Below are 49,052 nucleotides of genomic sequence, written 5' to 3'. Positions count from 1 at the left end.
GCACCGCTGCCGCCGCGGGTGGCCGGCGGCGGTGGGGGCGAGGGCGCGCGGGCAGGGGGCGCGGCACCGGGCCGGGCGGACGCGGTGGCGGGCGCGCTTGCCCGCTGCGGGGCGGTGCGGGTGGGGGCGCGCGGAGCGCCCGTTCCGGTCGAAGGACTGTCCAGCTCGAACAGGCCCTCCAGCGCATTGAAGACTTCGCTGCACTGGCCGCAGCGCACCCAGCCGCCAGAGACCTTGAGCTGGTCGTTGACGACACGGAAGACCGTGTCACAGGACGGGCAGCGGGTGACGAGGCTCATGCGCCGGATGATGCCATGGGGGTGTGTCGCCCCGTTGGCGGGGAGCGTGGGCGGGGGCGTAGGGGGCCGGGCGGCCGCTTGGCGGTCGCCCGCTGGGGTGATGGCTCAGGCGGCGGCCCGCTGGGCACCCATCAGGATCCAGCCTTCCTGTCGGTCCAGCACTTCCAGCGCAAGCCAGGGGGCGTAGGCTTCCTTGAGCTCGTCGGCCTGCCGCTCCAAGATGCCGGCCAGCACCAAGTGGGCGCCTGGGGCCAGGTGCCCGCACAGCAGCGGGGCCAGCAGCTTGAGCGGTGTGGCCAGGATGTTGGCCAGCACCAGGGGGTAGCTGCCTTGCGCCAGGTCGGGCAGGCCGGTGCGGACCGTGACCCCGTTGGCCCGGGCGTTGGCGTCGGTGGCGGTCACGGCCGCGGGGTCGATGTCCACCGCGTCGATGTCACGTGCGCCATGCAGCGCCGCGCCGATGGCCAGGATGCCGGAGCCGCAGCCGTAGTCGAGCACCCGGTCCCACCGCTGTGCATGCGCCGGGGCCTGGTGGGCGATCCAGCGCAGGCACATGCGGGTGGTCGGGTGGGTGCCGGTGCCAAAGGCCAGGCCCGGGTCCAGGCGCATGACGTGGGTGGCGTCGGCGGGCACCTCATGCCAGCTGGGCACGATCCAGAAGGTGGGCGTGACATCGACCGGGTTGAACTGGGACTGGGTCAGCCGGACCCAGTCCTGTTCGTCCACCACCTGCAGGGCGTGGGCGGCCAGGCCTTCGGTCCAGTCCTGGGCCAGCAGCAGGGTGAGGGCCGTTTCGGCGGCCTGCTCCTCGTCGAAGAGGGCCTTCAACCGCGAGCGCTCCCAGCCCGGACGGGGCGCAGGCATGCCCGGTTCGCCAAAGATCGGCTGTTCCTCGTCGGTATCGGCGTCGGCGTCTTCCACCGACACCGACAGGGCGCCGAGTTCGTCCATGAGGGCGTCGGAGACCGACTCCACCAGGTCCTGTGGTGCGGTGAGCACCAGTTCATGCATGGCCACGGAGGGGTCCTTCGCTCAACGGCGGCGGTGCTGCGCCAGCCAGCCTTCCAGGTAATGGATGCTGGTGCCGCCCTGCATGAAGCCGGCGTCGATCATCAGGTCGCGGTGCAGCGGGATGTTGGTGCTGATGCCTTCCACCACCATCTCGGCCAGGGCCGTGCGCATGCGCGCCAGGGCCTGCTCGCGGGTGTCGCCGTGCACGATGAGCTTGCCGATCATCGAGTCGTAGTTGGGCGGCACGAAGTAGTTGGTATAGGCGTGCGAGTCCACGCGCACCCCCGGGCCCCCGGCGGGATGCCACATGGTGATGCGGCCCGGTGAAGGCAGGAAGTTGTACGGGTCCTCGGCGTTGATGCGGCACTCGATGGCGTGGCCGCGCACCCCGATGTCCTTCTGCGTGAAGCTGAGCTTCTCGCCGGCGGCCACGCGGATCTGCGTCTGCACGATGTCGATGCCGGTCACCAGTTCGGTCACCGGATGCTCCACCTGCACGCGGGTGTTCATCTCGATGAAGTAGAACTCGCCATCCTCGAACAAGAACTCGAAGGTGCCCGCGCCGCGGTAGCCGATCTTCTTGCAGGCCTCAGCGCAGCGCTGGCCGATCTTCTCGATCACCTTGCGCGGGATGCCGGGGGCCGGCGCTTCCTCGATCACCTTCTGGTGGCGGCGTTGCATGGAGCAGTCGCGCTCGCCCAGCCACACGGCATGGCCGTGCTGGTCGGCCATCACCTGGATTTCCACATGGCGCGGGTTCTCGAGGAACTTCTCCATGTAGACCTCGGGGTTGCCGAAGGCCGCGCCCGCTTCCGCCTTGGTGGTCTGCACCGCGTTGATCAGCGCCGCCTCGGTATGCACCACACGCATGCCGCGGCCGCCGCCGCCGCCGGCGGCCTTGATGATCACCGGGTAGCCGACCTGGCGGGCGATCTTGACGATCTCCTTGGGGTCGTCGGGCAGTGCGCCCTCGGAGCCGGGCACGCAAGGCACGCCGGAGGCGATCATGGCCTGCTTGGCCGAGACCTTGTCGCCCATCAGGCGGATGGACTCGGGGGTCGGGCCGATGAAGGCGAAGCCGCTCTTTTCCACACGCTCGGCAAAGTCGGCGTTCTCACTCAGGAAGCCGTAGCCGGGGTGGATGGCCTCGGCATCGGTCACCTCGGCGGTGGCGATGATGGCCGGCATGGACAGGTAGCTCTGGGCCGAAGGGGCCGGGCCGATGCACACCGCCTCGTCCGCCAGCTTGACGTACTTGGCGTCGCGGTCGGCCTCGGAGTAGACGACCACCGCCTTGATGCCCATCTCCTTGCAGGCGCGCTGGATGCGCAGCGCGATCTCGCCGCGGTTGGCGATCAGGATCTTCTTGAACATGGGTGGCGCGGGCCTTACTCGATGATGAACAGCGGCTGACCGTATTCCACGGGCTGGCCGTTGGTGACCATCACCTTGGTCACCGTGCCGGCCACGTCGGCTTCGATCTCGTTCATGATCTTCATGGCCTCGATGATGCACAGTGCCTGGCCTTCCTTGACCTGGCTGCCCACCTCCACCAGCGGCTTGGCGCCGGGCGTGGAGGCGGCGTAGAAGGTGCCGACCATCGGGGACTTGACCACATGGCCGGTCTCCACTACGGCGGCGGCCGGCGCTGCCGCCACCGGGGCCGGTCCAGCGGCCAGCGCCACGGGGGCCGGGGCCGGTGCGGCCATCAGGGTGGGCGCCACCTGGGCCACCACGCCACCAGACTTGACGATGCGCACCTTGCCTTCGTTCTCGGTGATTTCCAGCTCGGCGATGTTCGACTCGGAGACCAGGTCGATCAGGGTCTTCAGCTTGCGCAGGTCCATGGAAGGGGTACTCCTGTGGTGTGGTGGACGGTGCTGCCGGGCAGCCCGTTCCGGGTCTTCAAGGGGCGGCGGCCCACCGTGCGGCCGGCGATGCTGCCAAGCCGGGCGGCCACCGTCGTGGTATCGTCCGCGCCCGCACCTGGGGTGCCAAGGGCGCCGGGTCCCACGATCAGAGGGGCGAACTTTACGCCATTGAGCGCGATTTCAGGTCAACGCCGGTCAAATTAATTCAACTTCCGGCAGTTGACAGCGCCTAGGCGGGCTGGCAGGGCGGCGCGACCATCGGCCGTCAGCCTTCGCGCCAGCGGCCCAGCAGGGCCTCGTCCAGCTCGCCGAGCTTGCGTTGGCGCACGTGGCCCCGGGCATCCAGCAGCAGGGTGTAGGGCAGGGCGCCGGCCGGATTGCCCAGCTCGCGCAGCCAGCCCATCTGGTCCAGCCCCAGCATCCCGACCGGAAAGCCCACCGGCGTGCGCGCCAGGAAGGCCTGCACCGCCTCGGGCTTGTCCAGCGCCAGGCCCAGCACTTCCCAGCCCGCCGCGCGGTGGGCCTGTGCGAAACGGTCCAGCAGTGGCATTTCCCGCACGCAAGGCGCGCACCAGGCGGCCCAGAAGTTGACCACCAGGGGGCGACCGCGCAGTGGCGCCAGCGACAGCGGGCGGCCCTGCGGGTCGGTGAGCGGCAGTTGCCACAGCCGGGCCTGCGGGTCGTCCTGTGGCGTGGGGGAGGGCGACGGGCCGAGCAGGCGCCAGGTGACGCCACCCAGCACGGCGGCGCCGACACCGGCGCCCAACCACACTCTACGTTCAGGGCTCATGGGATCTCCTCGACGGGACGGCGTGTGGGCGGTGGGCGGGGCGGCTCCGGCTCAGCGGGCGTTGTCCTCGGCCTGGAGCAGCTGGCGCAGGGCCTCGGCAGGGCCGCGCCAGCTGCGGCCACGGGCATCGGGCTGCAGGGCGCCGCGCAGGGCATCGAAGTCGTGCACGCTGCAGTGCAGTGTGACCCACTCACCCAGGGCGCGGCTGCGCACCGACACGCTCAGCACCAGATGCTCGGCGTCCTCCCCCTGGCTGTCGAAGTCCAGATGTTCGTCGATGAAGAAGATCTCCACCGCCTTGGGGTCGTCGGCGTAGAGGTCCAGCAGGATGTTGGACTGCGCCGTGGCCGTGCCGCGCCAGACCGCACCACCCAGGTGGGGGCGGAAGGGGGCCAGCCGCTCCATCCAGGCCAGAGCCAGCTCGCGCAGGGCGCGCAGCTCCCCGGGCTGGGTGTCGGCATGGAAGATCGCCAGGTGTTCCCGCACCGCGTCCTCCAGCTGCTCATCGCTGGGGGCGGGCACGTCACGGCCCAGGCGCAACCCCAGCTGGGCGGCGGCCTTGCGGCGGGCGCTGGCCCAGTCCTGGGCGTCGTCCACGATGAGGCGCGCGGCCACCGCGGCCAGTTCCTGTTGCAGGTCGTCGTCTTGCATGGCGTCGGGGCGCTCAGGGCAGGTCGGCGCCAGCCATGCGGGCGAGCACGCTGGCGGTGCGGCCGCTCACATAAGCGGAGCCGGGGTTTTTCTCGAAGCGTTTGGGTGCCGGCAGCATCACCGCCAGACGCGCGCTTTGGGCCGGGCTGAGTTGGCTGGCACCCTGGCGGAAATAGTGCCGCGCCGCCGCCTCGGCACCAAACACGCCCTCGCCCAGCTCCACATGGTTGAGGTAGAGCGTCAGGATGCGGCGCTTGTCCAGCAGCCCCTCCAGCAGGTAGGTCAGCACCAGCTCCTGGCCCTTGCGCAGCGGCGTCCTCTCGCCGGAGAGGAACAGGTTCTTGGCCAGCTGTTGGCTGATGGTGGAGCCGCCGACGACCTTGGGCACCCGCTGGCGTGCAGGGTCCAGGGCCTTGCCGGCGCGTGCCGCACGCTCTTCGGCCAGTTGGTTCGCTTTCTCGGCCCGGGCTTCGGCGCGGCGGTTGCGGTCCCAGGCGCTGCGGATGGCGTCCCACTCCACGCCGCCGTGCTGGGCGAAATTGGCGTCTTCGCTGGCGATCACGGCTTGGCGCAGGCTACGCGGCAGCTGGGTTTCCGGCACCCACTGCTGTTTCCAGGGGCGTTGGCCGCCCAGCTGTCCCTGGCGCAGCAGGCGCCAGGCCTCGCTGCGCTCAAATGCGGTGGACTGGGGGTCGACCGCGGCCATCAGGGCGATGCGGGCGACGAAGAACAGCTGCAGGGCCAGGACGCAGACCAGCAGCAGCCCCCCCAGGTCCAGCAGCTGCTGGCGCAGGCGCCCAGCGGAGGCGGTGGCGGCCATCGGGTGCGTCCTCGCCTGTGCTCAGGCCGTGTGGTCCACCTGCTGGCGCAAGCGTGCCAGCACCGGTCCGGTCTGTGGACGCACGCCGCGCCACAAGGCGAAGGATTCGGCCGCCTGCTCCACCAGCATGCCCAGGCCGTCGCGCCCCTGAGCCCCCCGGGCGGTAGCCCAGGCCAGGAACGGGGCGGCGGCGGGCCCGTACATCATGTCGACCGCCAGGCTGCCCGGGCGCAGCACCCGGGCATCCACGGGCGCGCCCTGACCGCTCAGGCTGGTGGCGGTGCCGTTGATGACCACGTCAAAGCCTTCGCCGGCCTGTGCCAGGGGGCGTGCCTGCAGCTGCACGCCGTGGTCGTGCGCCAGGTCGGCGTGGCTGGCCACCAGGCGCTCGGCCTTGTCCAGGGTGCGATTGACCAGCACCAGCTCGGCGGGGGCGGCCTCCAGCAGCGGGCCCAGCACGCCGGCGGCGGCGCCGCCGGCGCCGATCAGCAGCACGCGCAGGCCCTGCAGCAGGCGGCCGGCGTTGACCTCGATGTCCCGGCGCAGGCCCGCGCCGTCGGTGTTGTCAGCCAGCCAGCCCTCGGCGTCAAAGCGCAGGGTGTTGGCGGCACCGGCCCGGCCAGCCCGCGGTGTGCGCCGCGTAGCCAAGTGGAAGGCCTCGAACTTGAACGGCACGGTCACGTTGCAGCCCCGGCCGCCCTGGGCGGCAAAGTCCTGCACCGTGGCGACGAAGCCGTCCAGCGGGGCGAGCAGGCGGCCGTAGGTCAGCGACTGGCCGCTGGCCGCGGCGAAGGCGGCATGGATGTCCGGTGATCGGCTGTGGGCCACAGGATGGCCCACCACCGCATAGCGGTCGGGCGAGACGGTGTCGGGAGCGGCGGGCAGTGCGGTGCCGGGAGAGGACGTCATGGGGCGGCGTTGACGGACAGGGTGGTTTCCAGCGCCTCAAGGCGGGTGAAACGGAACCGGGAGGTGATCAGGATCTCATCGGCCTGTCGCCGCATGTCGGCGGAGAAGGCCCCAAAGGGGGCGGCCGCCCGCAGGATGGCCACGGCGCGCCGATCCAGCTCGCGAGACTTGGAGCGTTGCACGACCTCGGCCGTGACCACCTGGCCACGGGCGTCCACGACGAAGTTGACCATCAGCTCGCCGTAGAGCTTTTGGCCCTTGTGGGTGGGGAAGTCCTGGGTGCCGCGTTCCTCGACCTTGCGGCGCAAGGCGTCGTAGTACTGGGCGTAGGCCACTTCCTGGGTGGCCGGGTGCACATGCTTGCGGCGGGGGCGGGCGTTCTCTTCCTGGATGCGCTTTTCGATCTCGGCGATCTGGCGCTCCATCTGGCGGCGCTTCTGCTCTTGGCGGGCGCGCTCGGGCGAGTCCTTGGCCAGCGTGGGGTCGGGCGGTGGCAGCAGGGACAGCGCACGCTTGGCGGCCACCAGCAGCTGGCGCTGCTCGTCCTGCATTTGCTCGATGCTGCGGTAGGCGTCGTCCAGGCCGTCCCCTGCCAGGCTCATGGCTGAAGGCGGCAGCGGCGAGGTGGCCCGGCCCAAGTCGGCATCGCCACCGCCTTCCAGGCTGGCCTGGGCCAGGGCCTGGGCCTTGAGCGGCTTTTGCGCGGAGCGCGCATTGACCAGGATCACCTCCAGCGGCGAGTCCTCGAAGACGCGGCTGAAGCGCTCGGGGTCCACGAAGCGGATGCTCAGCAGCACCGCATGGGCGGCCAGCGACAGGGCCACCGCCCAGGTCATCAGGGTGGGACGCCAGGGGGAGGTCGGGACACGCATGGCGGTCGGCAGTGCAGGCGGTGGAGGGCGGGACTCAGGCCGGCAGGGTTCAGGCCGGTGCGACGGCGGCGTTGTCGCCGCCGTCGTTGAGGTCGATGGCCAGGGTCAGTCCGCTGGTGGGCGGGCTGTCCTCGTCCTCTTCCTCGGTGCCGGCTGCAGGCGGGGTGTCGTCCAGGCGGGTGGCCAGGCTGGCATGCAGCTCCAGGGTCAGCAGGTCAATGCCGGTGATGCGCACCCGCACCCGGGTGTGGCGGTCCAGGGCTTCGCAGCCCAGGGCGCGGAACACCAACGGCAGGGTCTCGGCGCGCACCAGGCCTTCCTTCATGACGGCCGCGTCCAGTTCGGTCAGGCCTTGCTGCTCGATCCAGCGCAGGGTCCAGTACCGCTCCACCGCCGACTGGAAGCCGTTGTAGGCCGAGTAGGCGCCATCGAAGGACGAGATGATGGAGAACAGCGTTGCGTCCTTGGGCTTGAAGGGCGCGGCCAGCGCGGCCATGCGGCCATTGCGGGCGCAGGCGATGATCTGCCACTGGTTGACCAGGTCGGTGTAGCGGCGCAGCGGTGAGGTGGCCCAGGTGTACTGGGCCACGCCCATGCCGGCGTGCGGCGCGGGCTTGGTGCCCATGCGCACCTTCACGCCCGGGGCCAGGCTGGCCTGGCTGCGGTAGATGCCCGGCACGCCCAGCTCGGCCAGCCAGCCGCCCCAGGTGCTGTTGGCCAGGATCATGGCCTCGGAGACGATCAGGTCCAGGGGGGCACCACGGCGGCGCTCGGTGATGATCACCGTCTCGCCGCCCTCGGGCTCGCGGTCGTTGCCGGTGCTGCCGTCGGCGCGCTGCAGGCGGAAGTTGTAGTCGGGCCGGTTGAAGGTTTCCGGCTTGCCGCGCACCACTTCGCGGGCGGCCTTGAGGTGCCGGGCCAGGCGGAAGCAGAAGGCCAGCTCGGCGGCGAAGGGGTATCCGGCCACGGCTTCGCCGGTCAGGCTGGCCTCGGTGACGTCGGCGTCCAGCTGGTCGTGGCGCAGGTTGGCGGCGATGGGCACGCGCTCTAGGCGCGTCTCGGTCTTCTGCACCGCCAGCGTGGCCTCGTCCAGGGTCACGTACAGGCTGACGGCCGGGCAGTCACGGCCCTCGTCCAGCGTGTAGCGCTGCACCACCTCGTCGGGCAGCATGGTGATCTTCCAGCCCGGCATGTAGACGGTGGACAGGCGCTCGCGCGCCACCTTGTCCACCGGGCTGTCGGGCGTGACGGCCAGGCCCGGGGCGGCGATGTGGATGCCGAAGACGATCTGCCCGCTGCCCAGGCCGGTGACGGACAGGGCATCGTCGATCTCGGTGGTCAGCGAGTCGTCGATCGAGAAGGCCTGCACCGGGGCCAGCGGCAGCTCGTCGGTGATGTCCGGGGCCGCCAGCGCGGGGAAGCCCGTGCCCTTGGGGAAGGTCTCGAACAGGAAACGCCGCCAGTGGAACTGGTAGGGGCTGGTGATGGCGCCGGCGTCCTTGAGCAGATCCAGCGGGGCGCGCTGGCTGCGCTTGGCCGCCTCGACCACGGCCTTGTACTCGCTGGCGTTCTTGTCGGGCTTGAACAGGATCTTGTAGAGCTGGCTGCGCACCGCGTCCGGGCATTGACCGGCCACCAGCTCGGCCGTCCAGGCCTCGATCTGCGCCGCCTGCTGCTTCTTGCGCTCGATGCCCGCCAGGGCAGCCTTGACCACGTCCTCGGGCTGCTTCTTGAACAGGCCCTTGCCGGCGCGTCGGAAGTAATGCGGGGCCTCGTACAGGCGCAGCAGCGCGGCGGCCTGCTGCTCCACCGAGGCGGAGGCGTCGAAGTAGTCGCGGGCAAAGTCGGCGAAGGCGAACTCGCCCTCGGGCGCGAACTCCCAGGCCAGGTCCAGGTCGATCTCGGCCGCGCCCGCCTGGGCGGCGGCCAGCAGCTCGGCTGGCTGCGGCTTGGCAAAGCGCAGCAGCACGTTGGCGGCCTTGACCTTCACGCGTTTGCCCGACTCCAGCTCGATCTGCATCGAGCTGTCAGCTTCGGACATCACACGGCCAGCGAGAAATTTGCCGGCCTCATCAAACAGGGCGTAGTTCACGCGGCGGATTGTCTCAGACCGTGCCGGCCCCGGGCTGCAGGCCGCGCCGTGCGGGCGGCGGGTCGGGCTCAGCGAAAACGCAGGGTCAGGGCACGCACCTTGACCCAGGGAGCCCATTCGATGGGGTCCAGCACCAGCGTGCTGCCGTACACCAGCTCCAGCTGCTGTCCCTTGAGTGCTGTGATCGGCCGGTCGGGCCCGGGCTCGCCCTGCTCCGGCACGGCGGTGACATGCGCCACCTCGCGGATGTATTCGGTGCCGCGCTGGGCGTGAAAGTCCCGCCGCACGCTGGGATCGGCCTGCAGCACCACGTGGCCGCCGACAGCCTGGTCGCGCGAGGTGCCGCCTACCGGCGTGTCGTGCAGAAGCAGAGCGCCGGCGTTGGGTTGATCCACCTCGGTCAGCGCGCCGCTGCGTGAGGGGATCAGGGCCCCGTTGCCGCGGTGGTTGCGCCGGGCTGCCTGGGCAAAGCTCGGCGACAGCGAGGCCGTCAGCGTCACCCCCCGCGGGTGGGTCCCCGGCATGACGAAGATCAACCGGAATGGCGCCGGCCTTAGGGTGAGCACCCCCCCGTCCTGCACGGGCTGGCGCCGACCGTCCTGCTCGACGATGAGTCGGATGTCGTGTTCTGGGCGGGCGGCGGCGGCCGACATCATCAGCCCTTCAATCCAGCTTTGCAGATCAGGATGATCGCGGCTGGCCAGCCAGGGGTTGCCCCGGCCCAGGGCGCCCCGCGCTGGGTCTTGGATGCTGCGGTCCTCCCAGGGCAGCACACTCGCCCCTTCGGCGACCAGCCACTGGGCGGCCGCGCGCTGGCCGGTCTCCAGGGCCATCTCCAGGGGAGTGGCACTCACGCCCGGCACGCCATCGGGATGGGCCCCCGCCCGACGCAGTCGGCGCGCCGTGCCCATGTCGCCCTTGAGCACGGCGTCGCCCAACGCCGTGGTGCTGGCGAAGCGGTAGGTGGTGTCCACGGCATCGGGGCGGGCGCCGGCCTGCAGCAGCCGCTCCAGCCATGTTGCACGGGTGGCGGCATCCTCCTTGAGGCCCAGCAGGTGCAAGGGGCACCCCAGCTGGCCGCAGAGGTTGGGGTCAGCACCGCGGTCCAGCAGGGCCTGCAGCCGGTCGAGGTCGGTGGAGAGCAGGGCCCAGGTCAGCGGCGTCAGGCCACTGCCCAGGCGCACGTTCGGCGAGAGGTGTGGCGGCACCGCCTTGATGGCCTGGGCCGTGGTGGCGTCCAGGTAGGCCACGCGCGCGGCATGATCCGGATCCGCCCGCAAGGCGGCCGGGCCGTCCAGCAGGCCCTGACCCACCCAGGCGGCAGCCTGGCGCATGAAGGCCTGCCGGTCGGCGGGCCGCTCCAGCGGCCCCCGGGCCACCAGCTCGAGGATGGCCCATTCCGGTTCGCCCTCGACCCCCTTGAGCGCCAGCACCGGGCTGCGCTCACCTGGGCGGGTGAGGTTGCCCAGGGCAGTGCGCAGCGCCAGCGGCACATCGGCCTGGCTGGAGGCATGCCGTTGGGGGGCCAGGTGGTGGGTGCCGGTGCCCCAGCGTTCGAGGCGGCCCCGCCGGGCCTGGTCCTCGGTGGCGAAGTACGCGACCCGCCAGTCCGTGGACGGGGTACCCGCGGCGGTGTGGCGCCAAGCGTTGTAGACCGCTTCCCAATCCTCCTGCGGCCACTCCGGCACGGCATCTACCGCCAGGTTGCGCTGGCGGGCGGTGTCGCAGGCATGCAGCAGGTCGGCCTCGGCCCGGCTGCCGTGGGCCGGCCGGCGCCAGGGCAGGTCGGGGTCCAGCAGGCGCGACAGGCTGCTGCCCTGCGGCCCGGCTGCGGGCAGTTCCGCCCGCAGCCCCTGGTCGCAACGGGCCGCCACCCAGCGGGGGGCACCGATGCCGTCGCGCAGCTGGTAGGCCAGTCGCGAGGACTGCACCTGCAGGCTGGCGCGGTTGACCTCGATGCGCAGCAGTGGACTCTGGTGCACCCACTGCCATTGGGCGGTCGGGGTAGCGTCAGCTTGAAGCGTCTCGGGCAGCCGCAGCTGGGCGCCGGCCAGGCCGGTCCAGCAGGCGGCCGCCAGGGCAGCGACCTGCCGCCGGCGACCCGGCAGCGTCGTTGCGGGCAGGCGCTTCATACCGTGAGTCCGCCCGAGACCTCGAGCACGGCACCGTTCACATAGCTCGCTTCGTCGCTCGCCAGGAAGGCGTAGACGTTGGCGATCTCCTCGGGCTGGCCCAGCCGCTTGAGCGGCACCTCCGCGCGCAGGGCGTCCAGCACCTTGTCGGGCACCGTGGCGATGATCGGCGTCTCAATGAAACCAGGCGCCACGGCGTTGACCCGCACCCCCTTGGGGCCCAGCTCGCGGCTCCAGGTCTTGGTGAAGCCGATGACGCCGAACTTGGCCGCCGCGTAGTTGGTCTGGCCGAAATTGCCGTACACCCCGACCACGCTGGAGGCGTTGAGGATCACACCGGCGCCCTGGGCCACCATGGTGTCGGCCACGGCCTGGGCGCAGTGGAAGACGGCGCGCAGGTTCACGTCGATCACGGCGTCGAACTGTTCCTCGGTCATCTTCTGCAGGCGGGCGTCGCGGGTGATGCCGGCGTTGTTGACCAGCACGTCGATGCGGCCAAAGCGCGCCTTGACGGCCGCCACCATGGCGTCCACGGCGGCCCGGTCGGTCACGCTCAGGGCAAAGCCCTCGGCGGTGGCGCCGGCGTCGCGGCAGGCGGCCACGGCGGCGTCCACGCCCTCGGGCTTGAGGTCGATGACGATGACGATGGCGCCTTCGCGGGCGAATTTCAGTGCGGTGGCCAACCCGATGCCCTGGGCGGCTCCGGTGATCAGGCTGACCTTGTCCTTCAGGCGCATGGCGTGGATCCTTGTGGCGTGGGGGATGTGGGCTGCAGGTGCAGGAAATGGGTGATGAAGTCCCAGTGCGGGTCGAGGTCGCTCAGTGCATGGTCGCCGCCCTGGACGACGCGCAGCTGACTGCGCGCATGCCAGGCCGCCATTTCCTGCCAGTCCAGCACCTCGTCGCCCGTGGCCACCACGGCCGCGTAGCGTTCGGGCCGGCTCAGCGAGGCGGGCGCCATGTCGCGCAGCTCGTCGATGAAGGCCTCCCGGAAGAAAAAGGTGTCTTGCGGGTCATGCCAGCTGGTCTGCTGGCCGATGTGGCGCGCCAGGTCCCGCGCCGGATCCACGGCCGGGTTGATGACCAGGGCGGGCCAGCCGGTGGCCTCGGCCACCACGCTGGCATAGAAGCCCCCGAGCGAGCTCCCCATGACCACGCTGCTGGCCGCCGGCCAGCCGGCGGTGCCCTGGCGCACCAGGGCCATGGCCTCGGCGGGGGAGGGGGGCAGCTGCGGGCACCAGAACACCAGGTCCGGCCGGTGGCACTGCACCCAGTCGGCCATGCGTCGGGCCTTGAAGGACTGCGGCGAGGAGCGGAAACCGTGCAGGTAAAGCAGATGGGTGGTGAGGGGGCGGGGGTTCTGGGACATCACCGCGACAGTGTAGGAGGAGGCCACCGACGACCCTGGCCCGGCGGACCGCAGGGAGGCCGGAGCGTCCCCGATACCCGGTGGCGGCTCTTCAACGACACTTGGGTGTCTCCCGATCGGCCGCGGAACGTCCCACGAGGGCGGGCCGCTTTCCTGTCCTGAACCGGCGTCCTTGCAGACGCTCTTCGTCGCATGTCTTCGCATCTCTCCACGGGCTGGCGCGCCCTTCTCGGGGTCTCCCTGCTCGGCCTGCCCGCCGTGCCGCCGCTGGCGGCCACCGCCCCCTTGTCGGCAATCGCGGCCGAAGCGGCCGCCGCGCCCAAGCCCGCCGCCTCGGCCCCGGCGGCGGCCACTGCCGCTTCGGGGGCCGCCTCGGCTGCCGGGGGGGCGGCCCCGGCCAAACCGGCCGATCCCAGCGGCCTCAAGCCCTTTGTCGACGTGGTCAAGGAGGCCCGCGCGCAGAACGGCCTGCTCACCGTCTGGCGAAAGGAGGACAAGACCTGGTTGGAAATCCCGGCCGACGCCCTGGGCAAGCCCCTGCTGCTGAGCACGGGCATCAGCCAGTCGGTGGGGGAGCGCGGCCTGTACGGCAGCCAGATGGGCCCGGACTGGACGGTGGAGTTCCGCCGGGTGGGCAACGCGGTGCAGCTGGTGGCCCTGAACACCCAGTACCGCGCCCCGCAGGACCCGGTGGCCGAACGTGCTGTCCGCCAGGGCTTCTCGCAGAGCCTGTTGGCGGCCATGCCGCTGGTGGCCGCTCCGCATCCGGAGCGCAAGTCCCTGCTGGTCGAGGCCGGCTTCCTGCTGGGTGACTTGGTGGCCTATGGCACCGCGCTGGAGACGGCCTATCGCCTGCCATTCAGCCTGGACCGCGCCAATTCCAGCATCGAGGCCAGCCAGTCCGCGGCCGACCACACCAGTCTGCAGGTGCGGCTGCATTTCGGCATGCCGCGCCTGCCGGCGCCACCCCTCATGCCCAGCCCCGCCCCGATGCCGGCGCCGCCGTCCACACTGCCGGATCCCCGCAGCCTCTTCGTGGGCGTGGTCTACAACTTCAAGGCCCTGCCGACCGAGCCCATGCGCCCGCGCCTGGCCGATCCCCGACTGGGCCACTTCACCGAAGCCTTCACCGACCTCTCCGGCGACCAGCGGCCCAATCCCCGCGTCCACTACGTGGCCCGCTGGCGGCTCGAGAAGCAGGACCCTGGCGCTGCCCTCTCGCCGCCGGTGCAACCCATCACCTTCTGGCTGGACAAGGCCATTCCCGAGCGCTACCGCGCCGCGGTGCGGGACGGCGTGCTGGTCTGGAACGCCGCCTTCGAGCGCCTGGGTTTCAAGGACGCGGTGGTGGTGCGCCAGCAGGCCGATGACGACAGCTTCGACACCCTGGATGGCCAGCACGCGTCGGTGCGCTGGTTTGTCGGCGCCGATGTCGGCTTTGCCCGCGGCCCCAGCGTGGTGGACCCGCGCAGCGGCGAGATCCTCGATGCCGACATCGCCATGAGTGACGTCTTCGGCCGCGGGGCCCGCCGCTTTGTGGTCGAGGATGTGGACGCCACCACGCCGGTCGCTGCCCTGCCGGTCCTGACCGGGCACCGTCACGACCAGCACTGCGACCACACGCTGCGCAGCGCGGCCGGCCTGGGCTTTGCGCTGGACCTGCTGCAGGCCCGCGAGGGCTTGTCGCCCGACAGTCCCGAGGTCGAAGCCTTCGTGGCTGCCGTCATCCAGTCCACCATTGCGCACGAGGTGGGCCACACCCTGGGGTTGAAGCACAACTTCAAGGGCTCTACTGTGGTGCCCGCCGGTCTGCTGGGCGACTTTGACCGTCTGTCGCGCGAGGGCCTGTCCAACTCGGTGATGGACTATCTGCCCTATCACCTGCCGCTGCAATCGGAGGGCAAGCGCCTGCCGCTGGTGCAGACCACGCTGGGGGCCTATGACTTCTGGGCCATCGAGTACGCCTACCGCCCGCTGGCGCCGGAGGCCGAGCGGGAGGCGCTGGCCCGCATCGCCGCCCGCTCCACCGAGCCGGCACTGGTGTTCGCCGACGACGCCGACGTCTCCGGGCCCAGCGCGCTGGACCCCCGTGCCAGCCTGTTCGACCTGGGCGATGATCCCCTGGCCTGGGCTCAGCGGCGCTGGACCCTCTCCCAGGAGCTGTGGCAGCGCCTGCAGTCCGCCCAGGCCGGCAGCGGCCGCTTGGACCCGGCCCGGGCACGCCGCAGCCTGGCCAGTAGCTTCGCCCAACTGCGTGGACTGCCCGACCAGGTGGCCCGCCATGTCGGTGGCCTCTATACCCAGCGTCAGGCTCCGGGCGAGACCACGCTGGCGGCCTACCAGCCTGTGCCGGCCGCGCGGCAGCGCGCCGCCCTGCAGTGGCTGACCACGGGCTTGTTCGCGGCGGACAGCTTCGAGTTCCGGCCTGATTTCCTGGCCATGCTCGGGCCCAACACCCAGGAATGGGGGCGTGCGGCCCCGGTGTCGATCTCCGACCTGGTGCTGCGCCTGCAGCTCGAGGGCCTGGACCGTTTGCTGGCGGCCGCCACGGCCCAGCGCCTGCAGGAGCAGACGCAGTACCTCAGCCCCGCCGAACGCCGCCAGGCCTTGGGGCTGGAAGAGGTTTATGCCCAGGTCCAGCAGGCGGTGTGGACCGAGTTGAAGTCAGGCCGGGAGATCAGCCCGATGCGTCGCACCCTGCAGCGCGAGCATGTGCGGCGTCTGGTGTCCCTGCTCACCCGGCCAGCGCCCGGTTTTCCCGCCGATGCCTTGAGCCTGGTGCGCTGGCAGACCCAGGCGCTGGTGGCCACACTCAAGACCGCCTCGGCCAAGACCGGCGGACCGGTGCTGCAGCGCGCCCACCTGGCCGAGAGCCTCTCGGCCCTGACCGAGGCCCTGCGCGCCAGCATGTCCCGCGGCTGAGCCGCGGGCGCCGGCCCCGGGGTGTCAACCCCGGGCGGCCAGCGCCTCCAGCAGGCGGGTGTGCACCCCGCCGAAGCCGCCGTTGCTCATGCACAGCACCTGGTCGCCGGGGCGCGCGGCGCGCACCACCTGGGCCACCAGGGCGTCGATCGTGTCGGCCACCTGGGCCTTGGCGCCCATGGGGGCCAGGGCCTCGCGCGCGTCCCAGCCCAGGCCGCCGGCGTGGCAGAAGCTCAGGTCGGCCTCCTCCAGTGACCAGGGCAGCTGCGCTTTCATGGTGCCCAGCTTCATCGTGTTGGAGCGTGGCTCGAACACCGCCAAGATGCGGGCCGGCGGGCCCCCGGCACTGCTGGCTTCCTTGTCCAGCCGGCGTCGCAGGCCGTTGACCGTGGTGCGGATCGCCGTGGGATGGTGGGCGAAGTCGTCATAGACCTTCACCCCGCCGGCCTCCCCTCTCAGCTCCAGCCGTCGACGCACGTTCTGGAAGCCCCCCAGCGCCCGGGCGGCGGCCTCGGGTTCCACCCCCAGGTGCTCGGCCGCGGCGATGGCGGCCAGGGCGTTGAGCTGGTTGTGTTCCCCCAGCAGGCCCCACTCCACGCGGGCGACCTTCAGGCTGCCGCGCAGCACGTCAAAGGCGTGCGGCTCACCGCGTGCCCGCAGCGCGCCGGGTTGCTCCTTGCGCGCACCGAAGGCGGTGACACCACTCCAGCAGCCCCGCGCCAGCACCCGGGCCAGGCTGTCCTCGCGCTGGTTCACCACCAACCGGCCCGACGCCGGCACCGTGCGCACCAAGTGGTGGAACTGGGTTTCGATGGCTGCCAGGTCGGCAAAAATGTCCGCGTGGTCGAACTCCAGGTTGTTCAGCACCGCGGTGCGTGGCCGGTAGTGCACGAACTTGCTGCGCTTGTCGAAGAAAGCCGTGTCGTATTCGTCCGCCTCGATCACAAACGGCGTGCCGGGACGCGAGGTGTCGCCCAGCCGGGCGGAGACCCCGAAGTTCTGCGGTACCCCGCCCACCAGGAAGCCCGGCTGCAGGCCGCAAGCCTCCAGGATCCAGGCCAGCATGGAGGTGGTGGTGGTCTTGCCGTGGGTGCCGGCCACGGCCAGCACGTGACGCCCCTGGAGCACATGCTCGGCCAGCCATTGCGGGCCGCTGGTGTAAGGGGCGCCGGCCTCCAGGATGGCTTCCATCAGCGGGTAGCGCTCGCCCCGGGTGACGACGTTGCCCACCACCCACACATCCGGCCGCAGGTCCATCTGTTCGGCGCCGTAACCTTCGATCAGTTCTATGCCCAAGGCCCGGAGCTGGTCGCTCATGGGGGGGTAGACCCCCGCGTCACAGCCAGTGACCCGGTGGCCGGCCTCACGTGCCAGTGCGGCCACGCCGCCCATGAAGGTGCCGCAAATGCCCAGGATGTGGAGGTGCATGAGTCGATGGGGGGAGAGGAGGGGCGCTGGGAGGCGGAATGGACAAGGCCCGGCAGCGCCGGGCCCTGGGGTCAGAGGCGGAGCAGGCGTGGGGGTTCCATGCGGAGCTCGGGTGCGGTGGGTCTCAACACTGCAGTTGTTGCATGCCGGCCCACTCCGCGCCGGGCTCCAACCACACCGGCTCGGTGATCGAGGCGGCCTCCACGCACAGCATCTGGCGCCAGTCGGCATCAGGCATGTCGGGCAGGGCGGCGCATTTCTCGTCACCCGGGTTCCAGACCACCACGTCTTCAAAGCCCGTCTGTTGCAGGTGAACCCGATGGCCCAGCTCCCGCAGTGTCAGCGTACGGCCTCCCACCTGACGGTAGATGCGGTCCAGCTCACCCACCACGGTCAGCACGTCGCCCCACTGGGTGTGGACCTCACCGAGCACCGCATCCTCGTAGCCCACATCCTGCAGGCCCTCGAGCTGCAGCCGCAGCGCGTCATGGCAGCGCAGATAGGTGTGCAGCGCGCTGGTGAACTCGAAGGCCTCCGTCCCGGTGTTCGTCACCGACAGCTCGATCTCCAGCTCGCGGCCGCTGACGATCACCGTCAGCTCCAGCGCGAAGTCGTGCGGCCACAGGGCCCGGGTGGCCGCGTCGCTTTCCAGCCGCATCACGCCGATGGCGCAACCGGCGCGCACCACCTGCTCGGCCACCGACCAGGCGCGGGTGCGCACAAAGCCGTGCTTGTGCGGCAGCGGGCCCCGCAGGTTGAACTGCGGGAACACCACGGGCACCCCGCCACGCACCGCCTGCCCGTCGCCGTAGCGGGCGGTGGGCGAGAGGTAGAGCTGTTCCTCGCCCCCGGCCGGGATCCAGGACACCAGATGGGCGCCGTGCAGCAGCACGGTGGCCTGTGCGCCGTCCGGGGCGCGCAGCCGCAGGGCCGGATGGCCTTGGAAATCCACGAGGGAGGTCACGCTGGCGCTCCCCTGCATCACTCGGCGCGCAGCACGTCGGCGGCGGCGGCCACCGTGGCGGCAATGTCAGCCTCGGTGTGGGCGGCGCTCACGAAGCCGGCTTCGTACAGGGCCGGGGCCAGGTACACGCCCCGGTCCAACAGGCCATGGAAGAAGCGGTTGAAGCGCGCCTGGTCGGTGGCCATGACCTGGGTGTAGTTCTGCGGCAGCGTCGACGTGAAGAAAAAGCCGAACATGCCGCCCTCGCTGTCCACCACGAAGGGCACCCCCGCGGCATCCGCGGCGGCTTGCAGGCCCTGCACCAGCGTGCGGGTGCGCGCCCCCAGGGCCTCGTAGAAACCGGGCCGGCTGATCTCGCGCAGCGTGGCCAGGCCACAGGCGGTGGCCACCGGATTGCCGCTGAGGGTGCCGGCCTGGTAGACCGGGCCCAACGGCGCCAGCTTCTCCATCACCCGGCGCGAGGTGCCGAAGGCGGCCAGCGGCATGCCGCCGCCGATCACCTTGCCGAACACCGAGATGTCGGGCGTGAAGCCTGGGATGGCCTGGGCATAGACGCTTTGCGCCGACCCCAGCGCCACGCGGAAGCCGGTCATCACCTCGTCGAACACAAACAGCGCGCCGTGCTGGTCGCACAGCTCGCGGATGCGCTTGACGAAGGGCACCGCGGCGCGCACGAAGTTCATGTTGCCGGCGATGGGCTCGATCATCACGCAGGCGATGTCGGCGCCATGCGCGGCGAAGGCGGCCTCGATTTGCTCGACGTTGTTGTACTCCAGCACCAGGGTGTGCTGCACCACCTCCGGCGGCACACCGGCCGAGGTGGGGTGGCCGAAGGTGGCCAGGCCCGAGCCGGCCTTGACCAGCAGGGCGTCGGCGTGGCCGTGGTAGCAGCCCTCGAACTTGATGATCTTGCTGCGGCCGGTGTAGCCCCGCGCCAGGCGGATGGCGCTCATGCCAGCCTCGGTGCCTGAACTCACCAGGCGCACCTGTTCAATGCTGGGCACGCGCTCGATGATGGCCTCGGCCAGCTCCACCTCGCGCTCGGTGGGCGCGCCGAAGCTGAAGCCCTCGCGGGCGGCTGACAGCACCGCCTCAAGCACGGCCGGGTGGCCATGGCCCAGGATCATCGGGCCCCAGGAGCCGATGTAGTCGATGTAGCGGGTGCCCTCGGCATCCCACATGTAGGCACCCTCGGCGCGGGAGATGAAGCGCGGGGTGCCGCCGACGGCGCGAAAGGCACGCACCGGCGAGTTGACACCACCGGGGATGGAACGCTGGGCCCGTTCGAACAGCTGGGCGTTAGTGGACACGGCGGGGGCCTCCAGGGGGCAGGGAAACGTCGTTGGTGGGGGTGTCATCGTCATCGTCGGTCTCGCCCGGCGCCTCGCCTTCAGCTTCCTCCTCCTCGGGGGGGGAGGCCCAGAAGAAACGGTCTGGCACCACGTTGCCCATGCCGGGGCGGAAGCCCGCATCCAGGCTCTGGTCGAGGAACTGCAGCGCCTCGCCCACGGCCGCCTGGATCTCGCTGCCCACGCTCAGCAAGGCCGCCATGGCGGCCGAGAGCGTGTCGCCCGCGCCGACAAAGCTCACGTCGAACAACTCGAACTTCTCACCCGTCAGGGCGCCCTGCGGCGAGGCCAGCACGTTGTCCACGAACTGGTTCTGCCCGCGGGCCGGCAACATCACGCCGGTCACCAGCACCATCTGGGTGCCGTGCTCGGCCGCGGCCACAGCCAGCTCACGGGGTGAGGCCGGGCGGTCGGATTCCCAATCGGGCAGCAGCAGGTCCATCAGGGTCTTGTGGCTGCCTACCAGCACCTCGGTGGCCGGCAGCACCAGCTCACGGAAGGCGTCGGCATAGGCTTGCTGGGCTTCCTCTTCCATCCAGGACAGGGCCGGCAGGTAGCTCACGGCTGGAATGTCCGGATAGTCCGACAGGATCTCGGCCACGGCGGCCACGTTCTCGGGCGTGCCCAGGAAACCGACCTTGAAGCCGGAGACGGTGATGTCCTCCAGCACGGTGCGCGCCTGCTCGGCGACAACGTCGGGCTCCAGTTCGTGCTGGTCGAACACCTCGGCGGTGTCGCGCAGCAGCAGCGCGCAGGTCACGGGCAGCGGGTGGCCGCCCATGGCGGAGACGGTGGCGATGTCCCCGGCCAGGCCGCCTGCGCCGGTGGGGTCGGCGGCGTTGAAGCAGAGGATGCAGGCGGGTGAGGCCGCTGCCGCATCGCTGCCGGCATCAGGGGGGGCGAGGGGGGCGGAAGCAGTCATGGCGTGGCTGGGAAGAACATCGGAAACGGGGCGGAAGGGGTCCGGTCCAGCCAGGGCGGGCGTCGGAAATCGGGCGCTTTGCGCCGCAACGACAAACCCTTGTTCCGGGGGCGCGGGCCGTCGCTATACTCCCAGGGCATTGTAGTGATCTGGCTGGTACCGTGAACGAACCCCAAACTTGGATGTGTCTGATCTGTGGATGGATCTACAGCGAGGCTGAAGGGGACCCCGAGCACGGCATCGCACCCGGAACAGCCTGGGCCGATGTGCCCATGAACTGGACCTGTCCCGAGTGTGGCGCCCGCAAGGAAGATTTCGAGATGGTCCAGATCTGAGCGCAGTGGCCCAAAAGGCCGCCGTCGCATCACACCGGTCGCATAAATATTCCGAACGTCGAGGGGCGCAAGGTGGTGGAACAAGGTCAGGCGGTAAAGCCCATGGCAACCCGGGTGCTGGTCATCGATGACAGCAACACCATCCGGCGAAGTGCCGAGATCTTCCTCAAGCAGGGCGGCTACGAAGTGCTGCTCGCCGAGGATGGTTTCGATGCGCTGGCCAAGGTCGACGACCTTGAGCCCACGATCATCTTCTGCGACATCCTCATGCCGCGGCTCGATGGCTACCAGACCTGCGCCATCATCAAGCGCAACCCGCGCTTTGCGCAGGTGCCGGTGATCATGCTGTCCTCCAAGGACGGCGTGTTCGACAAGGCGCGCGGGCGCATGGTCGGCTCCGACGACTACCTCACCAAGCCCTTCACCAAGGACCAGCTGCTCAAGGTGGTGGCTGAGTTCGCCTCACGGCAGGCGGCCCGGGTTTGAGCCTCCAGGCCCGACCCGGCAACCGCTGCCCCTGACCTAGCCTGTTCCTGAGGCTCTCATGGCAATCCAAAACATTCTCCTGGTCGACGACTCCAAGACCGAACTGCATTACCTCTCCGATCTGCTGAGCCGCCGGGGTTTCTCCGTGCGCACCGCGGAGAACGGAGAGGAGGCCATGCGCCGTCTGGCCGAGGGCAAGCCCGACCTGATCCTGATGGATGTGGTCATGCCGGGTACCAACGGCTTCCAGCTCACCCGCGCCATCACCCGCGACCCCAAGTTCGCCGACGTGCCGGTCATCATGTGCACCAGCAAGGGCCAGGAGACCGATCGGGTCTGGGGCCTGCGCCAAGGTGCGCGCGACTACGTCGTCAAGCCCGTGGATGCGGAAGAGCTGATGGCCAAGATCCAGGCGCTGGGCTGATCCGCCCGCGTCCCTCACCGAGAGCACGATGCCCAACAAGGACGCCCTCAGAGAGTTGCAGCTTCGGCTGGCCAGCCGCCTGCAGGCGGCACGTGAACGTCCTCGCGATGCCGGTTGGCTGGCGGTGGAGTGCGGCTCCGCGGGCCTCTTGCTGCCCTTGGGGCAGGCCGGTGAGATCCAGGCCGCGCGCGACCTCACGCCCGTGCCCCACGCCACCCGTTGGCTGGTGGGTGTGGCCAACGTGCGCGGCCAGCTCAACGCGGTGCTCGACCTCTCGGTCTTCCTGGGGCTCCGGACGGCGAGCGCCACTGCAGTGCGCGGTGGCGCCCAGCTGGTGGTGATGAACGCCAGCCTGCGCACCAACTGCGCCCTGCTCGTGGACCGGTTGGCCGGCCTGCGGGACGCGGAACAGCTGCAGCCGGTGCCCTTGTCCGACCCGCGGCCCGCCTTCGCGCCGGCCCGGTGGCAGGATGCGTCCGGCCGGCAGTGGGACGAACTCGATCTCGCGGCGCTGATCGCCGATCCCGTGTTTCTCGACGTGGCCGCGTGACCGGGCCGCGGCATCGATGTCAGACAGGCCGTGAAGCGGTCATGCATGTAAAGAGGAAGCAATGAGCCTGCTCGACCAGTTGAAAGACAAGTTTGGTTCCCGTCCGGCCGATGCCGCTCCGACCGAGGGACCTCTGTCCACACCGGCGGGGACGGTGCCCGCGGAGCAGGGCATGGAGGCGCTTCTGAGCCAGATCGACCAGCGCCTGTCGGGTCAGCAGGCGGCGATGCCGCCTGACGAGCCGCCGCCCGCTGCCTGGGCCGCCGACAGCAACGCCGTGCCGCTGCAGCAGGAGCCCGACGGCATGATGTCCCGTCTGGCCGAACCTTCGACCTTTGGCGAGGAGTCCACCGGCTTGCCCTTGATCGGCAAGCGGCCGGCGCTGGAGCAGCAGCGGCTGCTGATCGGCCTGCTGGCTGGCGGTGGCCTGATCTTCGTGGCCGCCGGTGCGCTGGCCCTGAATGCCGCAGGCAAGCAGGCCGTGCAGCTGACCGCCACCGGTCAGGCCCTGATGCAGTCGCAGCGTCTGGCGAAGTCGGTGTCGCAGGCCCTGATCGGCAACCCCGCGGCCTTCCCTGAAGTGCGTGAGAGCGGCGAGGTGCTGGCCCGCAACCTGCGCGGCCTGAAGTCCGGCAACGACCAGCTCTCGCCCGTGGGTGGCGGAGTCTCCGAGGTGCTGGACCCCCTGCTGCCCCTGGTGGATCGCGCCGAGAAGAACGCCGGCATCGTGCTGGCGCAGCAAGCCACGCTGACCCAGGTCGGTCAGGCCCTGCGCACCATCAACCGCCAGTCCTCAGATCTGCTGGAGACGGCTGAGACCGTCTCCTCCCTCAAGCTGCAGACCAACGCCTCGCCGGCCGAACTGTCCGCGGTGGGCCAGTTGGTGATGCTGACCCAGCGCATCGGCAAGAGTGCCAACGAATTCCTGACCCTGGAGGGGGTGAGCCCCGAGGCGGTGTTCCTGCTGGGCAAGGACCTGAACTCCTTCCGTGAGATCGCCGAGGGACTGCTCAAGGGCAACCCCGAGCTGCGGCTGCCGGGCACCAAGGACGCCCAGACCCAGGAGCGTTTGGAGCAGCTGATTGCCCAGTACGAGGAGACCCGTTCCCAGGCCAGCGCCATTCTGGGCAACCTGCAGGGTCTGGTCTCTGCCCGCGAGGCACAGACCGCCATCGTGAACGACTCCGAGCCGCTGCGGAAGGGCCTGGAGTCGGTGCAGTCGACCCTGGAGGGTGAGGGTGGTCTGAGCGCCGCCTACCTGATTGCGCTGCTGGTCTCCGGCGTGGCGATCATCGCCGGCGGTGTGGGCTTCCTGCGGTTGTATGTGCGAAACCAGGCCCTTCGTGCCCAGCAGGCCGAAGCCCAGCGTCTGGCGGCCGAGGAGCAGGAGCGCGAGGCCAAGCGCGTGAACGACGCCAACCAGGCAGCCATTCTGCGATTGATGAACGAACTGCAGGCGGTGGCCGAGGGCGATCTGACGCAGCAGGCCACCGTGACCGAGGACATCACCGGCGCCATCGCCGACTCGGTGAACTACACGGTGGAAGAGCTGCGCTCCCTGGTGTCGCAGGTGCAGTCGACGGCAGAGCGGGTGTCGGCCACGACCCAGCAGGTGGAGCAGACTTCCACGGAGCTGCTGGCGGCCTCCACCGAGCAGCTGCGCGAGATTCGTGAAACCGGCGAATCCGTGCTCCAGATGGCCAACCGAATCAACGAAGTGTCGGCACAGGCCCAGCAAACCGCCGACGTGGCGCGCCAGTCGCTGGAAGCAGCGTCCTCCGGCCGCCAGGCGGTGCTGGACACCATCGGTGGCATGAACACCCTGCGCGAGCAGATCCAGGAAACCTCCAAGCGAATCAAGCGACTGGGTGAGTCTTCCCAGGAGATTGGTGAAATCACCGAGCTGATTTCGGACATTACCGAGCAGACCAACGTGCTGGCCCTGAACGCCGCCATCCAGGCCGCGTCGGCCGGTGAAGCTGGTCGGGGCTTCTCGGTGGTGGCCGAAGAAGTGCAGCGTCTGGCCGAACGCTCCGCCGATGCGACGCGGCAGATTGCGGCGCTGGTGAAGACCATTCAGACCGACACCCAAGATGCTGTGGCCGCTATGGAACAGTCCACGCAGGGTGTGGTGCAGGGTGCCAAGCTGTCCGATGCGGCCGGTGCGGCCCTGGTGGACATTGACCGAGTCACGCGTGAACTGGCCCGCCTGATTGAGCGAATCTCCGACGAGGCGCGCCAGGAAGCGGAGCATGCCAACGTGGTGGCGGCCAACATCCAGCACATCTTCGCGGTGACTGAACAAACCGGTGAAGGCACCCGCTCCACCGCGCAGATGGTGCATGACCTGTCGCGGTCGGCCGACGAACTGCGCCAGTCGGTGGACCGGTTCAAGATCGCCTGACGTGCCTGGTCAGCCGTCCTCCCTCCTGCCAGCGGCCACGGCTGCCGGCGCCGGGATCGATTCCGCCGGATGCACCGGCGTGGATGCCCGGTTTCAGGTGGGAGGGCGTGTCTGGCCGGCCTGGGCATCCTCTAGAGCCCACCGGCATCCGGTGCGGCTCGCGGATCCCTTCCGGGGCCTGGGAGGGGCGGCCTGCCGTCCGGCCCTCCGGGCGCCCCGATTTCCGGCGGCAACGCCCGAGAGACCATGGACCAAGCACGCGAACACGAACTGTCTGCCGACCTGAGCGCTCTGGCCTGGGTGCAGGACGAACTGCGCCGCACCCTGGAGAACGCCAACAAGTCCTTGCGCCGTCATCAGCGGGAGCTGGAGGCGGCCCAGGAGCAGGATGGCCGGCAGGTGCCCACCACGGCGCTGCTGCAAGCGCGCAACCTGGTGCATCAGGTGGTGGGGGCCCTGGTCATGATCGGGCAGGCCGATGCCGCGCGATTCGCCCGGGCGGCCGAACTGGCTGTGCAGCAGTTCATCACCGGCAACACACCGCTCACCGTGGGGGCGGTCGTCACCCTGGAGCAGGCGTCTTTCGGTCTGCTGGAGCTGCTCCGACGCCGACTCAACGGCCAGGCGCTGCCGGCGGCCTCGCTCTTTCCCCAGTACCGCGCTGTCTGCGCGTTGGCGGGGCAAGACAAGATTCAGCCCTCCGACCTTTGGGACCTGCCGGCGGGCGGACGCGCGTTGCTGGGTCGCGGCGTGCCCCTGAAGGCGGCGCTGCCGCCCAAAGTGCGTCAGGCGGTCGAGCGCCGTTTGCTGGACTTCTTCCGCACCGGTGATCTGGAGGCTGCCCGCCACATGGCGGCCCAGTACGACCTGATCGGCCGCTCGCCCTTCGGGCAGGTGGATCCCGTCTGGCGTCTGGCGGCGGCGGTCTTCGAGGCTGTGGGGGCCGGGCTCCTGCCGGCAGACCTCTACGTCAAGCGGGTCGCCTCGCGGCTGTTGGGGCATTTGCGCGAGGTGGAGCGTGGTCGCAGCGACCACGTCGAGGATCTGGTCAAGGAGCTGCTTTTCGCCTGCGCGCGCGCCCAGCGGGTGAGCACCCTGCCGCCTGCCTTGTCCGCTGTGCTGAGTGATGTGGACTTGCCCGACCTCTCCGGTTTGTCCTTCGAGCGAAGCGCCCTGGGCCGCTACGACCCGGCCCTGGTGCCGGTGGCCAAGCGGCGGGTGGCGGTCTTGAAGGAGACCTGGTCCAACCTGGCTGCGGGTGAGCTGGCGCTGCTGGAGGGTCTGGGCGAGCAGGCGGCGCTGGTCAACGATTCGGTCAACCAGCTCTTCCCTGAAGGCGACCGGTTGGCGCAGGCCCTGCAGCGCGCGGTGGACAGCACCGAGCGCAGCCGCGCTGCGCCCAGCCCGGCGCTGGCCATGGAGGTGGCCACCACGCTGCTGTGCCTGGACGCTTCCCTGGAAGGCGCCGGCCTGGAGGAGACCGACCTGCACGAGCGTGTGCAGCGTCTGGCCCAGCGGCTCGACACGGTCACGGCAGGCCAGGAGCCTGAGCCGGTGGAGCCCTGGGTCGAAGCCTTGTACCGGGAGATTTCCGACCGCCAGAGCATGGGCAGCGTGGTGCAGGAGCTGCGCGCATCGCTGGCCGAGATCGAGACCGAGTTGGACCGGTTCCACCGGCATCCCGATGAGCCGGGCGCCCTGGGCGCCGTGCCGGGGCAGCTGGGCTCCATGCGTGGGGTGTTTTCGGTGCTCGGGCTGTCGCATGCCTCGCAGGCGGTCAGCCGCATGCGTGATGAGGTCGCAGCCTTGCTGCACGCGCCGGTGGCCGGTGCGGCCGGGGCGGCCGTTGCCCAGCAACTGGCCGACAACCTGGGCGCCCTGTCCTTCCTGATCGACATGCTCGCCGTCCAGCCCCAGCTGGCCCGCAGCCTGTTCAAGTTTGATGCCGCCACCGGGCGCTTCAGCACCTTGATGGGTCGCCAGGCGGAGGAGCCTCAGGAGGTGGAACCGCAGGCCGTCGAGGCGACCCCGGAGCCAGTCCTGTCCAGGGACACGGCGGCGTCTCCGCAGGACTCCGCATCTTTGGCGACGCCGCAGGCGGCACCGGTCGCGGCGCCCCCTGCCCCGGTGGCGGCGCCCATGCCTGCGCCCGCGCCGGTCGCGGCGGCGCCGGTGGTCGCCGCAGCGCCGGTGCCCCAGGAAGACGACGAGGATCTCGAGATGCGCGAGATCTTCATCGAGGAGGCGCGCGAAGTGGTGGTGGGTGCGCGCGACGCGCTGCAGGTGCTGGAGCGCCACCACCAGGATACCGACGCGATGACCACCATCCGCCGGGCTTTCCATACGCTCAAGGGCAGTGCCCGCATGGTCGGGCTGAAGAATTTCGGCGAGGGCGCCTGGGCCTGTGAGCAGCTCTGCAATGCCGTCCTGGCTGCCGCGACCGTGCAGGCCGATGCCGGCCTGCGCGGTTTTGTCGCCGAGACCCTCCAGCAGTTCGAGCGCTGGATTGACGAGGCGGTGCAGGGGGACTTGTCGGCCGAGGCACCGCAGGCGCTGATCGCCCGTGCGCACCAGCTGCGCGCCAAGGTCACCGGAGAGGAGCTGGCCCCGGTGCTGGTGGCCACGCCGGTGGCGCCTGCGCCTGTGCCGGCAGCCGCACCTTTGCATGAACTTGCAGCGCTGCAGGTGGACCCCGCATCCGAGCTGATGCCCGAGGCGACGGCGTTGCCCTCCGAGGCCGCGCCTGAGGAAGGTTTCGCTTTCGCCGACGACCTTGCCGAGGTGTCCGGTTCCGACCTGCCGCTGGACTTTGTGTCGGCGGAGCCGGCCCAGCCCGAGCCGTCCCTTGAACCGTCCCATGAGGCGCCCGCGTCTGCCGGGGCGCTTGAGCTCGACTTCGACATCGAGCCTGAAACCATCGAGCCCGCCCCCGCGCCCCCGGACACCGACTGGATGTCCACGGCCGTGGGTTCGCTCGACGACCTGGAGGAGGATGAGCCTGCCGGGTCGACCCTGGATCTCGATCTGGCCCTGCCTGAGGCACCGTCCGTGGCGCCGCCCCTTGACCTCCCGCAGGAGGCTCCGGAGGCCACGCAGCCCATGCTGGAGCAGCCGCCGGTGCTGGAGGTCGTCCTCGCGCCCGAAGGGCAGGACGCGGTCGAGCTCCCGATGGAGCTGCCGCCTGGCGACGGGTTCGAGGAGGCTGCCGAGCTGCCGGACCTGCCGCTGACCACGGAAGCCGTGGTGCCTGCTGCCGCGCCGGCCAACGACAGTTTCCTGCTGCTGGACTTGCCCGACGACGGCGAACTGGAGGCGTCCGCCGCCAGCGTGCCCGCACCGCTGATCGATCTGGATGTCGACCTGATGGTGCAGGACGAGGGTGTGGCCGCCCTGGGCGAAGCGCCTTTGCCGGGTGTGGCCGACGGACTCCTCGATCTGGACCTGCCGGGGTCGTCGGAGTTGTCAGACCTGCCGGTGCTGGAGGCCGAGTGGCCGCAGCCGTCACCGGACGCCGAAGTACCGGCCCTGCCGGTGGCCGAGGTGTTGACCGCCGATCCGCAGGCGGCCGATGCCGCCGACGACGCGCTGGTGCTGGAGCTGCCAGCGCTCGAGGAGATCCTGGTCGAGACGCCGCCGGTGGCGGTGGACGAGGCGCCGGCCGCCACGGCGGTCGAGGAGGTTCCGGCGCCGGCGCCGCTGCCCAGCAATGTCACCCCGCTGCAGACCGATCACGAGCGCTTCAAGTCGGTGGGCACACTGCAGATCCCCATCGCCCTGTTCAACATCTACCTCAACGAGGCGGACGAGCAGGTGCGTCGCCTGCACACCGCGCTGGCCGAGTGGCAGCTGGAATCCTTCCAGCCGGTGGAAGACACGCCCATCGCCCTGGCCCATTCGCTGGCGGGCAATTCGGCCACAGTGGGTTTCCGCAGCCTGTCGGATCTGGCGCGACGGCTGGAGCATGCGCTTGAGCGCTCCCAGCTGCGCGGGCAGGGCTCCGACGCGGAGGCGGAGCTCTTCCTGGCGGTGGCCGAGGAAATCCGGCGCCTGTTGCATCAATTCGCGGCCGGCTTCCTGGCCGATGCCGATGCCGGTCTGCTGGCCCGATTCGCCGCGTATGAGGAAGAGGAGTCGGCCCAGCACTTGGCCCGTGTGACCGCGCCCATGGACCTGCTGGCCCACGATGGGCTGGAGGACGAACTCCTGGCCGCACCCATGGCTGAGCTGGAGCCGGAGCCCGAGGGGTCGGACACCGACCTCAGCCTGGACTTTGAGCTGCTGGAGGCCGAGGCGCCGCCGGCCGTTCCGGTCGAGGGTTTCGAGGCCACCGTGACCGATCTGCCATTGGCGGCCGAGCCGGCCGCCGAGGTGCCGCTGTCGCCCTGGGCGCCCGAGGCGGGGCTGGTCACGCCCGACAGTTTTGGCCGCGAGCCCGACGTGGCGCTTCCCGACTTGGCCGAGTTGCCGTTGGTGCTGGAGGCGGCGCCCGAGGAGGAGGCGTTGGTCAGCGGGTTTGAGGCAGAGCCGACGCCGGTGGGCGAGACGGTGCTCGACCTTGACCTCGGTGCCGTGACCGACGCGGCCGTGGTGCCCGACGAGGTGCTCCTGCCGACGGATGTGCTGGAGCTGGCGACGCCGGTGGTGGACGCTGCGTTCGTGCCGGAGGTCGAGCCGGTCGTCCTGCAGACCGCCGAGCCGGTGGTGCCGGCTGCGCTGGCGCCGGTGGCGACACCGTCGCACCTCGAGCGGGTCGGCGATCTCGAGAGCCTGGACCCCGAACTCTTTGCGCTTTTTGCCGAAGAAGGCAAGGAGCTGCTGCCTCAGCTGGGCGAGCAGATGCGCGCCTGGGAAGACGACCTGTCGGACATGGGGCGGGCGGCCTTGGCCATGCGTTCGCTGCACACCTTCAAGGGCAGTGCCCGGATGGCTGGCGCGATGCAGCTGGGCGAGCTGGCCCACCGCCTGGAGACCTCCATCGAGGAGGTGCTGGGTCGAGGCGCCCTGGATGCCGGCCTGCTGCAGGAGCTGCAGACCGGCGTGGACACCTTGAGCGAGCAGTTTGACCGTCTGCTGCGTGGCGAGCCCCATGAGGAGGCGCAGCCGCTGGCGGAGTCCGGCGTGGCGGCGCTCGAGGCGCCGGTGGCCGAGGTGCTGCCGCGTGCCGAGCTGCCCGCCCCAGAGGTGACGGTGGCAGCGCCGTTTGCCATCGAGCTGCCGCAGGTGGCGGAGCCGGAACCGGTGCTGCCGGCCGCCGTGGCGGCCGTGGGCGGGCAGGTCGACTGGGCCCAGCTGGCGCTGCGCCGTGCCTCGTCGACCCTGGCCGCGGGGGTTGCGCAGGATGCGGCGGCCCAAGGCACGGTGCGCGTGAAGGCCCCGCTCCTGGACCGCATGGTGAGCCATGCGGGCGAGGTGGGCATCACCCGCGCCCGCATTGCCTCGGACATGGGTCAGATGCAGAACTCGCTGCGCGAACTGACCGACAACCTGGAGCGTCTGCGCCGCCAGCTGCGCGACCTGGAGATCCAGGCCGAGACGCAGATGACCTCCCGCATGGAGGCCGCGCGCCAGCTGCACCAGAGCTTCGACCCCCTGGAGATGGACCGGTTCACCCGCGTGCAGGAACTGACCCGCATGCTGGCCGAATCCGTCAACGACGTGGGAACGGTGCAGCGCGGCCTGGTGCAGACGCTGCAGGATGCGGAAGATCAGTTGGCCAACCAGCTGCGTCTGACCCGCGACCTGCAGGACGACCTGCTGCGTGCCCGCATGGTGGAGTTCGACAACCTCTCCGACCGCCTCTACCGGGTGGTCCGTCAGTCGGCCAAGGACACCGGCAAGCTGGTGCGCTTGAACCTGGTGGGCGGCAGCATCGAGCTGGACCGTGCCGTGCTGGACCGCATGGCCGCGCCGTTCGAGCACTTGCTGCGCAACGCCGTGGCCCATGGCATCGAGACGCCGGCCCACCGTGAAGCTGCCGGCAAGCCGGCCTCGGGCCACATCGAGGTCAGCCTGCACCAGATCGGCAACGAAGTGCAGATTGAGGTGCGTGACGACGGCGCGGGCCTGGACCTGGCCCGCATCGAGGCCAAGGCCCGGGCCGCGGGGCTGGTGGCTCCGGATGCTCAGCTCTCCGAGGCGGAGCTGGCCGGCATGATCTTCCGTTCAGGCTTCTCCACCGCCAGCGTGGTGACCGAAGTGGCCGGCCGGGGCGTCGGCATGGATGTGGTACGTGCCGAGGTGACCGCCATGGGCGGACGCATCGAAACCGCCACCAGCACCGGGCAGGGCACCACCTTCCGCCTGGTCCTGCCGCTCACCACGGCCGTGACGCAAGTGGTGGTGCTCGACGCCGGCGGACCGGTGGTGGCCGTGCCGGCCACCCTGGTCGAGCTGGTGCGTCGGGTGCCCGTGGCCGAGGTCGAGGCCGCCTACCGCACTGGTGTGCTGCGCCATGGCGAGCGTGAAATTCCGTTCTTCTGGCTGGGCAGCCTGTTGCAGGATGCCGTGCGCGGCCAGGTGGAAGGCCGGACCGCGCAGGTGGTGATCGTGCGAAGCGCGGCGCAGTACGTGGCGCTGCATGTGGCGGCTGTCTCGGGCAACCAGGAAGCAGTGGTCAAGAACCTGGGCACGCAGCTGTCGCGGCTGCCGGGCTTGGCGGGCATGTCGCTGTTGCCGACCGGTGGCACCGTGCTGATCTACAACCCCGTGGCGCTGGCGGCGGTGTATGGCCAGGACATCCGCCGCCGCCTGCAGGAGTTGCAGGCCGAGCCGGTGGGTGGCGAGACGCAGCCGGCTGCGGCTGCCGCCCTGGCCAGTGCGGCCCCGGTCCAGCCGGCCGAGGCGCAACCGGCGCTGGTGATGGTGGTGGACGATTCGCTGACCGTGCGCCGTGTCACCCAGCGCCTGCTGCAGCGCGAAGGCTATCGCGTGCTGCTGGCCAAGGACGGCCTGGACGCGCTGGAGAAGCTGGTGGACGAGCGCCCGGTGGTGATGCTGTGTGACATTGAGATGCCGCGCATGGACGGCTTTGACTTGGTGCGCAACCTGCGCAGCGATCCGCGTCTGGCCGACCTGCCGGTGATCATGATCACTTCGCGGATTGCGCAGAAGCACCGCGAACATGCGCACGAATTGGGCGTGGACCATTATCTTGGCAAGCCATATGACGAAGACCTGTTGCTGGGATTGGTGCGCGACTACGCCGGCGTGACGGTGGCGGCCTGACCCCATCGTTGCAAAGTCGGTTGCGCCGCGGGGTGGGGCCGATGGGTTGGCCCGGCGGGCTCCAAGGCGCGCCCCAGGGCAAGGTTCAGGAGACGGATGCGTGTCGGAACTGGTGATCCATCTGGCGACACTGGCGGGGTTGCGGGATCGGGATGCCCTGGACCAGGCCCTGGTACGTGCCATGTCGCAGTGTTTTCCCATTTCGGCCGTGCAGTGGGTGCGCCTGGTCGGCGAAGGGGCGGATCGCCGTTGGTTGCCGCGCCTGCAGTGGTGCTCGGGTGGGCCTGCCGCGCTGGTGGACACCACCCAGCATCCGTTTGAACATTGGCCCCGCTTGGACGAGCGGCCGTCATGGGCTGCGGTGCTCTCCCCGGTGGCGCCGGCGCTCCAAGCCGACGGCGCCTTGGTCTGGCCGGTGCTGGTGGAGGGGGCGGCGCGCGGCGTTTTGGTCTGCAACCTGTCCATGGCGCTGGGGCCCCTGCAGCGCGAGCGCCTGGAAGCGCTCATCGACGTCTGGCGCCATGTCCACGGTCTGCTGGATTACAGCGAACGGGACACCCTCACTGGCCTGGCCAACCGCAAGTCCTTTGACGAGAGCTTCTACAAGGCTTCGGCGCTGCCGATGCAGGCCGATCCCGCCGGTGCACCCGGCGCGGAGCGGCGGGGCGTGTCCACCGGCCAGTACTGGTTGGGCGTGATCGACGTGGACCATTTCAAGCAGGTCAATGACCGCTTTGGTCACCTGATCGGCGACGAGGTCCTGCTGCTGCTGTCCCGGGTGATGCTGCGGTCCTTCCGCCATGACGACCTGCTCTACCGGTTTGGCGGTGAGGAGTTTGTCGTGCTGCTGCGTTGCGGCAGCGCCGAACATGCGCGGCTGGCGCTGGAGCGTTTTGCCTTGGCGGTGCGCACGGCGGTGTTTCCCCAGGTCGGCAGCATCACGGTCAGCGTGGGCTATACCGATGTACGGGCTGGAGACACCCCGTCGGCGGCGGTGGCGCGGGCCGACCAGGCGGTCTACCACGCCAAGGCCCATGGCCGGGACCAGGTCTGCCACCACGGCACCTTGGTGGCGCAGGGCCTGCTGGCGGCCGAAACGTCGCAGAGCGACGTCGAGTTCTTCTGAAGACCGTCAAGCTGGCGGGACAGCGCCCGCGGCGTCCAAGGCCTTGAAACGTTGCAGCGTACGTTCGCGTGCCTGTGCGTGGTCCACCACCGGCGCGGGATAGTCACGCCCCAGGGCCACGCCCGCAGCACTCAACAGACCGGCCGGTGCGGTCCAGGGGGCATGCAGGCTGCGCTCATCCAGTCCCGCCAGTTCGGGCACATAGCGGCGGATGAAGCGCCCTTGGGGGTCGAACTTCTGGCTCTGGGTGACGGGATTGAAGATGCGGAACCAGGGCTGGGCGTCGCAGCCGGTGGAGGCGGCCCACTGCCAGCCGCCGTTGTTGGCGGCCAGGTCGAAGTCGTTGAGCCAACGGGCGAACCAGGCCTCGCCGCGGCGCCAGTCCACCCCCAGGTCCTTGGTGAGGAAGCTGGCCGTGACCATGCGCAGCCGGTTGTGCATGTAGCCGGTCTGGCGCAGCTGCCGCATGGCGGCGTCGACCAGCGGGTAGCCGGTCCGGCCCTCGCACCAGGCCTGCAGCAGGCGTTCCGCCTCGGGACCTTCGTCCCAGCGCAGGGCGTCGAACTCCGGCTTGTAGCAGTGGGTGGCCACGCGGGGGTGGTGGTGCAGGAGCTGGTGGTAGAAGTCCCGCCAGATCAGTTCCGACAGCCAGGTGGACGCGCCGCTGGAGCCGGCCTGGGCCAATGGCCAGGCGCTGCGCGCGAGTTGGCGGATGGATACCGTGCCAAAGCGCAGGTGGGTGCTGAGGTAGCTGGGGCCCTTGACCGCCGGGAAGTCGCGGGTCTGGTCGTAGCGCGCCAGGCGCGGCAGGAAGTCGGCCAGGAGCTGGGCGGCGCCCTGGCTGCCCGTTGGCAGTCGCAGCTGCGCCAAGTCGGTGGTCTCGAAGCCGATGTCGGCCAAGGTGGGGACCCTGGGCGATCCCAGCAGGGTCGCCGGCCAGGCGGCCAGGGCCGCGTGGCGCGCCGCCCGGCTCTCCAGCGCCTGTGGCTCGGCCTGCAGGCGTTTGAGCCAAGCGTTCTTGTAAGGGGTGAACACGCCGTAAGGGCCGCCGGAGCCGGTCATCACCTCCCGGCGCTCGAACACCACATGGTCCTTGACGCTGTGCCAGGCCACGCCCCGGCGGGCCAGGGTCTGGCTTACCGCGCCGTCGCGGGCCAGGGCGTCGGGTTCGTCGTCATGGGCGGCAAACACCGCCTGCACGTCCAGGAGGGCGGCCAGGGCGGGCACTTCCTGGCGGGCCGGGCCGTGGCGGACGATCAGCCGCACGTCGGGGCTGCCGGCCTCCCGACCGGCGCGCTGCAGCTGCCCGTCCAGGTCCACCAAGCTCTCCCGGATGAATTCGACGCGCCGGTCCTGGCGGGGCAGCAGGTCGAGGATGTCGGTGTCCAGCACAAACACCATCCAGACCTGGCGGCTGCGGGAACAGGCCGCGGCCAGGGCGGAATGGTCCTCCAGCCGCAGGTCCCGGCGGCACCAGACCAGGGCACGGTCAAGCAGTGAACTCATCCGGGCAGTGTGGCACGGGCCCGTGCGCCTGCCAGGCCTGGGGCCAACGGGGCACTGAAATAGAATCGCGGGATGGCTGAACACGGCATGGACCTCACCAACCAGTTCCTCATCGCCATGCCCGGCATGAAGGACGACCGCTTCGCCGGCACGGTGGTGTACCTGTGCGAGCACAGCGCCAAGGGCGCGCTGGGGCTGGTGATCAACCGCCCGGTGGACATCACCCTGGGCGAACTCTTCGACAAGATCGAGCTGGACCTGGGCGATGGTGCGCTGTCCCGCCAGCCGGTCTTCTTCGGCGGCCCAGTCCAGCCGGAGCGCGGTTTTGTCCTGCACGATCCGCTCTGTGCAGACGCCTCGGCCTTCGCCTCCACGCTGGACGTGCCCGGCGGCCTGGCCATGACCACGAGCAAGGACGTGCTGGAGGCCCTGGCGCGGGGCGAGGGCCCACGCCGGGTGCTGGTCACCCTGGGCTACAGCGGCTGGTCGGCGGGGCAGTTGGAGGAGGAGCTGGGCCGCAATGGCTGGCTCACCGTGCCGGCGGACGCCGGGGTGATCTTCGACACGCCGGTGGAGCAGCGCTACAGCCGTGCGCTGGGCCTGCTGGGCATAGATCCGCGCATGCTCTCGCTGGAGGCCGGTCATGCCTGAGGCCTGCCACCGCGGGAGCCGGCGCCCATGAGCGTGCCGCCGCGCACGCTCCCCCCTGGCCTGGGCGCCGCCTCCACCTTTCTGGCCTTTGATTTCGGCACCCTGCGCGTGGGCGTGGCCACGGGCAATGGTTTCATGCGCCAGGGCCAGGCTTTGCGCACCATCGCGGCCACCGGCGATGCGCGTTTTGTCGCCATCCAGGCCTTGATCCGGGAATGGCAGCCGCAGGCCCTGGTGATTGGCGTGCCCTTTCATCCGGATGGGGCTGAGCATGAGAACACCCACCGGGCCCGCAAGTTCGGCCGGCAGCTGCACGGGCGCTTCCGGCTGCCGGTGCTGGAGGTGGACGAGCGCTACACCACCACCGAGGCCCTGGCCAGCGGCGCGCGCGATGCCGACGGCGCCTCGGCGGTCCTGATCCTTGAGCAATTCTTCCGGGAAACCTTCACATGAGCATGATCTCCCTGGACGCGCAGGCGCTGTATGGCGAGCTGCTGCGGGGCGTGCGGTCGCTGCTGCGGCCGGACCTGTCGCTGGTGGGCGTGTGGTCGGGCGGCGCCTGGCTGGCCGAGCGCCTGCACGCCGACCTGGGCCTGACCGGCCAGCACGGCGTGATCTCCTCGTCGCTGCACCGCGACGACTTCTCCGCCCGCGGCCTGGCTTCCACCAAGGACGCCACGCACCTGCCTTTTGCCATCGACGGCCGGCACATCCTGCTGGTCGACGACGTGCTGCACACCGGCCGCACCACGCGTGCCGTGATCAACGAGCTGTACGACTTCGGCCGTCCCGCCAGCGTGCAACTGGCGGTGCTGGTCGACCGTGGCGGCCGCCAGATGCCCATCGAGCCCGGGTTCGCCGCGGCCCGGCTGGCGCTGCCCGAGGGCCAGCGCTTGTCGCTGGACCGCGATGGCGACGGCCGCTTCATCTTCACCCTGGCCTGACGAGGAGGCAGGACGACCATGCTGTCCAAACGCAACCCGCAGCTCAACCGCCACGGCGAGCTGATCCACCTGCTGTCCATCGAGGGCCTGCCCAAGCAGGTCCTGACCCACATCCTGGACACCGCCAGCACCTTCCTCTCGGTCAACGACCGCGAGGTCAAGAAGGTGCCGCTGCTGCGCGGCAAGAGCGTGTTCAACCTGTTCTTTGAGAACAGCACCCGCACCCGCACCACCTTCGAGATCGCGGCCAAGCGCCTGTCGGCCGACGTGATCAACCTGGACATCGCCAAGTCCAGCGCCTCCAAGGGCGAGAGCCTGCTCGACACCATCGCCAACCTCTCGGCCATGCACGCCGACATGTTCGTGGTGCGCCACAGCGAGTCGGGCGCACCCTACCTGATCGCCCAGCACTGCGCCCCGCATGTGCATGTGGTCAATGCCGGCGATGGCCGCCATGCGCACCCCACGCAAGGCCTGCTGGACATGTACACCATCCGGCACTTCAAGAAGGACTTCAGCAACCTCACCGTGGCGGTGGTGGGCGACATCGTGCACTCGCGCGTGGCCCGCTCCGACATCCATGCGCTGACCACGCTGGGCGTGCCCGAGATCCGCGCCGTGGGTCCCAAGACCCTGGTGCCCGGTGACCTGCGCGAGATGGGGGTACGCGTTTGCCACGACATGGCCGAAGGCGTGAAGGACGCCGACGTCATCATCATGCTGCGCCTGCAGAACGAGCGCATGAGCGGCGCCATGCTGCCCAGCGCCGGCGAGTTTTTCAAGAACTTCGGCCTCACCGACGACAAGCTGGCGCTGGCCAAGCCTGACGCCATCGTCATGCACCCGGGCCCCATCAACCGTGGCGTGGAGATCGACTCCGCCGTGGCCGATGGCGCGCACAGCGTGATCCTGCCGCAGGTGACCTTCGGCATCGCCGTGCGCATGGCGGTGATGTCCATCGTCGCCGGCAACGAAGCCTGACCCCGGGGAATGCACACACCATGAAGATCCTGATCCGCAACGGCCGTGTGGTGGACCCGGCCTCCGGCCGTGACGAGCGCGCTGACGTCGCCGTGGCCTCTGGCCGCATCCTCACCATTGGCCAGGTTTCGGCCGACTTTGACGCCCAGCGCGTGATCGACGCCACCGGCTGCATCGTCGCCCCGGGCCTGGTGGACCTGGCCGCCCGCCTGCGCGAGCCCGGCCACGAACACGAAGGCATGCTGGAGAGTGAGCTGGCCGCCGCCGCCGCCGGCGGCGTGACCAGCCTGGTTTGCCCGCCCGACACCGACCCCGCGCTCGACGAGCCGGGCCTGGTGGACATGCTCAAGTTCCGCGCCCGCAAGCTCAGCCGCTGCCGCCTGTTCCCGCTGGGCGCGCTCACCCGTGGCCTCAAGGGCGAGGTGCTCACCGAGATGGCCGAGCTCACCGAGAGCGGCTGCGTGGGCTTCTCCCAGGCCGAGGTGCCCATCATGGACACGCTGGTGATGCAGCGCGCCCTGATGTATGCCGCCACCTACGGCTACACCGTGTGGCTGCGGCCGCAGGATGGCTACCTGGGCAAGGGCGTGGCGGCCAGTGGCCCGGTGGCCACGCGGTTGGGCCTGTCGGGCGTGCCGGTGGCGGCGGAAACCATCGCCCTGCACACGATCTTCGAGCTGGTGCGCTCCACCGGTGCCCGCGTCCACCTGTGCCGCCTCTCCAGCGCCGCCGGCGTGGAGCTGGTGCGTCAGGCCAAGGCCCAGGGCCTGCCGGTGACGGCCGATGTGAGCATCAACTCGCTGCACCTGACCGACGTGGACATCGGCTACTTCAACTCGGCCATGCGCTTGAACCCGCCGCTGCGCCGCCAGGCCGACCGCGACGCGCTGCGCCGTGGCCTGGCCGACGGCACGATCGATGCACTGGTGTCCGACCACACCCCGGTGGACGCCGACGCCAAGACCCTGCCCTTTGGCGAGGCCGAGCCGGGCGCCACCGGCCTGGAGCTGCTGCTGAGCCTGACCCTCAAATGGGGGCAGGAGCAGGGCCTGAGCCTGGCCGACAGCCTGGCCCGCATCACCGCCAAGCCAGTGCAGGTGCTGGGCGAGTCCCTGGGCTCGCTGGCCCAGACCGCCGGGCAGCTGGTGGAGGGCGGCGTGGCCGACCTGTGCGTGTTCGATCCCGAGGCCATCTGGCAGGTCACGCCGGGCGCGCTGCGCAGCCAGGGCAAGCACACGCCCTTTGATTTCGCGACCAGCGGCACGGCGCTGCCGGGCCGGGTCAAAGCCACGTTGGTGGCCGGCACCGTGGCCTACCAGGCGGACTGAGCCCGCGCGAACCGCCGCGGGGCCAGGCCGGCGGGCCCGCCCCGCTTCACAGCCCTGACGCACGCCGGCCGCACACTGTCCGCCCCATGGTCCTGATCCGTTTCCTGCTGGCGCTGCCCCGCGCCGCCTGGCGCCTGCTGCGTGTGCTCCTGCATGTGCTGTGGGGGCTGCTCATCCTTGCCTTCCTCTTTGACCGGCTGGACACGGCCGGCCGGCATGCCCGCATCGGCGCCTGGAGCGCCGGCTTGCTGCGGGCCCTGGGCCTGCGCCTGCAGGTGCACGGCCAGGCCCGTGCCGGCGCCGGGCTGCTGGTGGCCAACCACGTCTCCTGGCTGGACATCGCCGCCCTGCACAGCGCCTGCCCTCGGGCACGCTTCGTCTCCAAGGCCGATGTGCTGCAGTGGCCGCTGCTGGGCTGGATGATCCGCCAGGGTGGCACCCTGTTCATCCAGCGCGAGCGCAAGCGCGATGCCATGCGTGTCGTGCATGAGATGGCCGCCGCCATCGGCCAGGGCGACCTGGTGGCCGTGTTCCCTGAAGGCACGACTGGCCCGGGTCACCCGGTGCTGCCTTTTCATGGCAATCTGCTGCAGGCCGCCATCGCGGTAGCCGCTCCCATCCAGCCGGTGGCGCTGCGCTACCACCAGCCGGGCCAGGCCTTCGCCGAGGCTGCCCGGTACATCGGCGACACCACCCTGCTGGGCAGCTTGGCCTGCATCCTGATGGCCTCCGGCCTGACGGTCGAGGTCGACTTCCTCAGCCCGCAGGCCAGTGCGCATGCCGACCGCCGGTCGCTGGCCGAGGCGCTGCGCGGGCAGCTGGAGGCCGCGCTGGAAACCCGGGCGCAGGCGGGCTGAGCCGGCAGCGGCGGCGGCGGGTCGCCCATGGAAAAGGGGCGCCACGGCGCCCCTTTTGCGTTTCGGTTCCCCGCCACCCAGACCGGTGGACCGGGCGGGAGGCGGGCGCCGGGTGTCAGGCCTTGCCCTGGTTGGCCACGGCCGCGGCGGCCTTGGCGGCGGCTTCGGCGTCGCCCAGGTAGTAGCGCTTGATCGGCTTGAGGTCGGCGTCCAGCTCGTACACCAGCGGGATGCCGTTGGGGATGTTCACGCCCACGATGTCGTCGTCGCCGATGTTGTCCAGGAACTTGATCAGCGCGCGGATGGAGTTGCCGTGCGCGGCAATCAGCACACGCTGGCCGCTCTTGATCGCCGGGGCCAAGGCGTCGTCCCAGGCGGGGATGACCCGGGCCACGGTGTCCTTCAGGCATTCGGTCAGGGGCACGGCGTCGGCCGGCAGCTTGGCGTAGCGCACGTCCTGACGCTGGCCGCGCGGGTCGGCCGCTTCCAGGGCGGGCGGCGGGGTGTCATAGCTGCGGCGCCACACCAACACCTGGGCATCGCCGTACTGCTTGGCCATGTCGGCCTTGTTCAGGCCCTGCAGGCCGCCGTAGTGGCGCTCGTTCAGGCGCCAGTCCTTGACCACCGGCAGCCAGTCGCGGTCCATGGCGTCCAGGCAGTGGTTGAGGGTGTGGATCGCGCGCTTGAGCACCGAGGTGTAGGCCACGTCGAACTCGTAGCCCTCGGCCTTGAGCAGGGCGCCTGCGGCCCGGGCCTGGGCGATGCCGGTGTCGGTCAGCTCCACGTCGGTCCAGCCGGTGAAGCGGTTTTCCAGGTTCCAGGTCGATTCGCCGTGGCGGATCAGCACGAGCTTGTACATGGCAGACGGTGGCGCCGGACAAGGGCGCGGCTATCAGGGTTGCAGAAAGGGCGGCCGGGGCCGCAAAAGCACTGAATTCTATAATTCGGCCCCTTTTGGCAATTTGACGGACAACCCCTGTGAGCTTCCTGATCCAGAACTGGCTGCTGATCCTGACCGCCCTGGTCTCCGGGGGGCTGCTGCTGTGGCCCTCTCTGCGTGGCGGTGCCGGCGGTGGGGTGACCCCCAGCGAGGCCGTGATGCTGATGAACCGCGAGAAGGCCGTGGTCATCGACGTGTGCGAGCCCGCCGAATACGAGGCCGGCCACATCGCCGGCGCGCGCAGCATCCCCCTGGCGGGCCTGGCCGAGGCCAAGAACCTGCCCAGCAACAAGAGCCTGCCCCTGGTGGTGGTGTGCGCTTCTGGCATGCGCTCGGGCCGCGCCGCGGCCGCCCTGCGCAAGCTTGGCCACGAGAACGTGCAGTCGCTCAAGGGTGGCATGCGCGCCTGGCGCGAGGCCGGGCTGCCCCTGCAGACCGGGGCCTGAGCCCCGCCGGGGCCGGGCAGGGGGCAGGGTGGGGGAGACCCCGGGATTGGGCAGGCGCGCCACAGTGTTATTGCGCACCCATGACAATCCGGCTCCCCGTTGATTCCTGCCCCAAGAAGAGCGCGCCATGAACAAGGTCCGGATGTACACCACCCAGGTCTGCCCCTACTGCATCCGTGCCAAGGCCCTGCTCAAGCAGCGCGGTGTGGACGAGATCGAGGAGATCCGCGTGGACCTGGATCCCCAGCAGCGTCAGGCCATGATGGAGCTCACCGGCCGGCGTACCGTGCCCCAGATCTTCATCGGCCAGACCCATGTGGGCGGCTGTGACGACCTGGTCGCCCTGGACCAGCGCGGCGGGCTCACCCCGCTGCTGCAGGTCGTCTGACCTGCCGCGCGGTGGCCAGCCTGGGCCACCCCCTGGGCCATAATCCCCCGCTGGCTTGCGGCGGGACGGGCAGGTGCCACCCGGCCGGAGCTGATCTCCTGTAGAAAGTTCTTCCATGGCCGACCAAGACGCATCCCCCGTGTTCCAGCTGCAGCGCATGTACCTCAAGGACATGTCGCTGGAGCAGCCGAATTCGCCGCAGATCCTGCTGGAGCAGCAGCAGCCCCAGGTGGACATCCAGCTGGCCATGGGCGCTGAAGGCATCGCCGACGGCGTCTTCGAGGTGAGCGTGACCGCCACCGTTACCACCAAGGTCGGCGAGCGCGTGCTGTTCCTGGTGGAGGCCAAGCAGGCCGGCATCTTCGAGATCCGCAACCTGCCCGAAGACCAGGTCCAGGGCATCCTGCGCGTGGTGTGCCCGCAGATGATCTACCCCTACCTGCGCGCCATCGTCTCGGACATCTGCACCCGTGCCGGCTTCCCGCCGATCCTGCTGACCGAGGTGAACTTCCAGGCCATGTACGAGGCCCAGGGCGCCGAGGGCGCCGCCAACTGATCCCCTCGGGGCCGGGCGCTCGCCCCTTGCAGGCCCCGCATGGTGCGCCGCTCCGCCGGAGCGGCGCCGCCGGATGACCACCATGCGCATTTCCGTACTGGGCGCCGGTGCCTGGGGCACCGCCCTGGCCATGGCGGCGGCCCGCCGCCATGACGTGCTGCTGTGGGCCCGTGACGCGGGCCAGGCCCAGGCCCTGCAGCGCGAACGGGTCAACACCCGCTACCTTCCCGACCACCCCTGGCCCGACGGCTTGCAGGCCACCGCCTCGCTGGCGCAGGCGCTGGCGCATGCCCGGGACGGCCTGTTCCTGCTCGGCACGCCCATGGCCGCACTGCGGACCACCTTGCGTGCGCTGCCTGAGCGGGCCAGCGCCTTCTGGCTGTGCAAGGGCTTTGAGGCCGGCACCGGACTGCTGGGCCACGAAATCGGTGCCCAGGAGCGGCCGCAGGCCCGGCTGGGCGTGCTCTCCGGCCCCAGCTTCGCGCAGGAGGTGGCCCAGGGCCGCCCCACCGCGCTGGTGGCCGCCGCCGCCGACACCGACCTGGCCGAGCTGGCGGTGCAGGCCCTGCACCACGATCAGCTGCGTCTCTACACCAGCAACGATGTCGCTGGCGTCGAGGTCGGGGGGGCCGTCAAGAACGTGCTGGCCATCGCCACCGGCGTGGCCGATGGCCTGGACCTGGGCCTGAACGCCCGCGCCGCCTTGATCACCCGCGGCCTGGCCGAGATGAGCCGGCTGGGCCTGGCCATGGGCGCCCGGGCCGAGACCTTCATGGGCCTGACCGGCATGGGCGACCTGGTGCTCACCGCCACGGGCGACCTCTCGCGCAACCGGCGCGTGGGCTTGATGCTGGCGCAGGGCCTGGCGCTGCCCGAGGTGCTGGCCCGCCTGGGCCATGTGGCCGAGGGCGTCTACAGCGCCGCCACCGTCGCCCAGCGCGCCCGCGAGCTGGGTGTGGACATGCCCATCGCCAGCGCGGTGCAGGCCCTGCTCGACGGCCGCCTGGCCCCGCGCGAGGCCGTCAGCCGCCTGATGCAGCGCGACGCCAAGCCCGAGTGGGGCGTCTGAGCCCCGCCGGCGTCCTGGCCCCCCGCTGAGGCCTGCGGCGCGCGGCTAAGCCCAAAGACGGCGGGCAAAGCCGCCGCTGTTCCGCCGGCCCGCACGGGCCCTTCTGCCCAGAATTTCCTCAACTCCCAGCCGGGGCTGCCGATGGCGCCCCTCCCCTGGGAGGAGCAGACGTCAACGTCCGCCCCGACCGTGCGCCGGGGTGCCAGAGGAGCGGGCCACCGTGCGCATCAGTCTTGTCATCCGGACCCTCAACGAGTCCACCTACCTGCCCGCCCTGTTGCAGGGCGTGCAGCGTCAGCGGCTCCCGGCGGGCTGGACGGTGGAGTGCGTGCTGGTGGACTCCGGCTCCACCGATGGCACCGTCCAGATCGCCCAGCGCTTCGGCTGCCGCATCCACACCATCCGGCGCGAGGAGTTCTCCTTCGGCCGCTCGCTCAACCTGGGCTGCGAGGCCGCCGCCGGCGACATCCTGGTCTTTGTCAGCGGCCACTGCGTGCCCACCGACGAGCACTGGCTGGCCCGGTTGTGCGAGCCCATTGCCACCAGCCGGGCCGACTACACCTACGGCCGCCAGATCGGCGGGCCCACCAGCCGCTACAGCGAGACACGGATCTTCGCCAAGTACTTCCCCGGCCGCTCCTCGGTGCCGCAGCAGGGCTACTACTGCAACAACGCCAACTCGGCCCTGGCGCGAAGCACCTGGTCGCTCTACCGCTTCAATGAGGAATTGACCGGGCTGGAGGACATGGAGCTGGCGCGCCGCCTGGTGGAGGACGGAGGCCTGGTCGGCTACGTGGCCGAGGCCTGCGTGCACCACCACCACCAGGAGAGCTGGGCGCAGGTGCGCCGGCGCTTCGAGCGCGAGGCCATCGCCCTGCGCCGGATCATGCCGCAGGTCCATGTGGGCCTGTGGGACACCGTCCGCTACATCGCCAGCAGCGTCTGGCTGGACCTGCGCCGTGCCCGGCGCGAGGGCCAGGCCCTGCGCCAACTGCCGGGCATCGTGCGCTACCGCTGGGAGCAGTACCTGGGCGCCTGGCGCGGCCACCACCAGCACCGCAAGCTGTCCCGGCAGGAGAAGGAGCACTACTTCTTCCCCGACCTTGTCATCACGAAGGACCTCTCCCATGACGAAATACAGGAACGTCGCCTTGCTGCCCATGAAGGCCAACAGCGAGCGGGTGCGCGGCAAGAACTTTCGCGAGTTCTGCGGCAAACCGCTGTTCCGGTGGATGTTGGACACCCTGCTGGCGGTCCCCGAGATTGACCTGGTCGTCATCAACACCGATGCCCGCCACATCCTGGCCGCCAACGGCCTGGTGGACGCCGAGCGCGTGCTCATCCGCGACCGCCGGCCCGAGATCTGCGGCGACTTCGTCTCGATGAACCTGGTCATTGCCGACGACATCGCCGCCATCGAGGCCGACACCTACCTGATGACCCACACCACCAACCCGCTGATGAGTGCGGACACCGTGCAGCGGGCCCTGGGCGCCTACGAGCAGGCGCGTGAGGCTGGCCGCGCCGACTCGCTGTTCACCGTGGACAAGGTGCAGACCCGCTTCTACCGCGCCGACGCCAGTGCGGTGAACCACGACCCCAAGCACCTGATCCGCACACAGGACCTGGAGCCCTGGTTCGAGGAGAACAGCAACCTCTACATCTTCAGCCGCCAGAGCTTTGCCGCCACCCAGGCGCGCATCGGTGCGCGTCCGACGATGTACGAGGGCCCCTTCTTCGAGTCCATCGACATCGACACCCCGAGCGACTGGGACTTTGCGGTGGTGGCCGCCCGCTACCTGATGGAGCAGCGGGCCGCGGCCGCCGGTGCCCCCGCGGGCCAGGCCCAGGCCCTGGCCGCCATCCAGGGGGCCGCTGCGGCGGCCGCGCACACGGTGGCCGCCGGCGCCGCCTCCACGGCCTGAGCCGCCAACGCCCCTTCCTCCCCTTCGACCTCCCCATGCCCATGCCCAAGATCCTCGTCACCTGCCCGCCCATGCTGGGCATGATCCAGGAGTTCATGCCCCTGGCCGCCGCCCAAGGCTTTGAACTGGTGCCCGCCCAGGTCACCCAGACCCTCAGCCAGGACGAGTTGTGCGCCCTGCTGCCCGCCTATGACGGCTGGATCATCGGCGACGACCCCGCCACCCGCCGGGTGTTCGAGGCCGGCCGGGCCGGTCGCCTCAAGGCCGCCGTCAAGTGGGGCATCGGCGTGGACAACGTCGACTTCGCCGCCTGCAAGGATCTGGGCATCCCCATCATCAACACCCCGCAGATGTTTGGGGGCGAGGTGGCCGACGTGGCCCTGGGCTACGTCATCGGCCTGATGCGCCAGCTCTTCGAGATCGACCGCGGCGTGCGTGCCGGCGCCTGGCCCAAGCCCGCCGGCCGCAGCCTTGCCGGCAAGACCGTGGGCCTGGTCGGTTTTGGCGACATCGGGCGCAGCCTGGCCAGGCGCCTGCGCGCCTGTGAGATGGACGTCATCGCCTTCGACCCCGGCCAGGCCGGGGACGGCGGCATTGCCGGCGTGCAGCGTGCAGCCTGGCCCGAGCGTGTGGGCGAGTGCGACGTGCTGGCCTTCACCTGCGCCCTCAACGCCCACAACCGGCACATGCTCAACGCCGCGGTGCTGGCCCAGGCCAAGCCCGGCGTGATGGTGGTCAACGTGGCCCGGGGGCCACTCATCGACGAAGCCGCCCTGGTGGACGCGCTGCAGCGCGGCCAGGTGCGCGCGGCTGCGCTGGACGTGTTCGAGGAGGAGCCGCTGCCCGCGGCCAGCCCGCTGCGCGACCTGCCGCAGTGCATCTTCGGCTCGCACAACGGCTCCAACACCCAGGACGCCGTGCGCCGTGCCAGCCACGAGGCCATGCAGCGCCTGTTCGGCTTCCTCCGCGACTGAGCCGGACCGCACCCTTGACCCTGACGGGAGACCCCATGCCGGCCACCGGACCCCAGGACGTCGTCATCATCACCGGCGCCGCCGGTGGCATCGGGCAGGCGCTGGTGCGGGCCTATGCCCAAGCCGGCTGCGCCGTGCTGGGCGTGGACCGCAGCGCCGCGCCCGAGGACCTGCCGGCCCGCCACTGGCTGCAGGTCGACCTGGCCCGCAGCGTGGCCGACGCCGACTACGCCGCCGGTGTCTTCCACACCGTGCGCGCACTGCTGGCCGGCCGGCCGCTGCGCGCCCTGGTCCACAACGCCGCCACGCAGGTGCTGGGGGGCACCACCGAGCTCAGCCTGGCCGACTGGCAGCTCACCCTGCAGGTCAACCTGCTGGCGCCCTTCCTCTGGACCCAGGCCCTGCTGCCGGAGCTGGAGGCCGCGCCCGGCAGCGTGCTGCACATCAGCAGCATCCACGCCCGCCTGACCAAGCCCGGCTTTGTGGCCTATGCCACCAGCAAGGCCGCCCTGAGTGGCCTGACCCGCGCCATGGCGGTGGACCTGGGAGGGCGGGTGCGGGTCAACGCCCTGGAGCCCGCGGCCATCGCCACGCCCATGCTGGAGGCGGGCTTTGCCGGCGACCCCGACGCCCGCTGCACCCTGGACCACTGCCACCCGCAGGGCCGCATCGGCCAGCCCCAGGAGGTGGCCGCCGCCGCCCTGGCCCTGACCCTGGGCGAAGCCCGCTTCCTGCACGGCGCCTGCCTGGCGCTGGACGGGGGCATCGGCGTGCGCCTGCACGACCCGGCCTGAAGCTGCGCCCCCACGCCACCGTCGCCCGCCCCATGCCTCCTGACCTCACCCACGCCCTGGCCGCCGACGAGGCCCGCCTGGCCTGGCACGACCCCGCCGCCCTGGGCGAAGGCCTGCACTGGGACCCGCTGCGCCAGCGCCTGTGGTGGGTGGACATCCTCACCCACCGCGTGCTGGCCTGGGGCCTGGACCCCGAGGACCCCCCGCAGGCCTGGCGCCTGCCGCACCGCGTCGGGTGGGTCCTGCCCTGCCAGGGGCAGTCCGCCCTGCTGCTGGGCCTGCAGCCCGGGGTGGCCGCCTGCACCCTGCCCGAGCCCGGCGGCTCCCCGCAGGCGCCGCGCGAGGTGTCCGAAGCGCAGCTGCAATGGCTGCTGCGTCCGCTGCAGGACCCTGCGCTGCGGCTCAATGACGCCAAGGCCGACATCACCGGCGCGGTCTGGCTGGGCTGCCTGAACCACGAGGACGAGCGCCGGGCCGACGGCGCCCTGTGGCGCTGGCACCCGGGCGACGGCAGCCTGCACCGCTGGGACGCCGGGCTGGGCGTGGCCAACGGTCCGGCGGTGGACCCCTTTGGCCAGTACCTGGTGCACAACGACAGCGCCGCCCGCACCCTCTACCGCTTTGCCCTGGACATCCGCAGCGGCACCTTGGGCCCGCGCGAGGTCTGGAAGGTCTTCAGCCCGGCCGAGGGCCACCCGGACGGCATGAACTTTGACGCCGAGGGCGGCCTGTGGGTAGCCCACTGGGGCGCGGGCTGCGTCAGCCGCTTCGCCCCGGACGGACGCCTGCTGCGCCGGGTCTGGGTGCCTGCCGAGCAGGTCACCAACGTCTGCCTGGCCGGCCCGCGGCTGGACCGGCTGTTCATCACCACCGCCCGCACCGGCCTGGACGCCCAGGCCCTTGCGCGCCAGCCCCTAGCCGGCTCGCTGTTCGAGCTGCCCCAGCCCGGCGTGCGCGGCTTGCCTGGCCTGCCCGCAGCCTGCCCGGCGGCGCTGGGCTGAGGCATGGTCGCCCCGCCCGCACGGCTTGGTCCGTCCGCCCCGGGCCGGCGCCTGTCCCGGGGACTGTCCTGGCGCGGCGCCCTGGCGTTGGCGCTCGGCCTGAGCCTGGCCGTCCCGGTACAGGCCGCAGGCCCCTGGACCCTGGCCCAGGGGGCTGCGGTGCATCCGCCCCACAAGGGAGAGGTGGCGGCCCGCTCCGACGTGATCGCCTCGCCGCGTTTTGCCCGCCCCGAGAGCCTGGAGGTGCTGACTGCCTACGGCGCCACCCGGGCCGAGTGGGTGGGACTGGCGGAGGAGGCCTACGCCCGCCAGCTGCGCGCGGCCGTCCCCTTCCTCGGGGGGGCCGTCAACGGCACCCAGCGCCTGCCCGACCCGGCTGGCTGCGCCCGCGACCTGGACGGCCAGGTGCTGGTGCCGCCGTGGATGCGCACCTGGGCCGGCCGCTGCTGGCTGTCCACCCTGCATCCGGTGGCCCGCCAGGCCCAGCGCGATGCGGTGGCCCTGGCGCTGGCGCGCGGCGCCGAATCCCTGCACTACGACGACCCGCTGCTTCAGGTCCACCCGGCCCTGTTCCAGGGCGGAGACTTCAACCCTGCCACCCAGGACGCCTTTCGGGACTGGGTGGCCCGCCATCCCGATGCCGCCCTCATGCAGCGCCTGGGCTTGGCCGGCTGGCGTGGCAGCTACCGCGAGTACCTGGCCGAGCGCCACCAGGTGCGCGACGCCGCCGACTACCGCGCCCGCTGGCGTCGCCTGCCCAGCACCCCGGTGTGGTTGGACTTTCAGCGCTGGGCGGTGGACGACTGGTTCCGCACCCTGCGTGGCCTGCTGCAGCGCCCGAACGGCAGCCGCCGCGCGCTGGCCCTGAACCTGTCGGTGCTGCACGAGCCGGACGAATCCAACCGCTACTTCTTCCTCAGCCGCTGGGCCGACGTGGCCATGAGCGAGACCCATGTGGACGACCTGGCCGTGCTGCGCCGCCATGCCGCCACCGCCCGCGCACTGGGCCTGGGCTTCAGCCCCTCGCTGCGCCCGCGGGACCTGGCCACCAACCGCCAGGCCATTGCCATGCTCTACGCCCTGGGCGCCAACCCGGTGGTGCCGTGGGACGTGTACGTGGGGGTCGACGGGCAGGGCCAGGCCCAGCGCTTCTTCGGCGCTCCGGCCGACTATGCCGACCTCTACCACTTTGCCCGGCGCCTGCAGCCGGTGGTGGACGGCACCGAGCTGGCGGTGCAAGTGGCCGTGGCCGTGCCGGTGCATGCGTATGCGGCCGCGCCTACCCAGGCCCTGCTGCAGCGTCTGATGCAGGCCCAGCTGCCCTTTGCCTTCGTGGCCCTGGGGGGGCGGGCCACCCATGCCGAGCCCGGCGGCCCGCCCCCTGTGCCGCCGGTGGCCCCGGCGCAGTGGGCGGCGGTGCAGACCGTCCTGAGCCCCGGCCCGCTGGCCGACTGGCCCGCGGCCGACCTGGCCGCCGCGCGTGCTGCCGGCCACACCCCCCGGCAGGCCCAGGCCGAGGAACCCTTGGAACGCTGGATCTGGCAGCGTCAACCCGCCGGCCAGCCGGTGCTCACCGTGCTGCCCCGGGCCACGGCCGCCGGGCAGCGCCTGCACCTGCAGGTGGTGGACCCCTCGCAGGCGGCGGTGCTGGCGCCCCGTCTGGCCGAAGCCACCGCGGCCAGTGCCGCGACACCCCCGCCCCCGGTCAGCCCACCGCCCGCCGGCGGGTCCGGCAGCCCCCC

General features: G+C 70.7%; 42 protein-coding genes and 1 pseudogene. 24 read left to right on the top strand and 19 right to left on the bottom strand.

Features of this window, described 5'->3' with window-relative positions; all coding sequences use genetic code 11:
* From G3A44_RS18985 to G3A44_RS18925, 13 genes are all read right to left on the bottom strand, one after another.
* Positions 1-299: zinc-ribbon domain-containing protein (locus G3A44_RS18985; RefSeq protein WP_203561473.1), on the bottom strand; the 299-nt coding region annotated here is incomplete at its 3' end.
* Positions 300-404: 105 nt separating this feature from the next.
* Positions 405-1,310, bottom strand: a complete 906-nt coding sequence (prmA, locus tag G3A44_RS18980; protein WP_163459331.1) for a 50S ribosomal protein L11 methyltransferase — start codon at positions 1,308-1,310, stop codon at positions 405-407.
* Positions 1,311-1,331: 21 nt separating this feature from the next.
* On the bottom strand, positions 1,332-2,684 hold the full coding sequence (accC, locus tag G3A44_RS18975; protein ID WP_163459326.1) for an acetyl-CoA carboxylase biotin carboxylase subunit: 1,353 nt from the start codon (positions 2,682-2,684) through the stop codon (positions 1,332-1,334).
* A 14-nt stretch (positions 2,685-2,698) separates the two neighbouring features.
* Positions 2,699-3,157 carry an acetyl-CoA carboxylase biotin carboxyl carrier protein gene (gene accB / locus G3A44_RS18970; protein ID WP_163459325.1) on the bottom strand — a complete coding sequence of 153 codons (459 nt, stop codon included), beginning with the start codon at positions 3,155-3,157 and terminating at the stop codon, positions 2,699-2,701.
* 289 nt (positions 3,158-3,446) lie between these two features.
* A complete protein-coding gene (locus tag G3A44_RS18965; protein ID WP_163459324.1) occupies positions 3,447-3,971 on the bottom strand; it encodes a TlpA disulfide reductase family protein in 525 nt (174 codons plus the stop codon).
* A 51-nt stretch (positions 3,972-4,022) separates the two neighbouring features.
* On the bottom strand, positions 4,023-4,622 hold the full coding sequence (locus G3A44_RS18960; protein ID WP_163459323.1) for a hypothetical protein: 600 nt from the start codon (positions 4,620-4,622) through the stop codon (positions 4,023-4,025).
* A 13-nt stretch (positions 4,623-4,635) separates the two neighbouring features.
* Positions 4,636-5,442, bottom strand: coding sequence for a transglycosylase domain-containing protein (locus G3A44_RS18955; RefSeq protein WP_163459322.1), 807 nt, complete (start codon positions 5,440-5,442; stop codon positions 4,636-4,638).
* Positions 5,443-5,463: 21 nt separating this feature from the next.
* Positions 5,464-6,351: a shikimate dehydrogenase gene (aroE, locus tag G3A44_RS18950; RefSeq protein ID WP_163459321.1), complete on the bottom strand. Its 888-nt coding sequence runs from the start codon at positions 6,349-6,351 to the stop codon at positions 5,464-5,466.
* Complete coding sequence (locus G3A44_RS18945) at positions 6,348-7,223, bottom strand: energy transducer TonB (RefSeq protein WP_163459320.1); 876 nt, start codon at positions 7,221-7,223, stop codon at positions 6,348-6,350. The genes aroE and G3A44_RS18945 overlap by 4 nt, the downstream gene beginning before the upstream one ends.
* A gap of 49 nt (positions 7,224-7,272) precedes the next feature.
* Positions 7,273-9,264 (bottom strand): ribonuclease catalytic domain-containing protein, encoded by a 1,992-nt coding sequence (locus tag G3A44_RS18940; RefSeq protein WP_239061971.1) that lies wholly within the window; start codon positions 9,262-9,264, stop codon positions 7,273-7,275.
* Between the two features lie 119 nt (positions 9,265-9,383).
* Entirely contained in the window at positions 9,384-11,447 is a 2,064-nt protein-coding gene (locus tag G3A44_RS18935) for an ankyrin repeat domain-containing protein (RefSeq protein WP_163459318.1), read from the bottom strand.
* Positions 11,444-12,184: a 3-oxoacyl-ACP reductase FabG gene (fabG, locus tag G3A44_RS18930; protein ID WP_163459317.1), complete on the bottom strand. Its 741-nt coding sequence runs from the start codon at positions 12,182-12,184 to the stop codon at positions 11,444-11,446. Before fabG ends, G3A44_RS18935 begins: the two co-directional genes overlap by 4 nt.
* On the bottom strand, positions 12,175-12,816 hold the full coding sequence (locus G3A44_RS18925) for a YqiA/YcfP family alpha/beta fold hydrolase (protein ID WP_163459316.1): 642 nt from the start codon (positions 12,814-12,816) through the stop codon (positions 12,175-12,177). The genes fabG and G3A44_RS18925 overlap by 10 nt, the downstream gene beginning before the upstream one ends.
* A gap of 192 nt (positions 12,817-13,008) precedes the next feature.
* On the opposite strand from G3A44_RS18925, the gene G3A44_RS18920 reads away from it, so the two are divergent.
* Entirely contained in the window at positions 13,009-15,738 is a 2,730-nt protein-coding gene (locus G3A44_RS18920) for a zinc-dependent metalloprotease (RefSeq protein ID WP_163459315.1), read from the top strand.
* 24 nt (positions 15,739-15,762) lie between these two features.
* Here G3A44_RS18920 and mpl read toward each other — a convergent pair whose 3' ends face one another.
* The 4 genes from mpl to thiD form a co-directional block, all read right to left on the bottom strand.
* Positions 15,763-17,166 carry a UDP-N-acetylmuramate:L-alanyl-gamma-D-glutamyl-meso-diaminopimelate ligase gene (gene mpl / locus G3A44_RS18915; protein WP_163459314.1) on the bottom strand — a complete coding sequence of 468 codons (1,404 nt, stop codon included), beginning with the start codon at positions 17,164-17,166 and terminating at the stop codon, positions 15,763-15,765.
* 124 nt (positions 17,167-17,290) lie between these two features.
* Positions 17,291-18,130, bottom strand: a complete 840-nt coding sequence (locus G3A44_RS18910; protein ID WP_310734416.1) for a D-hexose-6-phosphate mutarotase — start codon at positions 18,128-18,130, stop codon at positions 17,291-17,293.
* 17 nt (positions 18,131-18,147) lie between these two features.
* Positions 18,148-19,488 (bottom strand): glutamate-1-semialdehyde 2,1-aminomutase, encoded by a 1,341-nt coding sequence (gene hemL / locus G3A44_RS18905; RefSeq protein ID WP_163459330.1) that lies wholly within the window; start codon positions 19,486-19,488, stop codon positions 18,148-18,150.
* On the bottom strand, positions 19,430-20,401 hold the full coding sequence (gene thiD / locus G3A44_RS18900; protein WP_163459312.1) for a bifunctional hydroxymethylpyrimidine kinase/phosphomethylpyrimidine kinase: 972 nt from the start codon (positions 20,399-20,401) through the stop codon (positions 19,430-19,432). The genes hemL and thiD overlap by 59 nt, the downstream gene beginning before the upstream one ends.
* Before the next feature lie 182 nt (positions 20,402-20,583).
* Here thiD and G3A44_RS18895 point away from each other — a divergent pair, with 182 nt between their 5' ends.
* The 7 genes from G3A44_RS18895 to G3A44_RS18855 all read left to right on the top strand — a co-directional run bounded on the left by G3A44_RS18895 (position 20,584) and on the right by G3A44_RS18855 (position 32,950).
* Positions 20,584-20,736 carry a rubredoxin gene (locus G3A44_RS18895; protein ID WP_163459329.1) on the top strand — a complete coding sequence of 51 codons (153 nt, stop codon included), beginning with the start codon at positions 20,584-20,586 and terminating at the stop codon, positions 20,734-20,736.
* A gap of 102 nt (positions 20,737-20,838) precedes the next feature.
* Positions 20,839-21,222 carry a response regulator gene (locus G3A44_RS18890; protein WP_163459311.1) on the top strand — a complete coding sequence of 128 codons (384 nt, stop codon included), beginning with the start codon at positions 20,839-20,841 and terminating at the stop codon, positions 21,220-21,222.
* A 58-nt stretch (positions 21,223-21,280) separates the two neighbouring features.
* A complete protein-coding gene (locus G3A44_RS18885; RefSeq protein ID WP_163459310.1) occupies positions 21,281-21,646 on the top strand; it encodes a response regulator transcription factor in 366 nt (121 codons plus the stop codon).
* Positions 21,647-21,674: 28 nt separating this feature from the next.
* Positions 21,675-22,196, top strand: a complete 522-nt coding sequence (locus G3A44_RS18880; RefSeq protein WP_163459309.1) for a chemotaxis protein CheW — start codon at positions 21,675-21,677, stop codon at positions 22,194-22,196.
* 61 nt (positions 22,197-22,257) lie between these two features.
* Positions 22,258-24,600, top strand: coding sequence for a methyl-accepting chemotaxis protein (locus tag G3A44_RS18875; RefSeq protein ID WP_375138680.1), 2,343 nt, complete (start codon positions 22,258-22,260; stop codon positions 24,598-24,600).
* 246 nt (positions 24,601-24,846) lie between these two features.
* Positions 24,847-31,824, top strand: coding sequence for an Hpt domain-containing protein (locus G3A44_RS23740; RefSeq protein ID WP_239061966.1), 6,978 nt, complete (start codon positions 24,847-24,849; stop codon positions 31,822-31,824).
* A gap of 100 nt (positions 31,825-31,924) precedes the next feature.
* Positions 31,925-32,950 (top strand): GGDEF domain-containing protein, encoded by a 1,026-nt coding sequence (locus G3A44_RS18855; protein WP_163459308.1) that lies wholly within the window; start codon positions 31,925-31,927, stop codon positions 32,948-32,950.
* A gap of 6 nt (positions 32,951-32,956) precedes the next feature.
* Here the strand turns inward: G3A44_RS18855 and G3A44_RS18850 are convergent, their stop codons facing one another.
* Positions 32,957-34,456: a cryptochrome/photolyase family protein gene (locus G3A44_RS18850; protein ID WP_163459307.1), complete on the bottom strand. Its 1,500-nt coding sequence runs from the start codon at positions 34,454-34,456 to the stop codon at positions 32,957-32,959.
* A gap of 72 nt (positions 34,457-34,528) precedes the next feature.
* Here G3A44_RS18850 and G3A44_RS18845 point away from each other — a divergent pair, with 72 nt between their 5' ends.
* The 6 genes from G3A44_RS18845 to G3A44_RS18820 all read left to right on the top strand — a co-directional run bounded on the left by G3A44_RS18845 (position 34,529) and on the right by G3A44_RS18820 (position 39,217).
* A complete protein-coding gene (locus G3A44_RS18845) occupies positions 34,529-35,107 on the top strand; it encodes a YqgE/AlgH family protein (RefSeq protein ID WP_163459306.1) in 579 nt (192 codons plus the stop codon).
* A 27-nt stretch (positions 35,108-35,134) separates the two neighbouring features.
* Positions 35,135-35,560 carry a Holliday junction resolvase RuvX gene (ruvX, locus tag G3A44_RS18840; protein WP_163459305.1) on the top strand — a complete coding sequence of 142 codons (426 nt, stop codon included), beginning with the start codon at positions 35,135-35,137 and terminating at the stop codon, positions 35,558-35,560.
* On the top strand, positions 35,557-36,051 hold the full coding sequence (pyrR, locus tag G3A44_RS18835) for a bifunctional pyr operon transcriptional regulator/uracil phosphoribosyltransferase PyrR (RefSeq protein WP_163459304.1): 495 nt from the start codon (positions 35,557-35,559) through the stop codon (positions 36,049-36,051). Before ruvX ends, pyrR begins: the two co-directional genes overlap by 4 nt.
* Positions 36,052-36,069: 18 nt before the next feature.
* Positions 36,070-37,032 (top strand): aspartate carbamoyltransferase catalytic subunit, encoded by a 963-nt coding sequence (locus G3A44_RS18830; RefSeq protein WP_163459303.1) that lies wholly within the window; start codon positions 36,070-36,072, stop codon positions 37,030-37,032.
* A 20-nt stretch (positions 37,033-37,052) separates the two neighbouring features.
* Entirely contained in the window at positions 37,053-38,360 is a 1,308-nt protein-coding gene (locus G3A44_RS18825; RefSeq protein WP_163459302.1) for a dihydroorotase, read from the top strand.
* Between the two features lie 86 nt (positions 38,361-38,446).
* Complete coding sequence (locus tag G3A44_RS18820; RefSeq protein ID WP_163459301.1) at positions 38,447-39,217, top strand: lysophospholipid acyltransferase family protein; 771 nt, start codon at positions 38,447-38,449, stop codon at positions 39,215-39,217.
* A gap of 115 nt (positions 39,218-39,332) precedes the next feature.
* On the opposite strand, the gene gpmA is transcribed toward G3A44_RS18820, so the two are convergent.
* Complete coding sequence (gene gpmA, locus G3A44_RS18815) at positions 39,333-40,076, bottom strand: 2,3-diphosphoglycerate-dependent phosphoglycerate mutase (protein WP_163459300.1); 744 nt, start codon at positions 40,074-40,076, stop codon at positions 39,333-39,335.
* Between the two features lie 119 nt (positions 40,077-40,195).
* Between gpmA and G3A44_RS18810 the strand changes: the two genes are divergently transcribed.
* From G3A44_RS18810 to G3A44_RS18765, 10 genes and pseudogenes are all read left to right on the top strand, one after another.
* The gene (locus G3A44_RS18810; protein WP_163459299.1) at positions 40,196-40,603 is read left to right on the top strand and encodes a rhodanese-like domain-containing protein; all 408 of its coding nucleotides are present in this window, start codon (positions 40,196-40,198) and stop codon (positions 40,601-40,603) included.
* A 127-nt stretch (positions 40,604-40,730) separates the two neighbouring features.
* A complete protein-coding gene (grxC, locus tag G3A44_RS18805) occupies positions 40,731-40,991 on the top strand; it encodes a glutaredoxin 3 (protein WP_163459298.1) in 261 nt (86 codons plus the stop codon).
* Between the two features lie 115 nt (positions 40,992-41,106).
* A complete protein-coding gene (secB, locus tag G3A44_RS18800) occupies positions 41,107-41,547 on the top strand; it encodes a protein-export chaperone SecB (protein ID WP_163459297.1) in 441 nt (146 codons plus the stop codon).
* Between the two features lie 82 nt (positions 41,548-41,629).
* Positions 41,630-42,616, top strand: coding sequence for an NAD(P)H-dependent glycerol-3-phosphate dehydrogenase (locus G3A44_RS18795; RefSeq protein ID WP_163459296.1), 987 nt, complete (start codon positions 41,630-41,632; stop codon positions 42,614-42,616).
* Between the two features lie 220 nt (positions 42,617-42,836).
* On the top strand, positions 42,837-43,883 hold the full coding sequence (locus G3A44_RS18790) for a glycosyltransferase family 2 protein (protein ID WP_163459295.1): 1,047 nt from the start codon (positions 42,837-42,839) through the stop codon (positions 43,881-43,883).
* On the top strand, positions 43,777-44,541 hold the full coding sequence (locus G3A44_RS18785) for an acylneuraminate cytidylyltransferase family protein (protein ID WP_163459294.1): 765 nt from the start codon (positions 43,777-43,779) through the stop codon (positions 44,539-44,541). Before G3A44_RS18790 ends, G3A44_RS18785 begins: the two co-directional genes overlap by 107 nt.
* Positions 44,542-44,582: 41 nt before the next feature.
* Entirely contained in the window at positions 44,583-45,515 is a 933-nt protein-coding gene (locus G3A44_RS18780; protein WP_203561472.1) for a phosphoglycerate dehydrogenase, read from the top strand.
* Between the two features lie 35 nt (positions 45,516-45,550).
* On the top strand, positions 45,551-46,309 hold the full coding sequence (locus tag G3A44_RS18775) for an SDR family NAD(P)-dependent oxidoreductase (protein ID WP_163459292.1): 759 nt from the start codon (positions 45,551-45,553) through the stop codon (positions 46,307-46,309).
* Between the two features lie 32 nt (positions 46,310-46,341).
* Complete coding sequence (locus G3A44_RS18770; RefSeq protein WP_163459291.1) at positions 46,342-47,310, top strand: SMP-30/gluconolactonase/LRE family protein; 969 nt, start codon at positions 46,342-46,344, stop codon at positions 47,308-47,310.
* Positions 47,311-47,313: 3 nt separating this feature from the next.
* A pseudogene (locus G3A44_RS18765) lies at positions 47,314-49,052 on the top strand (hypothetical protein); the annotation flags it as partial.

This window comes from Ideonella livida, assembly GCF_010499455.1.
Taxonomy (GTDB): Bacteria; Pseudomonadota; Gammaproteobacteria; order Burkholderiales; family Burkholderiaceae_C; genus Ideonella; species Ideonella livida.
Note: the sequence above shows the minus strand (reverse complement) of the source record. Positions and strands in the feature narration are given on the sequence as shown.

What these genes read in the sequence shown, in the direction of transcription:
- prmA (WP_163459331.1), bottom strand. Translation starts at nt 1,310, where the DNA reads ATGCATGAACTGGTGCTCACCGCACCACAGGACCTGGTGGAGTCGGTC.
- accC (WP_163459326.1), bottom strand. Translation starts at nt 2,684, where the DNA reads ATGTTCAAGAAGATCCTGATCGCCAACCGCGGCGAGATCGCGCTGCGC.
- accB (WP_163459325.1), bottom strand. Translation starts at nt 3,157, where the DNA reads ATGGACCTGCGCAAGCTGAAGACCCTGATCGACCTGGTCTCCGAGTCG.
- G3A44_RS18965 (WP_163459324.1), bottom strand. Translation starts at nt 3,971, where the DNA reads ATGAGCCCTGAACGTAGAGTGTGGTTGGGCGCCGGTGTCGGCGCCGCC.
- G3A44_RS18960 (WP_163459323.1), bottom strand. Translation starts at nt 4,622, where the DNA reads ATGCAAGACGACGACCTGCAACAGGAACTGGCCGCGGTGGCCGCGCGC.
- G3A44_RS18955 (WP_163459322.1), bottom strand. Translation starts at nt 5,442, where the DNA reads ATGGCCGCCACCGCCTCCGCTGGGCGCCTGCGCCAGCAGCTGCTGGAC.
- aroE (WP_163459321.1), bottom strand. Translation starts at nt 6,351, where the DNA reads ATGACGTCCTCTCCCGGCACCGCACTGCCCGCCGCTCCCGACACCGTC.
- G3A44_RS18945 (WP_163459320.1), bottom strand. Translation starts at nt 7,223, where the DNA reads ATGCGTGTCCCGACCTCCCCCTGGCGTCCCACCCTGATGACCTGGGCG.
- G3A44_RS18940 (WP_239061971.1), bottom strand. Translation starts at nt 9,264, where the DNA reads ATGTCCGAAGCTGACAGCTCGATGCAGATCGAGCTGGAGTCGGGCAAA.
- G3A44_RS18935 (WP_163459318.1), bottom strand. Translation starts at nt 11,447, where the DNA reads ATGAAGCGCCTGCCCGCAACGACGCTGCCGGGTCGCCGGCGGCAGGTC.
- fabG (WP_163459317.1), bottom strand. Translation starts at nt 12,184, where the DNA reads ATGCGCCTGAAGGACAAGGTCAGCCTGATCACCGGAGCCGCCCAGGGC.
- G3A44_RS18925 (WP_163459316.1), bottom strand. Translation starts at nt 12,816, where the DNA reads ATGTCCCAGAACCCCCGCCCCCTCACCACCCATCTGCTTTACCTGCAC.
- G3A44_RS18920 (WP_163459315.1), top strand. Translation starts at nt 13,009, where the DNA reads ATGTCTTCGCATCTCTCCACGGGCTGGCGCGCCCTTCTCGGGGTCTCC.
- mpl (WP_163459314.1), bottom strand. Translation starts at nt 17,166, where the DNA reads ATGCACCTCCACATCCTGGGCATTTGCGGCACCTTCATGGGCGGCGTG.
- hemL (WP_163459330.1), bottom strand. Translation starts at nt 19,488, where the DNA reads ATGACACCCCCACCAACGACGTTTCCCTGCCCCCTGGAGGCCCCCGCC.
- thiD (WP_163459312.1), bottom strand. Translation starts at nt 20,401, where the DNA reads ATGACTGCTTCCGCCCCCCTCGCCCCCCCTGATGCCGGCAGCGATGCG.
- G3A44_RS18895 (WP_163459329.1), top strand. Translation starts at nt 20,584, where the DNA reads ATGTGTCTGATCTGTGGATGGATCTACAGCGAGGCTGAAGGGGACCCC.
- G3A44_RS18890 (WP_163459311.1), top strand. Translation starts at nt 20,839, where the DNA reads ATGGCAACCCGGGTGCTGGTCATCGATGACAGCAACACCATCCGGCGA.
- G3A44_RS18885 (WP_163459310.1), top strand. Translation starts at nt 21,281, where the DNA reads ATGGCAATCCAAAACATTCTCCTGGTCGACGACTCCAAGACCGAACTG.
- G3A44_RS18880 (WP_163459309.1), top strand. Translation starts at nt 21,675, where the DNA reads ATGCCCAACAAGGACGCCCTCAGAGAGTTGCAGCTTCGGCTGGCCAGC.
- G3A44_RS18875 (WP_375138680.1), top strand. Translation starts at nt 22,258, where the DNA reads ATGAGCCTGCTCGACCAGTTGAAAGACAAGTTTGGTTCCCGTCCGGCC.
- G3A44_RS23740 (WP_239061966.1), top strand. Translation starts at nt 24,847, where the DNA reads ATGGACCAAGCACGCGAACACGAACTGTCTGCCGACCTGAGCGCTCTG.
- G3A44_RS18850 (WP_163459307.1), bottom strand. Translation starts at nt 34,456, where the DNA reads ATGAGTTCACTGCTTGACCGTGCCCTGGTCTGGTGCCGCCGGGACCTG.
- G3A44_RS18845 (WP_163459306.1), top strand. Translation starts at nt 34,529, where the DNA reads ATGGCTGAACACGGCATGGACCTCACCAACCAGTTCCTCATCGCCATG.
- ruvX (WP_163459305.1), top strand. Translation starts at nt 35,135, where the DNA reads ATGAGCGTGCCGCCGCGCACGCTCCCCCCTGGCCTGGGCGCCGCCTCC.
- pyrR (WP_163459304.1), top strand. Translation starts at nt 35,557, where the DNA reads ATGAGCATGATCTCCCTGGACGCGCAGGCGCTGTATGGCGAGCTGCTG.
- G3A44_RS18830 (WP_163459303.1), top strand. Translation starts at nt 36,070, where the DNA reads ATGCTGTCCAAACGCAACCCGCAGCTCAACCGCCACGGCGAGCTGATC.
- G3A44_RS18825 (WP_163459302.1), top strand. Translation starts at nt 37,053, where the DNA reads ATGAAGATCCTGATCCGCAACGGCCGTGTGGTGGACCCGGCCTCCGGC.
- G3A44_RS18820 (WP_163459301.1), top strand. Translation starts at nt 38,447, where the DNA reads ATGGTCCTGATCCGTTTCCTGCTGGCGCTGCCCCGCGCCGCCTGGCGC.
- gpmA (WP_163459300.1), bottom strand. Translation starts at nt 40,076, where the DNA reads ATGTACAAGCTCGTGCTGATCCGCCACGGCGAATCGACCTGGAACCTG.
- grxC (WP_163459298.1), top strand. Translation starts at nt 40,731, where the DNA reads ATGAACAAGGTCCGGATGTACACCACCCAGGTCTGCCCCTACTGCATC.
- secB (WP_163459297.1), top strand. Translation starts at nt 41,107, where the DNA reads ATGGCCGACCAAGACGCATCCCCCGTGTTCCAGCTGCAGCGCATGTAC.
- G3A44_RS18795 (WP_163459296.1), top strand. Translation starts at nt 41,630, where the DNA reads ATGCGCATTTCCGTACTGGGCGCCGGTGCCTGGGGCACCGCCCTGGCC.
- G3A44_RS18785 (WP_163459294.1), top strand. Translation starts at nt 43,777, where the DNA reads ATGAAGGCCAACAGCGAGCGGGTGCGCGGCAAGAACTTTCGCGAGTTC.
- G3A44_RS18780 (WP_203561472.1), top strand. Translation starts at nt 44,583, where the DNA reads ATGCCCAAGATCCTCGTCACCTGCCCGCCCATGCTGGGCATGATCCAG.
- G3A44_RS18775 (WP_163459292.1), top strand. Translation starts at nt 45,551, where the DNA reads ATGCCGGCCACCGGACCCCAGGACGTCGTCATCATCACCGGCGCCGCC.
- G3A44_RS18770 (WP_163459291.1), top strand. Translation starts at nt 46,342, where the DNA reads ATGCCTCCTGACCTCACCCACGCCCTGGCCGCCGACGAGGCCCGCCTG.